56 protein-coding genes and 7 pseudogenes (1 of these 63 only partly in view) are annotated in these 53,782 nt (G+C 58.5%); 21 read left to right on the plus strand and 42 right to left on the minus strand.

Annotation, left to right across the window (positions count from 1 at the left end):
- Positions 1 to 134: 134 nt before the first annotated feature.
- The 3 genes from ACZRJ6_RS14310 to ACZRJ6_RS14320 are packed head-to-tail and all read left to right on the plus strand — an operon-like array spanning position 135 to position 1,732.
- Complete coding sequence (locus tag ACZRJ6_RS14310; protein ID WP_463968653.1) at positions 135 to 926, plus strand: AAA family ATPase; 792 nt, start codon at positions 135 to 137, stop codon at positions 924 to 926.
- Positions 910 to 1,488 (plus strand): cytochrome c oxidase subunit 3, encoded by a 579-nt coding sequence (locus tag ACZRJ6_RS14315; RefSeq protein ID WP_463968652.1) that lies wholly within the window; start codon positions 910 to 912, stop codon positions 1,486 to 1,488. The genes ACZRJ6_RS14310 and ACZRJ6_RS14315 overlap by 17 nt, the downstream gene beginning before the upstream one ends.
- 7 nt (positions 1,489 to 1,495) lie before the next feature.
- Complete coding sequence (locus ACZRJ6_RS14320) at positions 1,496 to 1,732, plus strand: cytochrome C oxidase subunit IV family protein (protein ID WP_463968651.1); 237 nt, start codon at positions 1,496 to 1,498, stop codon at positions 1,730 to 1,732.
- A gap of 143 nt (positions 1,733 to 1,875) precedes the next feature.
- Here the strand turns inward: ACZRJ6_RS14320 and ACZRJ6_RS14325 are convergent, their stop codons facing one another.
- The 3 genes and pseudogenes from ACZRJ6_RS14325 to ampC all read right to left on the minus strand — a co-directional run bounded on the left by ACZRJ6_RS14325 (position 1,876) and on the right by ampC (position 5,506).
- Complete coding sequence (locus ACZRJ6_RS14325) at positions 1,876 to 2,667, minus strand: MipA/OmpV family protein (RefSeq protein WP_463968650.1); 792 nt, start codon at positions 2,665 to 2,667, stop codon at positions 1,876 to 1,878.
- Positions 2,668 to 2,685: 18 nt separating this feature from the next.
- A pseudogene (locus ACZRJ6_RS14330) lies at positions 2,686 to 4,232 on the minus strand (serine hydrolase domain-containing protein).
- A gap of 143 nt (positions 4,233 to 4,375) precedes the next feature.
- Entirely contained in the window at positions 4,376 to 5,506 is a 1,131-nt protein-coding gene (gene ampC / locus ACZRJ6_RS14335) for a class C beta-lactamase (RefSeq protein WP_463968649.1), read from the minus strand.
- Positions 5,507 to 5,662: 156 nt separating this feature from the next.
- On the opposite strand from ampC, the gene ACZRJ6_RS14340 reads away from it, so the two are divergent.
- The gene (locus tag ACZRJ6_RS14340) at positions 5,663 to 6,544 is read left to right on the plus strand and encodes a LysR family transcriptional regulator (RefSeq protein WP_463968648.1); all 882 of its coding nucleotides are present in this window, start codon (positions 5,663 to 5,665) and stop codon (positions 6,542 to 6,544) included.
- A gap of 24 nt (positions 6,545 to 6,568) precedes the next feature.
- Here the strand turns inward: ACZRJ6_RS14340 and yghX are convergent, their stop codons facing one another.
- The 3 genes from yghX to ACZRJ6_RS14355 all read right to left on the minus strand — a co-directional run bounded on the left by yghX (position 6,569) and on the right by ACZRJ6_RS14355 (position 8,986).
- Positions 6,569 to 7,456 (minus strand): YghX family hydrolase, encoded by an 888-nt coding sequence (gene yghX, locus ACZRJ6_RS14345; RefSeq protein ID WP_463968647.1) that lies wholly within the window; start codon positions 7,454 to 7,456, stop codon positions 6,569 to 6,571.
- Between the two features lie 57 nt (positions 7,457 to 7,513).
- Positions 7,514 to 8,008: a PaaI family thioesterase gene (locus ACZRJ6_RS14350; protein WP_463968646.1), complete on the minus strand. Its 495-nt coding sequence runs from the start codon at positions 8,006 to 8,008 to the stop codon at positions 7,514 to 7,516.
- A gap of 87 nt (positions 8,009 to 8,095) precedes the next feature.
- On the minus strand, positions 8,096 to 8,986 hold the full coding sequence (locus ACZRJ6_RS14355) for a DMT family transporter (RefSeq protein WP_463968645.1): 891 nt from the start codon (positions 8,984 to 8,986) through the stop codon (positions 8,096 to 8,098).
- An 89-nt stretch (positions 8,987 to 9,075) separates the two neighbouring features.
- On the opposite strand from ACZRJ6_RS14355, the gene ACZRJ6_RS14360 reads away from it, so the two are divergent.
- Positions 9,076 to 10,404: an aminotransferase-like domain-containing protein gene (locus tag ACZRJ6_RS14360; protein WP_463968644.1), complete on the plus strand. Its 1,329-nt coding sequence runs from the start codon at positions 9,076 to 9,078 to the stop codon at positions 10,402 to 10,404.
- On the opposite strand, the gene ACZRJ6_RS14365 is transcribed toward ACZRJ6_RS14360, so the two are convergent.
- Together ACZRJ6_RS14365 and ACZRJ6_RS14370 are read right to left on the minus strand one after the other, a co-directional pair.
- On the minus strand, positions 10,401 to 11,042 hold the full coding sequence (locus ACZRJ6_RS14365; RefSeq protein ID WP_463968643.1) for a LysE family translocator: 642 nt from the start codon (positions 11,040 to 11,042) through the stop codon (positions 10,401 to 10,403). The two genes, ACZRJ6_RS14360 and ACZRJ6_RS14365, sit on opposite strands and share 4 nt — an antisense overlap.
- Before the next feature lie 176 nt (positions 11,043 to 11,218).
- Positions 11,219 to 11,899: a hypothetical protein gene (locus ACZRJ6_RS14370; RefSeq protein ID WP_463968642.1), complete on the minus strand. Its 681-nt coding sequence runs from the start codon at positions 11,897 to 11,899 to the stop codon at positions 11,219 to 11,221.
- A 78-nt stretch (positions 11,900 to 11,977) separates the two neighbouring features.
- On the opposite strand from ACZRJ6_RS14370, the gene ACZRJ6_RS14375 reads away from it, so the two are divergent.
- Positions 11,978 to 12,208, plus strand: coding sequence for a DUF6434 domain-containing protein (locus ACZRJ6_RS14375; RefSeq protein ID WP_149414522.1), 231 nt, complete (start codon positions 11,978 to 11,980; stop codon positions 12,206 to 12,208).
- Positions 12,163 to 12,381 carry a LysR family transcriptional regulator gene (locus tag ACZRJ6_RS14380; RefSeq protein ID WP_463968641.1) on the plus strand — a complete coding sequence of 73 codons (219 nt, stop codon included), beginning with the start codon at positions 12,163 to 12,165 and terminating at the stop codon, positions 12,379 to 12,381. The genes ACZRJ6_RS14375 and ACZRJ6_RS14380 overlap by 46 nt, the downstream gene beginning before the upstream one ends.
- Here the strand turns inward: ACZRJ6_RS14380 and ACZRJ6_RS14385 are convergent.
- Positions 12,323 to 14,500, minus strand: coding sequence for a TonB-dependent siderophore receptor (locus ACZRJ6_RS14385; protein ID WP_463968640.1), 2,178 nt, complete (start codon positions 14,498 to 14,500; stop codon positions 12,323 to 12,325). The genes ACZRJ6_RS14380 and ACZRJ6_RS14385 overlap by 59 nt on opposite strands.
- A gap of 200 nt (positions 14,501 to 14,700) precedes the next feature.
- Between ACZRJ6_RS14385 and ACZRJ6_RS14390 the strand changes: the two are divergent.
- Positions 14,701 to 14,901 (plus strand): annotated as a pseudogene (locus ACZRJ6_RS14390) (GFA family protein); the annotation flags it as partial.
- A 382-nt stretch (positions 14,902 to 15,283) separates the two neighbouring features.
- On the opposite strand, the gene ACZRJ6_RS14395 reads toward ACZRJ6_RS14390, so the two are convergent.
- On the minus strand, positions 15,284 to 16,147 hold the full coding sequence (locus ACZRJ6_RS14395) for a methyl-accepting chemotaxis protein (protein WP_463993543.1): 864 nt from the start codon (positions 16,145 to 16,147) through the stop codon (positions 15,284 to 15,286).
- Positions 16,139 to 17,053: pseudogene (locus ACZRJ6_RS14400) on the minus strand (MCP four helix bundle domain-containing protein); the annotation flags it as partial. The pseudogene ACZRJ6_RS14400 and the gene ACZRJ6_RS14395, both read right to left, overlap by 9 nt.
- A 911-nt stretch (positions 17,054 to 17,964) precedes the next feature.
- Here ACZRJ6_RS14400 and ACZRJ6_RS14405 point away from each other — a divergent pair.
- Positions 17,965 to 18,723, plus strand: a pseudogene (locus ACZRJ6_RS14405) (site-specific integrase); the annotation flags it as partial.
- Positions 18,724 to 18,726: 3 nt separating this feature from the next.
- Here the strand turns inward: ACZRJ6_RS14405 and ACZRJ6_RS14410 are convergent.
- Entirely contained in the window at positions 18,727 to 19,194 is a 468-nt protein-coding gene (locus ACZRJ6_RS14410; protein ID WP_463968639.1) for a hypothetical protein, read from the minus strand.
- A 684-nt stretch (positions 19,195 to 19,878) separates the two neighbouring features.
- Between ACZRJ6_RS14410 and ACZRJ6_RS14415 the strand changes: the two genes are divergently transcribed.
- Positions 19,879 to 20,595 carry a hypothetical protein gene (locus ACZRJ6_RS14415; protein WP_463968638.1) on the plus strand — a complete coding sequence of 239 codons (717 nt, stop codon included), beginning with the start codon at positions 19,879 to 19,881 and terminating at the stop codon, positions 20,593 to 20,595.
- Positions 20,596 to 20,993: 398 nt separating this feature from the next.
- Here the strand turns inward: ACZRJ6_RS14415 and ACZRJ6_RS14420 are convergent.
- From ACZRJ6_RS14420 to ACZRJ6_RS14435, 4 genes and pseudogenes are all read right to left on the minus strand, one after another.
- Positions 20,994 to 21,515 (minus strand): annotated as a pseudogene (locus ACZRJ6_RS14420) (tyrosine-type recombinase/integrase); the annotation flags it as partial.
- 130 nt (positions 21,516 to 21,645) lie between these two features.
- Positions 21,646 to 22,296, minus strand: coding sequence for an SMP-30/gluconolactonase/LRE family protein (locus ACZRJ6_RS14425; protein WP_463968637.1), 651 nt, complete (start codon positions 22,294 to 22,296; stop codon positions 21,646 to 21,648).
- 81 nt (positions 22,297 to 22,377) lie between these two features.
- On the minus strand, positions 22,378 to 22,851 hold the full coding sequence (locus tag ACZRJ6_RS14430) for a DMT family transporter (protein WP_463968636.1): 474 nt from the start codon (positions 22,849 to 22,851) through the stop codon (positions 22,378 to 22,380).
- A gap of 11 nt (positions 22,852 to 22,862) precedes the next feature.
- Positions 22,863 to 24,260, minus strand: a complete 1,398-nt coding sequence (locus ACZRJ6_RS14435; protein ID WP_463968635.1) for an amidohydrolase family protein — start codon at positions 24,258 to 24,260, stop codon at positions 22,863 to 22,865.
- A gap of 142 nt (positions 24,261 to 24,402) precedes the next feature.
- On the opposite strand from ACZRJ6_RS14435, the gene ACZRJ6_RS14440 reads away from it, so the two are divergent.
- The gene (locus ACZRJ6_RS14440) at positions 24,403 to 25,311 is read left to right on the plus strand and encodes a LysR family transcriptional regulator (RefSeq protein WP_463968634.1); all 909 of its coding nucleotides are present in this window, start codon (positions 24,403 to 24,405) and stop codon (positions 25,309 to 25,311) included.
- A gap of 45 nt (positions 25,312 to 25,356) precedes the next feature.
- On the opposite strand, the gene ACZRJ6_RS14445 is transcribed toward ACZRJ6_RS14440, so the two are convergent.
- The gene (locus ACZRJ6_RS14445; protein ID WP_463968633.1) at positions 25,357 to 26,541 is read right to left on the minus strand and encodes a CynX/NimT family MFS transporter; all 1,185 of its coding nucleotides are present in this window, start codon (positions 26,539 to 26,541) and stop codon (positions 25,357 to 25,359) included.
- 88 nt (positions 26,542 to 26,629) lie between these two features.
- Between ACZRJ6_RS14445 and ACZRJ6_RS14450 the strand changes: the two genes are divergently transcribed.
- Positions 26,630 to 27,424, plus strand: coding sequence for an AraC family transcriptional regulator (locus ACZRJ6_RS14450; RefSeq protein ID WP_463968632.1), 795 nt, complete (start codon positions 26,630 to 26,632; stop codon positions 27,422 to 27,424).
- 194 nt (positions 27,425 to 27,618) lie between these two features.
- On the opposite strand, the gene ACZRJ6_RS14455 is transcribed toward ACZRJ6_RS14450, so the two are convergent.
- The 7 genes and pseudogenes from ACZRJ6_RS14455 to ACZRJ6_RS14485 all read right to left on the minus strand — a co-directional run bounded on the left by ACZRJ6_RS14455 (position 27,619) and on the right by ACZRJ6_RS14485 (position 33,388).
- Positions 27,619 to 29,085 (minus strand): FAD-binding oxidoreductase, encoded by a 1,467-nt coding sequence (locus ACZRJ6_RS14455; protein WP_463968631.1) that lies wholly within the window; start codon positions 29,083 to 29,085, stop codon positions 27,619 to 27,621.
- 475 nt (positions 29,086 to 29,560) lie between these two features.
- A pseudogene (locus tag ACZRJ6_RS14460) lies at positions 29,561 to 29,854 on the minus strand (tyrosine-type recombinase/integrase); the annotation flags it as partial.
- Between the two features lie 87 nt (positions 29,855 to 29,941).
- A complete protein-coding gene (locus tag ACZRJ6_RS14465; protein WP_463968630.1) occupies positions 29,942 to 30,166 on the minus strand; it encodes a hypothetical protein in 225 nt (74 codons plus the stop codon).
- 1,073 nt (positions 30,167 to 31,239) lie between these two features.
- Positions 31,240 to 31,476 carry a hypothetical protein gene (locus ACZRJ6_RS14470; RefSeq protein WP_463968629.1) on the minus strand — a complete coding sequence of 79 codons (237 nt, stop codon included), beginning with the start codon at positions 31,474 to 31,476 and terminating at the stop codon, positions 31,240 to 31,242.
- A gap of 9 nt (positions 31,477 to 31,485) precedes the next feature.
- Positions 31,486 to 31,745 (minus strand): annotated as a pseudogene (locus ACZRJ6_RS14475) (S24 family peptidase); the annotation flags it as partial.
- 190 nt (positions 31,746 to 31,935) lie between these two features.
- The gene (gene yghU / locus ACZRJ6_RS14480) at positions 31,936 to 32,775 is read right to left on the minus strand and encodes a glutathione-dependent disulfide-bond oxidoreductase (protein ID WP_463968628.1); all 840 of its coding nucleotides are present in this window, start codon (positions 32,773 to 32,775) and stop codon (positions 31,936 to 31,938) included.
- A gap of 88 nt (positions 32,776 to 32,863) precedes the next feature.
- Entirely contained in the window at positions 32,864 to 33,388 is a 525-nt protein-coding gene (locus ACZRJ6_RS14485; RefSeq protein ID WP_463968627.1) for an N-acetyltransferase family protein, read from the minus strand.
- A gap of 137 nt (positions 33,389 to 33,525) precedes the next feature.
- Between ACZRJ6_RS14485 and ACZRJ6_RS14490 the strand changes: the two genes are divergently transcribed.
- Both ACZRJ6_RS14490 and ACZRJ6_RS14495 read left to right on the plus strand, forming a co-directional pair.
- Entirely contained in the window at positions 33,526 to 33,717 is a 192-nt protein-coding gene (locus tag ACZRJ6_RS14490; protein WP_149414484.1) for a DUF2188 domain-containing protein, read from the plus strand.
- A gap of 133 nt (positions 33,718 to 33,850) precedes the next feature.
- Positions 33,851 to 34,486 (plus strand): LysE family translocator, encoded by a 636-nt coding sequence (locus ACZRJ6_RS14495; RefSeq protein WP_463968626.1) that lies wholly within the window; start codon positions 33,851 to 33,853, stop codon positions 34,484 to 34,486.
- Position 34,487: 1 nt separating this feature from the next.
- Here the strand turns inward: ACZRJ6_RS14495 and ACZRJ6_RS14500 are convergent, their stop codons facing one another.
- The gene (locus ACZRJ6_RS14500) at positions 34,488 to 34,772 is read right to left on the minus strand and encodes a hypothetical protein (RefSeq protein WP_463968625.1); all 285 of its coding nucleotides are present in this window, start codon (positions 34,770 to 34,772) and stop codon (positions 34,488 to 34,490) included.
- A 226-nt stretch (positions 34,773 to 34,998) separates the two neighbouring features.
- On the opposite strand from ACZRJ6_RS14500, the gene ACZRJ6_RS14505 reads away from it, so the two are divergent.
- On the plus strand, positions 34,999 to 35,457 hold the full coding sequence (locus ACZRJ6_RS14505) for a GFA family protein (RefSeq protein WP_463968624.1): 459 nt from the start codon (positions 34,999 to 35,001) through the stop codon (positions 35,455 to 35,457).
- A 2-nt stretch (positions 35,458 to 35,459) separates the two neighbouring features.
- Here ACZRJ6_RS14505 and ACZRJ6_RS14510 read toward each other — a convergent pair whose 3' ends face one another.
- Complete coding sequence (locus ACZRJ6_RS14510; protein ID WP_463968623.1) at positions 35,460 to 35,987, minus strand: DinB family protein; 528 nt, start codon at positions 35,985 to 35,987, stop codon at positions 35,460 to 35,462.
- 161 nt (positions 35,988 to 36,148) lie between these two features.
- Here ACZRJ6_RS14510 and ACZRJ6_RS14515 point away from each other — a divergent pair, with 161 nt between their 5' ends.
- Positions 36,149 to 36,895 (plus strand): tellurite resistance TerB family protein, encoded by a 747-nt coding sequence (locus ACZRJ6_RS14515; protein ID WP_463968622.1) that lies wholly within the window; start codon positions 36,149 to 36,151, stop codon positions 36,893 to 36,895.
- 29 nt (positions 36,896 to 36,924) lie between these two features.
- Here ACZRJ6_RS14515 and ACZRJ6_RS14520 read toward each other — a convergent pair whose 3' ends face one another.
- The 8 genes from ACZRJ6_RS14520 to ACZRJ6_RS14555 form a co-directional block, all read right to left on the minus strand.
- Entirely contained in the window at positions 36,925 to 37,731 is an 807-nt protein-coding gene (locus ACZRJ6_RS14520; RefSeq protein ID WP_463968621.1) for a hypothetical protein, read from the minus strand.
- Positions 37,732 to 37,755: 24 nt separating this feature from the next.
- Positions 37,756 to 38,103: a DUF2493 domain-containing protein gene (locus ACZRJ6_RS14525; RefSeq protein ID WP_149414477.1), complete on the minus strand. Its 348-nt coding sequence runs from the start codon at positions 38,101 to 38,103 to the stop codon at positions 37,756 to 37,758.
- A 76-nt stretch (positions 38,104 to 38,179) separates the two neighbouring features.
- Positions 38,180 to 40,894, minus strand: coding sequence for a magnesium-translocating P-type ATPase (gene mgtA / locus ACZRJ6_RS14530; protein WP_463968620.1), 2,715 nt, complete (start codon positions 40,892 to 40,894; stop codon positions 38,180 to 38,182).
- 264 nt (positions 40,895 to 41,158) lie between these two features.
- Positions 41,159 to 41,455, minus strand: coding sequence for a hypothetical protein (locus ACZRJ6_RS14535; RefSeq protein ID WP_463968619.1), 297 nt, complete (start codon positions 41,453 to 41,455; stop codon positions 41,159 to 41,161).
- Positions 41,456 to 41,804: 349 nt separating this feature from the next.
- Complete coding sequence (arsH, locus tag ACZRJ6_RS14540; protein ID WP_178114533.1) at positions 41,805 to 42,494, minus strand: arsenical resistance protein ArsH; 690 nt, start codon at positions 42,492 to 42,494, stop codon at positions 41,805 to 41,807.
- Between the two features lie 9 nt (positions 42,495 to 42,503).
- Positions 42,504 to 42,974 (minus strand): arsenate reductase ArsC, encoded by a 471-nt coding sequence (locus tag ACZRJ6_RS14545; RefSeq protein ID WP_463968618.1) that lies wholly within the window; start codon positions 42,972 to 42,974, stop codon positions 42,504 to 42,506.
- Positions 42,975 to 42,986: 12 nt separating this feature from the next.
- Positions 42,987 to 44,270, minus strand: a complete 1,284-nt coding sequence (locus ACZRJ6_RS14550) for an arsenic transporter (RefSeq protein ID WP_149414472.1) — start codon at positions 44,268 to 44,270, stop codon at positions 42,987 to 42,989.
- An 18-nt stretch (positions 44,271 to 44,288) separates the two neighbouring features.
- On the minus strand, positions 44,289 to 44,645 hold the full coding sequence (locus tag ACZRJ6_RS14555; RefSeq protein WP_463968617.1) for a metalloregulator ArsR/SmtB family transcription factor: 357 nt from the start codon (positions 44,643 to 44,645) through the stop codon (positions 44,289 to 44,291).
- Positions 44,646 to 44,822: 177 nt separating this feature from the next.
- Between ACZRJ6_RS14555 and ACZRJ6_RS14560 the strand changes: the two genes are divergently transcribed.
- The 3 genes from ACZRJ6_RS14560 to ACZRJ6_RS14570 all read left to right on the plus strand — a co-directional run bounded on the left by ACZRJ6_RS14560 (position 44,823) and on the right by ACZRJ6_RS14570 (position 46,140).
- Positions 44,823 to 45,038, plus strand: a complete 216-nt coding sequence (locus tag ACZRJ6_RS14560; protein ID WP_463968616.1) for a hypothetical protein — start codon at positions 44,823 to 44,825, stop codon at positions 45,036 to 45,038.
- 98 nt (positions 45,039 to 45,136) lie between these two features.
- Positions 45,137 to 45,832: an AzlC family ABC transporter permease gene (locus ACZRJ6_RS14565; protein WP_149414515.1), complete on the plus strand. Its 696-nt coding sequence runs from the start codon at positions 45,137 to 45,139 to the stop codon at positions 45,830 to 45,832.
- Positions 45,829 to 46,140 carry an AzlD domain-containing protein gene (locus ACZRJ6_RS14570; RefSeq protein WP_463968615.1) on the plus strand — a complete coding sequence of 104 codons (312 nt, stop codon included), beginning with the start codon at positions 45,829 to 45,831 and terminating at the stop codon, positions 46,138 to 46,140. Before ACZRJ6_RS14565 ends, ACZRJ6_RS14570 begins: the two co-directional genes overlap by 4 nt.
- A gap of 224 nt (positions 46,141 to 46,364) precedes the next feature.
- Here the strand turns inward: ACZRJ6_RS14570 and ACZRJ6_RS14575 are convergent, their stop codons facing one another.
- Positions 46,365 to 46,580: a hypothetical protein gene (locus tag ACZRJ6_RS14575; RefSeq protein WP_133102696.1), complete on the minus strand. Its 216-nt coding sequence runs from the start codon at positions 46,578 to 46,580 to the stop codon at positions 46,365 to 46,367.
- A 131-nt stretch (positions 46,581 to 46,711) separates the two neighbouring features.
- On the opposite strand from ACZRJ6_RS14575, the gene ACZRJ6_RS14580 reads away from it, so the two are divergent.
- Complete coding sequence (locus ACZRJ6_RS14580; RefSeq protein WP_463968614.1) at positions 46,712 to 47,035, plus strand: YbjQ family protein; 324 nt, start codon at positions 46,712 to 46,714, stop codon at positions 47,033 to 47,035.
- 6 nt (positions 47,036 to 47,041) lie between these two features.
- On the opposite strand, the gene ACZRJ6_RS14585 is transcribed toward ACZRJ6_RS14580, so the two are convergent.
- Positions 47,042 to 47,281: a hypothetical protein gene (locus ACZRJ6_RS14585; RefSeq protein WP_133102694.1), complete on the minus strand. Its 240-nt coding sequence runs from the start codon at positions 47,279 to 47,281 to the stop codon at positions 47,042 to 47,044.
- Positions 47,282 to 47,401: 120 nt separating this feature from the next.
- On the opposite strand from ACZRJ6_RS14585, the gene ACZRJ6_RS14590 reads away from it, so the two are divergent.
- The gene (locus ACZRJ6_RS14590; protein WP_149414467.1) at positions 47,402 to 47,755 is read left to right on the plus strand and encodes a hypothetical protein; all 354 of its coding nucleotides are present in this window, start codon (positions 47,402 to 47,404) and stop codon (positions 47,753 to 47,755) included.
- A gap of 150 nt (positions 47,756 to 47,905) precedes the next feature.
- On the opposite strand, the gene ACZRJ6_RS14595 is transcribed toward ACZRJ6_RS14590, so the two are convergent.
- From ACZRJ6_RS14595 to modA, 6 genes are all read right to left on the minus strand, one after another.
- Complete coding sequence (locus tag ACZRJ6_RS14595) at positions 47,906 to 48,610, minus strand: YoaK family protein (RefSeq protein ID WP_463968613.1); 705 nt, start codon at positions 48,608 to 48,610, stop codon at positions 47,906 to 47,908.
- A gap of 68 nt (positions 48,611 to 48,678) precedes the next feature.
- Positions 48,679 to 50,313, minus strand: a complete 1,635-nt coding sequence (locus ACZRJ6_RS14600) for an ABC-F family ATP-binding cassette domain-containing protein (protein ID WP_463968612.1) — start codon at positions 50,311 to 50,313, stop codon at positions 48,679 to 48,681.
- A 143-nt stretch (positions 50,314 to 50,456) separates the two neighbouring features.
- The gene (locus ACZRJ6_RS14605) at positions 50,457 to 51,485 is read right to left on the minus strand and encodes a DNA topoisomerase IB (protein ID WP_463968611.1); all 1,029 of its coding nucleotides are present in this window, start codon (positions 51,483 to 51,485) and stop codon (positions 50,457 to 50,459) included.
- Positions 51,486 to 51,569: 84 nt separating this feature from the next.
- On the minus strand, positions 51,570 to 52,655 hold the full coding sequence (modC, locus tag ACZRJ6_RS14610) for a molybdenum ABC transporter ATP-binding protein (protein ID WP_463968610.1): 1,086 nt from the start codon (positions 52,653 to 52,655) through the stop codon (positions 51,570 to 51,572).
- Positions 52,655 to 53,335 carry a molybdate ABC transporter permease subunit gene (modB, locus tag ACZRJ6_RS14615; protein ID WP_463968609.1) on the minus strand — a complete coding sequence of 227 codons (681 nt, stop codon included), beginning with the start codon at positions 53,333 to 53,335 and terminating at the stop codon, positions 52,655 to 52,657. The genes modC and modB overlap by 1 nt, the downstream gene beginning before the upstream one ends.
- Positions 53,336 to 53,782, minus strand: the 3' portion of a protein-coding gene (gene modA, locus ACZRJ6_RS14620) for a molybdate ABC transporter substrate-binding protein (RefSeq protein ID WP_463968608.1). The gene runs 321 nt beyond the window's last position; 447 of the gene's 768 nt are visible here — the last part of the coding sequence; the start codon falls outside the window, past its right edge — the gene reads right to left on this strand; the stop codon is at positions 53,336 to 53,338.

The raw sequence follows: 53,782 nt of genomic DNA on the forward strand, positions 1-53,782 counted from the left end.
GTGCCATAGGAGACTATGACGAGGGGGGTGATTGCTCGCTTGACGGCGATCAAGTTTGCTTGGCGTACGGCTTGCCAGGTTGTCGCAGGCGCCCGTAGCGTGGCCCTCAAACCCGCGTCGATCCAAGGTGTGCGATGACTCTCCCCGAACCGCTTGAACCCTTCTACCAACCGCTGAACAACGAACAGGTCCTGTTCGAACACGCCTGGCGCCACGGCATGCCGGTGCTGATCAAGGGCCCCACTGGCTGCGGCAAGACCCGCTTTGTCCAATATATGGCCCACCGGCTGAAACTGCCGCTGTACACGGTCGCTTGCCACGACGACCTTAGCGCCGCCGACCTGATCGGCCGCCACCTGATTGGTGCCCAGGGCACCTGGTGGCAGGACGGCCCGCTGACCCGCGCCGTGCGCGAAGGCGGCATTTGCTACCTCGACGAGGTGGTAGAGGCTCGGCAGGACACCGCAGTGGTCCTGCACCCGGTGGCCGATGATCGCCGCGAGCTGTTCCTGGAACGCACCGGCGAAGTGCTCAAGGCACCGCCCTCGTTCATGTTGGTGGTGTCTTATAACCCCGGTTACCAGAACCTGCTCAAGGGCATGAAACCCAGTACGCGGCAGCGGTTTGTGGCGATGCGCTTTGGTTATCCGGCAACGTTGGAAGAGGAGCGGATTGTGGCGCGTGAGGCTGGCGTGGATACCGCGCTGGCTGCCCAGGTGGTCAAGTTGGGTCAGGCATTGCGTCGCCTTGATCAACATGATCTGGAAGAAGTCGCGTCCACCCGCTTGCTGATTTTCACTGCGCGCCTGATCGCCGCCGGGATGAACCCCCGCGAGGCCTGCATGGCCTGCCTGGCGGAATCCTTGAGTGATGATCCGCAGACCGTGGCCGCGCTGATGGATGTGGTTGATGTCCACTTCGCCTGAGGCCACGGTCCAGCGGCTGCCGGGGGATTTGGCGATGTGGTTTTTCATCCTCGCTGAGCTGTCGGTGTTTGCCATTCTGATCCTGGCGTTTGCCGTGACCCAGGTGCTGCGGCCCGAGGTGTTTGCCGAGGGGCGAGGGCAGTTGGATGCCTCTACCGGGCTGGCGATGACCTTGAGTTTGTTGACGACGGGGTTGTTGGCGGCGTTGGCGCAGCAGCAGGTTCGCCAGGGGCGCTCGCGCCTGGCTGGCGGGTTGTTGGTCCTTGGTTTGCTGGTGGCCGGTGTTTATGTGGGGATCAAGCTCGGTGAGTACGGGCACTTGGTTTCTGTTGGACTTGGGTTGGAATACAGCACTTTTTTCACGCTGTATTGGATTTTGACTGGGTTTCATTTTTTGCATGTGTTGTTGGGGATGGTGATGTTGGGCTGGATGGCGCTGGGCTGTTGGCGCAGGGCTTATCCGGCGGGGCGGCAGACAGGGTTCGAGTCTGGCGTGCTGTATTGGCACATGGTGGATTTGGTATGGGTGGTGCTGTTTCCGTTGGTGTATGTGATTCGTTGAGGTGGCGATGTCTGTTTCTCAGCTGGTGATTGTTTGCTGGGCCGCGCTAGTGGTCCTCAGTGTGGGAACTGTGATGCTGGGTGCGCCGGGGCTATGGGAGATGGTGCTGGTGTTGGCGGTGGCCAAGGCCTGGGTGATTGCTGACGGGTTTATGGAACTGCGGCATGCGCCGGGATTGTGGCGGGGGCTGTTGTTGGGGTGGCCAGTGGTGTTGGTGGGGGTGATTGCGCTGACGCGGTTTTAAGGCCGCCTGCGAGCTAATGCGGGAATCGTGCAGCCTTATGACCCGAAACTTGCTCTTGCCCGGTGAGGCTCAAGACGGTATCTACGCCCATTCCTTCTTTCGAAGATGCGTAGATACCTGTGGTTGTTGCAGGGATTACCCCGTCAGAAAGTGTACTCAACCACCCCCATTACCGATGTCTGCAACCTACGCTCGACAATCGGGCTCTTGCCTGCGTCATTGGACAAATACTGCACATCCAGCAGGGTGGAAAATTGGGTGTGGTCGTTGATGGGCAGGCTCCAACTCAGGTTCATGCCTCGGCTGACCAACCCGCCCTTGGCGTCATAAGCGCGAAAGCGGCTTTGTGCGGCTTGCCCGGTGGTGACGCCGTACCAGGTCTGCACGTAATTGCCGTCACCAAACCGACTGTTGAGGCTGGCGTCCACGGTGCCGTAGTCGCCGTCATACAGGTTGGTGCCGATGCTTAGTTCCAGGCTGGTAAAGGCTTTGCCGGCGTCTTTTTTATCGTCCCCCTCCAGCGCATGTTCCAGGGTCGCGCCGAGGATCACCGAGCCCAGGGTATAGTTGGCGCTGAGGCCCAGTTGCGCCCGTGACTTGATCTCGCCCATGCCCTTGAGTCGGTCAGAGCCGGCATGACCGCTTTTCTTTTTATCCTTGCGCCCGGCACTGGGGCCCACGTAGGCGCTGAAGCTGGCGTTTTCCCCTTCATATCCCCAGCCCAGGCCCTTGTCGGTGCTGAGGAAAATCCCCCAGGGGCTGACGATTTCACCTCCCAGCAGCGGCGTGGTCACGCGTTCGTTACTGCCGCTGTAGCGGGGCAGGTTGGCGACACCACCTTTGAGACTGTATTGCCAGTCTTCGGCCAGTGAGGTCTGGGCGCCGGTGGCCAGGCACAGTGAGGTCAGGGACAGGTAGATCGTTTTCGAACGCATGATGGCCTTCGTTTTGGGTTAGAGGTTCAAGGGGTTGTGGGGTGTGTCGGTGCGCTTGAAGTGGTAGCCGGAGGCGCTCAGGCCATAGCCGTTACCGGCGAGCACGGCATGGGCGTTGTCCACCGGCAGCAGGATGTAGTCGGTCAAGGGCTGGTCGTGCAGTTGGCCGCGAATCACCAGAAAGCCTTCTTCCAGGCGCACGCTGATGCCACTGAGCGGTGCGTCGGGTTCATGGGTGCTGAGCACCTGATAGGTGCCGATGGTGTTGGCCCAGGCGCCGGTCAGCGGCGTCGGTTCAATGCGTTCGCCCACGGGCACGAGCTGGCCGTGGCTGCGGCCGGTACGCGGCGATGATCAAGGCCGCCGGCGGGCGCCTGGCAATCAGCCGGGCACATGGCCTCGCCACTCTGGGCCTGGAGCATCAGGCGCAGGGTTTGGGTGGTGAGGGTGGCGACCATGTCTTCGGCGTTGCTGTCGTTGCTCATGACGATCACCGCCAATTGCTGGTCCGGCAGCATCGTCAACTGGGCGGCGAAGTCGTCGCTTGCGCCGCTGTGCTGGAAGGTTCGCACCCCGGCGCTGACCGGTTCGTCGCCACAGGGCGCGAGAAACCAGGCCAGACCGATCTGGCAGTCGAAATCCAGGGCGTTGCCGGTGTTTTGCTGGCTGAGCATCTCGTTGATTGATGCACTGCTCAGCAGCCGTTTGTCTTTGTAGGTGCCTTGGGCGAACAGCATCTGCACGTAATGACTGAGGTCCTTGGGGCTGGCCCACAAGCCGCTGGCGGCGAGGTCGCGCACCTGGGCATCGGGGCTGATGGCGCCATCCTGATAGCCCTGGGCCCGGTACACCTGTTGCGTGGTAGTGCCGACAAAGCTCGATTGCTCCATCTCCAGGGGCTTGAGCAGACTGTGTTGCAGCTGGTTTTCGAAATCCTGACCGGCACTGCGCTCGATGGCCGCGCCCACCAGCGCATAACCCAGGTTGGAATAGGCCACCTGGGTGCCCGGTGGCGTACTCAACCAGACCCCCGAGACGCGCATCGGCATCTGGCTCATGGCGAAGCTGCTGCGCAGGTCCCGCAAGTGTTCGCTGGGCAGCCCGGACTGATGGCTGAGCAAGCGGCGCAAAGTGATGTCGCGGTCGGCGGCGCTCTGGTCGGCATGAAAGCGCGAACGTACGTAGAACTCCTTGAGGGTGTCCTGGATCGGCGCATCGAGGGCCAGCCGCTGTTGCTCCACCAATTGCAACGCAGCGGTAGCGGTGATCAGCTTGGACAGTGGCCCGGCGCGGAACGCCGTGTTCGGCGACACCGGAACGCCCCGCGCTTTGTCGGCAAAGCCGAAGCCACGGGCCCAGATCAGCTCCTGGCCGTTGACCAGGGCAATGGACAGTCCCGGCACGTTATGGCGGGCCATCTCCCAGGGAATGCGGGTTTGCAGGTAACGAATGATCGCTCGGTAGTCGCCCTTGGGGATAGGCGGCGCAGCCGGTGGTTGTCCGTGGCAACCCATACTGCCCAGCAGACAACCCAGCAGCGGAAGACTGCGCAATGTGCGAAACATGGCAAGCACCCAGCAGGTAATTTGGATGCTTGAATGCTAGGGAAGGGGTGTCCAACAGTCTTTGAGAGCTTTGTCGGGAAACTGTCAAAGACTGTTAAGTGAGCGTCTGTGGCATCAACACTTGTTCGTGACTTCGGCGGGGCCTATTGGTCCATTGCTTTCAAGATAGCGTGGGCCGCTTTCACCCGTTCCGCATTCGGGTAGTTCTTGTTCGCCAGGATCACGATGCCGATGCCTTTGCTTGGGACATAAGCCACGTAGGCGCCGAAGCCGCTGGTGGAACCGGTCTTGTTGACCAGCGTGTCTGCCCGAAGGGGCTGCGGTGGTGTCAGCCAGTTGACCTTATGAGGTTCCAGGATCATGGCTGTCGAGTTACCGGCGAGCAAGGCGTCCAGTGTGATCGGGTAGGAGTACATCTCCCAGCCCAGGCCTTGGGTGGTGCCGTCGACGGTATAGAAACCCGTGTGGGTGTTGGCGATGGCCTGCTGTAGCGGTTTTTCCAGATTGGCCGGGTGCATATTCACACCGACGTAGTGGATCAGGTCCGATGGGCTGCTTTTCACGCCATAGGCTTCACTGTCCATCGCGCCAGGGCCGACGCGCACCGGCTTGTCATCCTTGCCATAGCCTTGGGCGTACAGGTTCATCTGCTCCTTGGGCACCGTGATGTAGGTGTGCTTGAGGCCCAGTTTCGGGAGCAGGGTCTGTTCCATCAGCCGGTCGAACGGCTGCCCCAGGCTTTGCGCTGCCAAATAACCGAACAGGCCCAGGCTGGGGTTGGAGTACAGGCGGTGGGTGCCAGGGGCGAAATCGGGCTTCCAGTGCTGGAAGTAGCTGATCATCCGGTCGGCGTTGTCGGCATCGCGAGGAAACTGCAACGGCAGGCCGCCAGCGGTGTAAGTCCCCAGGTTGAGGACGCTGATGTGGTCAAATTTGCTACCGCGCAAGGCTGGCAAGTACTGGCTGGCCGGAGCCGACAGGTTCAGTTTGCCGGTGGCCTGGGCGTACCCTGCCAGGGTCGCGGTGAAGGTTTTGCTGACCGAGCCGATTTCAAACAGGGTGTTTTCGGTCACCGGTTGCTGGCCGTCTTTTGACGCAACGCCGTAGTTAAAGTATTGAGCCTTACCGTTCTGCACGATGGCCACCGACAGGCCAGGGATAGCCTGCTGCCGCATCAGCGGTTCAATGGTGTCATCCACCACCTTGCGCAGATCGGTGGCGGCCATGCAGTTGCCTGCGCCGAGCAATAAGGTGAAGATTGCGACGTTGCGCATTTGAAATAAAGTCTTTTCGTACATGATTGAGTCGCTTCCATGAGGTTGATCTTGAATACTGCTACCTGCGCAGGCGCTGCAAATCTAGGCACTTTTCCCCGGATCGACAAATGATGATATCTAGCGGCAGCCATTAGAAAAATTTGGGGTTAAGTCATGCTTCGTTCTCATCTACCTCTCAATGCCCTGCGAGCCTTTGAAGCCTCGGCACGGCATTTGAGTTTTACCCGCGCGGCCATTGAATTGTGCGTGACTCAGGCGGCGGTTAGCCATCAGGTGAAAAGCCTGGAGGCGCAGCTCAATGTCATTCTGTTCAAGCGCCTACCCCGTGGCCTGATGCTCACCCGAGAAGGCGAAACCCTGTTGCCGGTGCTGCGCGAATCCTTCGACCGTATCGCCCAAACCCTCGGCCAGTTCGAAGGCGGGCATTACCGCGAAGTGTTGACGGTGGGCGCGGTGGGTACCTTCGCCGTGGGCTGGCTGCTGCCGCGCCTGGGGGATTTTCAGGCACGCTACCCGTTTATCGACCTGCGCTTGTCTACCCACAACAACCGCGTCGATGTTGCCGCCGAGGGCCTGGACTACGCGATCCGCTTCGGTGCAGGTGCCTGGCACGGTACCGACGCGGTTGAGTTGCTGGAGGCGCCGCTCACGGTGTTGTGCGTGCCGCAGATCGCTCGGCAATTACACACGCCCGCGGACCTGTTGAAACACACCTTACTGCGTTCTTATCGTGCCGACGAATGGACTCAGTGGTTCCAGGCGGCGGGCTTGCCTGCCGACACGTTAGTGCCTCGTAGCGTCGTCTTCGATTCCTCATTGGCGATGATGGAGGCCGCGCTGCAAGGCGTCGGTGTGGCCCTCGCTCCGGCGATGATGTTTTCCAGGCAACTGGTCACGGATGCGATCCAGCAGCCGTTCGACGTGGGGATCACCACCGGCAGTTACTGGCTGACGCGCTTGCAGTCACGGGCCGAGACGTCGGCGATGCTGGCGTTCAAGGAATGGTTGCAGGAGGTGGTGGAGGCGCCACAATAAGCCCGCTTGCCACAGGTTCTGTGCCTAAACCAGATACTTGCGAAACCACCCCAAGGTCCGCTCCCAGGCCAGGTTCGCGGCTGCTTCGTCATACCTGGGCGTGGAGTCGTTATGAAAACCATGGTTGGCGCCCTTGTAGATAAATGCTTCATAGTTCGTGCCGGCCGCTTTCAAGGCTGTTTCATAGGCTGGCCAACCCTCATTGATCCGCGTGTCCAACTCGCCGAAGTGCAACATGATCGGCGCCTTGATGTTGGGCACATCCTTCGCCTGCGGCTGGCGGCCATAAAACGACACCGCGGCCCCCAGTTCCGGATAGGCCACGGCCGCGGCATTGGTCACGCCGCCGCCATAACAGAAGCCGGTAATGCCAACCTTGCCGGTGCTGGCGTCATGGTTCATCAGCCATTCGATGGCGGCGAAGAAGTCGTTCATCAGTTTGGTCGGGTCGACGGTTTGTTGCAGCGCCACACCTTTTTCATCGTTGCCGGGATAACCGCCTACCGAGGTCAGGCCATCAGGTGCCAGGGCGATAAACCCGGCCTTGGCCAGGCGCCGGGCGACGTCTTCGATGTAGGGGTTAAGCCCACGGTTTTCATGCACCACCACCACAGCCGCAAGCTTACCGGTGGTTTTGGCCGGGCGAACCAGATAGCCGCGGACCTCGCCATTGCCCTTGGGTGAAGGGTAGGTGATGTAGTCAGCGACGATGTCCGGGTCAGTGAATTTAACCTGCTCGGCCAGGGCGTAATTGGGGCTCAGGGAGGCGAGCAGGGCCGAGGCGGTCAACCCGCCGAAGGTGAACAGCGCCGCACGGTCGAGAAACTCTCGCCGGTTGATCTTGCCGTGGGCGTAGCCGTCGTAGAGCTCCAGCAGTTCAGGGGCAAAGTCTTTGGCGGTCAGACGAGTCATCGGTGCATTCCTCTTCACAGGGACCGTTCAGCAGATGGCGTTGAATGTAGACCACTATCAGGCTTGCCGACCATGGGCCGCGGCTGCCAACTGTCCGGTATCGACCCGCACGAAGATTGAGTCACCAATCGCCGTCAGCACGCCATCGGCATACACCTCGCAGACCACCCGGCTCTTGCGCCCGACTTCGCCCTCGACCTTGGCGCGCAAGGTCAGTGGCACGCCCATGGGGGTTGGTTTGATGAACTTGATGCCGAGGTTGCCGGTCACGCAGTCGATGCGCGGCAGGCTGCCTGGGGTGCGATTTTCAGCCTGGTAGTGATAGGCCATGGCGGTCCAGTTGGAATGACAGTCCACCAGCATGGCGATCAACCCGCCGTAGACCAGGTCTGGCCAGCCGCAGTATTTGGTGTCGGGCTGGTGTTCGGCGATGACGTGGACGCCGTCTTCGTCCCAACGGCTCTTGACGTGCAGCCCGTGTGGGTTGCTGGCGCCGCAGCCATAACAGACGCCGTCCGGCGCGGTGGTGTCTTGCAGGGAAGGGGTGTGCATCGTGGTTCCTTGTTTTTGTGGGTGAATGTGACTCCCATCATCCGACGAGCCTAATGCCAGGCACTGGAATAAATCCAGCAACCTGAGCTAGCGGGCAAATTTCTTCGCCCCGGCCACGCACATAATCACCGCCACCGTCACCCCCAGCATGCCCAGGCTGACCTGCTCATGGAGCAAGGTGGCCGCCAGCGCCAGCCCGAAGAACGGTTGCAGCAACTGCAACTGCCCCACCGCAGCGATGCCACCCTGGGCCAGCCCGCGATACCAGAATACAAAGCCAATCAGCATGCTGAACAGCGACACATAACCCAGGCTGAGCCAGGCCGGCAGGCTGATGCCCGAGAATGAGTCGGGTGCCAGTACGGCGGTCAGTGGCGCTACCACCGGCAGCGACAGTACCAGTGCCCAGCAAATCACCTGCCAGCCGCCCAGGGTTTTGGACAGCTTCGCCCCTTCGGCATAACCCAGCCCGCAGGCCAGTACCGCCAACAGCATCAGCAGGTCGCCGATGGGTGCCGCGCTGAGCCCTTGGGACACGGCGTAACCCATCACCAGCAGGCTGCCCAGTATCGAGAATAGCCAGAACACCGGTCGCGGCCGTTCGCCGCCGCGCAGCACGCCGAATACGGCGGTGGCCAGGGGCAGCAGGCCGATAAAAACGATGGAATGGGCGGAGGTCACGTACTGCAACGCCAGGGCTGTCAGCAACGGGAAACCTATCACCACACCCAGGGCGACGATGACCAGTGGCATTAATTGGCTACGCGCAGGGCGCTTTTCCTTGAACCGCCAGAGCAGGCACAGCCCAAGCAGGGCGGCGATGGTCGCTCGGGCGACGGTCAGAAACACCGGATCGAACTCCAGCACCGCCACCCGCGTCGCCGGCAGCGAACCGCTGAAGATCAGCACGCCGATAAAGCCGTTGATCCAGCCGCGGGTGCTGTGTTCAGCGGTGCTCAGGTGAGAGGTACGTTCCATGAGAGTTGCGCTCGATAGGTGGGTTGCATTCAGCGCATCCTATGATCGAAGATTAAGACAATCAAAAAATTGTCATGGATACATCGCCTATGCCTCGCGCTCGTTACAAGTCGTTGGTCGATACGTTTGCCAGGGATATCCGCAGCGGGGTCCTGGCGCCTGGCACCCGCTTGCCGACACACCGGCAGTTGGCTGCCAGCCATGGATTGGCCTTGGTCACGGCGAGCCGGGTGTATACCGAACTTGAGTCCATGGGCCTGGTCAGCGGCGAAACCGGGCGCGGCACCTTTGTGCGGGAGATATCGCTGTCGCCGGGGCAGGGCATTGGCCAGGTCGCCGTGGCAGCGGGCATGATCGACCTCAACTTCAACTATCCGTCGGTACCCGGCCAGGCCGATCTGCTGCGCACGGCGTTGCGTCAGTTGGCGCTGTCCGGCGACCTGGAATCGCTGTTGCGCTACCAGCCCCATGGCGGCCGGCCGCATGAGCGGGCAGCGATGGCGCGTCATCTGCGCAGTCGAGGGTTGACGGTTGCCGCCGAGCAGGTACTGATCGTCAGCGGTGCCCAACATGGCTTGGCGGTGGCGATGATGGCGTTGCTCAAACCCGGTGATGTGGTGGCGGTGGATGCGTTGACCTACTCCGGCTTTAAGGTGCTGGCCGAGACACTGCACCTTGAAACCGTGGCCATACCTGTCACTGCGACGGGGCCCGATCTTATCGCCCTGGAAAAGCTCTGTCGCACCCGCTCAGTGCGAGCCGTGTACAGCATGCCGACCCTGCATAATCCGCTGGGTTGGGTGATGGGAGTGGAGCAGCGCCAGCAACTGGTGGCTATCGCTCGCGAGCATGATTTGATCCTCATCGAGGACGCGGCCTACGCGTTTCTGGTGGAGGATGCGCCGCCGCCACTGGCGCAGTTGGCACCGGAAAGAACGGTGTATGTCTCAGGGCTGTCCAAGAGCGTGGCCACCGGTTTGCGGATCGGATTTGTCAGTACGCCTGCGCAGTGGGTGTCTGCCCTAGAACGCACCCTCATGGCCACCGTCTGGAATACCCCAGGGGTGATGACGGCCATTGCTGCTGCCTGGATCGACGACGGCACCGTCGCCCAGCTTGAAACTCATAAGCGCCAGGACGCCCAGGCCCGGCAAGCCTTGGCCGCCGAAGTATTGGGCGACCTGCATTACGTCAGTCATCCGTCCTCGTATTTCCTGTGGCTGCCACTGCCGGAAGACGCGCGGGCCGACCAGATCGCCATGGCGCTGATGCGCGAAAATATCTCGGTGTCGACAGCCGAGCCGTTTGCGATCTCGGCCCATGTGCCCCATGCACTGCGCCTGGCGCTGGGGTCGGTGGGCATGGCGGCATTGCGAGAGGCGCTGGTAAAGGTGCGGCGGTTGGTGCAGGCGTACTAGGCCGTTTGCCGGCGCATCGTCAACAGCATCGTCCCGAAAAAGATAAAGGTGGAGCCGATCACGCGATTAACCCATTTCGAAAATCCCGGCCGGGCCAGCAGGCCTTTGGTTTGGGAGGCGAGCAGAGCGTACAGGGTCAACGACAGCGCCGACAGCGTCATGAAGATCAGGGTCAAGACCAGAAACTGCGGCACCAGGGTCGAGTGCCGGTCAATGAATTGCGGGAACAGCGCGGTGAAGAACAGCACCGCTTTAGGGTTGGTGACGGCGGTTAAAAAGGCTGACTTGAACAACTTCATGGGTGACGGGCTGCTGACGCGCATCGGGACTTGCGGGTTATCTGAAAGCGTCGGGTTTGTCTTCAACAGATTCTTCGCCCCCAGGTAAAACAGATAGCCGGCACCCAAGATCTTCACGGCACTGAAGATCCACTCGGAACTGAGGATCAGTGCCCCCAGCCCCAACATCGCCGCCGCTGATATGCAAAACAGTCCGCTGACATTGCCCAGGGAAGACCACAAGGTGGATTTGGCTCCGTAAGTGAGGCTGTTATTGAGCGCCATTAGAGTCGCCGGGCCAGGGCTGGCGATGGCAATGCCAGCGACGAGGGAGTAGGTCAGTATCGAGTGAATGTCCATGTTCAGTCTCGTGGATGTTGAAGCGCAGATAGGAATAATAGATTGGCAGTATAGGTACCTAAACGCCCCGTGGAAACTCTGTTCACTGCCCGGAATTTCGCGTTCGCCGATATGCAAGTGCGCTTCAGATCACTGGCAACGCCTGCCAAAATAGCTGAGGCCGTCGTGCCGTGGGGTTAAGGCGTGTCCTTCACGAACTGCGTCTGCCCCTCGCTTTTGATTAGCCCGGCCTTGGGCACTTGCAGCGTGTGGAAAGACTGGCCCGACGGGTCTCCCGGCTCGCGTTTGAGCAGGTAGAACATGTCGTCTGATTCCGCTACCTGGCAGGCGGTGTAACGGTCCAGGTTACTGAAGGTCAGCGTGCGTTCCTGGCATTCTTTTACTGTTTCGAGGGCTGCCTTTTTACCCGACTCCAGAGGGACGCTGACGGTGAAGTACCAGGCGGAGTAAGCCACGGCGGCGAGGGCGATACACACCCCAAGGAGCTTGAAAGGCGTGCTCAATTCGCTGGCGCGTCGACGCCGGTTGTCGATCCATGTGGGCAAGGTTCTGGCCGGTGGAGGTTGTCTGCCGGGCTTTTCGCTTAGGGCGATGAGCATCGTCATGGCAAATACCAGAGCAATCATGAACAGGATGGCTGCGATGACTGAACTCAGCCCCGCGCCACCATAAGCGGCCAGTTTTTGTGCGCTGAAGTTCAAGCGGTCAATGGGCACGTCCAGTACCAGGTAGTACTTTTCCAGGTGGGCATAGCCGTTCAGGATGAATGCGCCCAGCATGCCGGCGATCAGCAGCGCCGCCTCGATCCTCAGGTACTTTCTATAGCGAGCCAATACGGGTTCATCCGGACTGTCCATGTTTTTATCTCCTTGTTTAATCCGCTGGCTTGCGGCGCGCTATGATTGCCCAACTCAGGACGTTGCAGGGGAAAAAAGATGGATTTTGACTGGCATAGCAGCTCTATCACTCGCGATACCGCAGTCTCCAAACACTATAAAAACACCCAGAACGTGCGCCGCTTCATGCTTGAGCACTGCGGCGCAGGGTTCAAGTTCGACCGGGCGTTCATGGCGTGGATTGGCAACGACATCCCCAAGACCATGGGCGATGTTGTTGACGAGTGGCAACGGCGGAACGGCAGTCCACAACCGTCTGCTGGCCGATAGTTCCGGCACAATCGGCATTGAGCACTCAGATTCGCAGGCTTGAGAAGTTACTTGGCCAGCGACTGTTGCGCAGAACCGCTGCTACAGAGTGTGTAGCAGCGGTGCCAGTCACGTTTAGAAGCTGTACTTCGCCGTCAATCCATAGCTGCGTGGGTTGCCGTAGGTTTCGGTAGACCCCCAGGTAGGGCTGGTGCCAATCGCTGCGTAATAGACGCGGTCGAAGATGTTGTTGGCGTTCAGTTGCAGGTCCAGATGCTTGTTGACCTGATAACCCGCCATCAGGTCGGCGACGGCGTAGCTGCCTTGTTCGAGGCGATAGGTGCCATCGGCCACGGCCACGTCGTTGTACATGCGGCCCTGCCAATAGACGTTGCCACCGATACGGAGTTTTTCCAGAGGGCCCTGGAGGTGGTAAACGGTCGAGACCTTGAACAGATGCTCAGGCGTGTCGGGGTCGAAACGCTGCTTGTTGTTGGCCGGGTTGGTGTCCTTGATGAAGTGGGCACGGGTGTAGGTGTAGCCGGCACCGACTTGCCAGTTCTCGGTGAGCGCGCCTTGCAGCTCCATATCGATCCCTTGACTGCGGATCAGGCCGGACGCTTCGTAGCAGGTGAGCACCGGGCAGCCAAGCTGGGTAGCCGCTTCGGTGGCACGGTTTTTCTGGTCGGTCTGGAAGACCGCCAGGCTGGCGTTGAGGGCACCGTTGAAGTACTCGCCCTTGATGCCGATTTCGTAGTTTTCCCCCACGATCGGGTCCAGCATTTTTCCGGAGAGGTCCTGGTTTGATTGCGGCGTGAATATGTCGGTGTAGCTGGCGTACACGGAATGGTGATCATCGAGCTTGTAGATCAGGCCGGCGTAGCGCGTGAGGTTGCGGGTAACCTTGTAGTCGTTGTCGCCTGCGCGGTCGTCGGAGTCATACCAGTCCAGGCGGCCGCCGAGTATCAGTGTGAGCGGGTCGGCCAGGCTCAATCGGGTCGTCAGGTAGACAGCGTCCTGGGTGGTGATGGTGTGGCTTTTACCGTCGCGCACGAAGTCCGGTTTCGGTGCGCCGATCGGCAATCCGGTGTCGTAAGGGCTGTAATCCTTGGTGGTGTTGTCGTAGATGCGCTTACTGGCGCCGACCACTACTTCATGGGTGCGACCGAAGGCTTCGACCGGGCCGCTGGCATAGGTATCAAAAGCGCTTTGCTTTTCGTCTTGCCTCGATTGGTAGGCAGTGGTCTGCATCGGGCCGTTGTAGCGCGACAGGTAAGTACCCGAGAACAGGCCGTCCAGAGTCGAGGTGGAGCCTGCTACGTGCAGTTTCCAATCGTTGTCGAAACGATGTTCCACGTCACCGAACACGGTGTCGACACGCAGCTTCTTGTTTTCCCAATCGGTGCCGGGGTAGGTGGAGCGGGGCAGATTCAGGTGGTGGCCGTCGGTGCCGATGGGCAAGCCACCCCAGAAGAAGTTGGTCTGGTCTTCCTGGCGGGAGAAGCCCAGGCTCGCGGTGGTGCTGTCGCTCAGGTCGGCTTCCACGATCCCGTAGAACAGGCCGTGATCGCTTTCTTCCTTGTCGCGAAAGCTGTTGGCATCGCGATAGGAGCCCACTACTCGCCCGCGCAGGGTGCCGCTATCGTTCAGCGGGCTGGAAGCATCGAATTCGCCGCGGTAATCATCCCAGCTACCGGCGGCACCGGTCAGGGTGACCTGTTGGTCGGCAGTGGGGCGCTTGCGCACCATGTTGATGGCCGCCGAAGGGTTGCCAGCGCCGGTGACCAGGCCAGTGGCGCCGCGAATCACCTCCACGCGGTCGAACATCGCCAGGTTCGGCTGCACGCCCATAGTCCAGCCCGAATAGGCGCTTGGCAGGCCGTCATACATGATGTTGTCGATGTCGAAGCCGCGAGAACTGTAAGTCTGGCGGCCGGGTCCGCTGGACTGGCTGAGAAACAGGCCGGGCGTGTTCTTGACCACATCGTTGACGCTGGTCATGGCCTGGTCATCCATGCGCTGGCGCGTAATGACCGTCACTGCCTGTGGGGTTTCGCGCATGGTCAGTGGCAACTTGGTTGCAGTCTGCATGGCGCCGGTGGTGTAGGACCCGGTGCCTTCGGTAGTGGTACCCAGCTGTTCACTGATGATATTGGTGGCGCCCAGTTCCAGCGTGGCGGGTGGTTGTCCGGATGGGTCTTGGGCAGATTGGGTTTCGGCGGCAATGGCTGCCTGAGTGCTTGCGATGCAGACGGCCATGGCTAGAAGGCCAGGTGAAAAACGCATACGGCTTTGCAGTTGATGCCCCGGCATGAATCTGACTCTCCCCGAAGCCGTCCATGGCAAATAGTAATAGTGTTGATAAGTATTCTCATTAGTGTGGCAGATTGTTTCGGCTCAAAAAAGACTCTGCGCACAGATACTTAACAAAGTTTTCACATTTGCCGGGAGCGGTGGCCTGTTGTCGCAGAGGGTTAACTGCGTATTGACCTTGATTTCAGAGGAGAAGCAGCATGGATCGATTCACGGGTGGTTGCCTGTGCGGCAACGTTCGAATTGAGGCGGCGGGACGGCCATATCGAGTCGGCCTTTGTCACTGTCTCGACTGTCGCAAACATCATGGCGCGCTTTTTCATACGTCTGCGGTGTTCCCTCAGGATGCTGTGACGATAGACGGCGAAACACGTGATTACGCCGGACGGTTTTTCTTACCTTGCCGTGCGGGTTATCGATTGACGTCAGGATGATACGAACCGCGATGACCACGCCTACGAGAACGGCAGCAAGACCTAACGCTTCCCAAGGCGCTTGGCACGGGCCCACCAAAAATGACACCTGCGGTAATACAGGCGCTGTAACGTCGGCTTTCGACCCGAAGCGGCCTGTCAGCATCTGCAGAAATCGGCCATGCAGCCTTTCAGCTCCAATGGTACTAAGCTAAAAACAGCTACAGGGCGAGAAGATAAATACAAGAGAGCCCTGCTAATCTCGCCATCGAGGTCGGGTGCTTCTACACTGTCCAAATGTAATCACGAGCGGCATCATCTTCGACGATGATGCCGCTGGCTACTGCACAGGCTAAGGCAACGACGCGTGTCAGACCTTGAAGCGCGCCACTAAGTGATTGAGTTCAATAGCTAGGTTGGCCATCTCGCTGCAGGCGCTGGCGGTCTGACTGGCGCCTGCGGAGCTCTGGATTGACAGTTCACGGATAGTGGTCAGGTTCTGATCAGCCTCGCGGGCCACCTGAGCCTGCTCTTCTGAGGCGGTGGCGATCAGCAGGTTGCGCTCGTTGATCTGGGCTATGGCCTGGGCGATCTGTTTGAGCGACAGATCGGCATTCTGGGCCACCGCGATTGAGCTGCTGGCTATCTGGGCGCTGACGCTCATGGCTCTCACCGCCTGGGTCGAGTCGTCCTGGATCGCGCTGATCATCTGTTCGATTTCCTGGGTGGACTGCTGGGTGCGATGGGCCAGAGCACGCACTTCATCGGCAACGACCGCAAAACCGCGACCTTGCTCGCCCGCACGGGCAGCTTCAATAGCCGCATTTAGCGCTAGCAGATTGGTCTGATCGGCAACCGCGCGAATCACTTCGACCACCTTACTGATGTCCTGTGCTCTGCCGGACAAGGCCTTGACCTGTTCACCAGTGCTGGCCACGTTGCTGGCCAGACCTTCGATGGCCTTGAGGGTCTGGGCCACGTTCTCGATCCCCGAGCGGGTGAATTCCGTTGATTCGCGGGAAGATTGGGCGGCGGCTTCGGCATTGCGTGCCACCTCGTCGACCGCTGCGCTCATTTCGGTCACGGCGGTGGCGGCCTGATTGACCTCATCGTTCTGTCGCTCTAGTCCACGGCTGGCCTCTTCGGTCACCGCGCTCATTTCTTCAGAGGCGGATGCCAATTGGGTGGAGGAATCGGCGATACGGGCGATGGTTTCGCGCAGGTTGCTCTGCATCTTCGCCAAGGCGGCGAGCAGGCGGCTGGCTTCATCGCGGCCATTGATCACTACCTCCCGGGACAGGTCGCTGCCAGCGATGCGCTCGGCCACGGCCAAAGCTTCGCTGATCGGCGCCGTAATGCTGCGGGTCAGTATCGCAGACAGTACGATGGTCAATATGACGGTCGCGACCAGCAGGCCGATTACCAGTGTCACACCGTTGCTGTACGTCGCGGAAGCATCCAGACCTGCACGCTTGGCGCCGTCATCGTTAAAATCTGCGAGCTTGTTCAGCTTGTCTTGCAGGGCATTGGTCATAGTACTGATACGGGTATTGATCAAAACGATGGCTGCGGCGTTATCACCACTTCGCAGCAACGGCTCAAGCTCATCCAGCAGCTTGAAATACTGCTGAATATCGTCGGCCACTGCCTGGTAGAGCTCACGCTCTGCCGGCCCGCTGATCAGGGGGGCGTAATGGCTGATGGTGTTCTGCACCGTGCTGCGGTAGCCGCTCAACGCAGCGATGCGGGTTTGGCGCTGTTGCTCGTCGATTGTTACGATGCGGACGCTTTCAAGGCGCAGACGAAAGATGGCTACCTGCATCTTGCCGATTTCACGGATGCTTACCATCCAATTATTTTCGACGACCTGCTCCGAGTCCCTAAGCTTGCCCATTTGCATCAAAGCGACAATGCCCAGAGCAAATACCACCAGGATAATGAGTGAGAAGAAGCAGGTCGACCGTGGAGCAAGGTTCATATTCCTGACGTTCATGTTTAACTCTCTTGGAAAGGTAGGTAGCCGGCATAGAGACTGGTCCGTGTAGAGAGCCCGGAAGTGTGCGATGGCATGAGGTACCTGCGAAATGGGAGGAGCAATTAGGGGCACCTGCAAGGGTATGTATTCGCCCTTGGTCCGCATCCTGCGCAGGTATTCTTTTGTTCGACGGCAACGAGTAGCGGCGTTATTTCCTGGCTAGTTGAAACTTGTACAGGTTTTTATATTTGTACAAGTCTTGTACAACTATATTGGTGTGATGTCGTCATGACATCACGCAATCCCGATGAACGGTCAGTAACCTCCGGTTTCTGGCAGGCGCGAGAAATAGAGGTCTGGCTATCGGGCTGACCACTTTTTGGCGGCGATACAGCCCAAGGCCATCTTTGGGCCGATAGAATCCTGCGAGCGCTGTAAAAATGCGTAGCGCTATTTCTGTACAGGTATTTTGTATGGGGGGAGCTAGGGCGCGCTAATTGTGAGCATGCGCTGCGCTAGGGGCTGTTGCCATTTCATCGCGAGCCGCGTTGCTGCGAGAAGTGGCTCCCGGTTATGGGGGGCGAGTTCATTCTCGGATCTCCATGCGAGATGGCGGGGCAGGTTTGCCCGACGTGCGGCGAGGGGATTATGCAAATGGCGAGCGATGGCGTTGACTGCCCCACTTGCGGGACATTCATGCCGGCTGGCCGAGCATGAGAGGGACTAGCGGACTGATCGACATGAACGTCTAATTGGTCGATTTTGCCAGCTTATCAGCCGCCAGTTATCTCCGACGTTAATGTCTGCTTTTGGCCGATATCTGCCTATCGATCTATGCTGCAATCAAGGACGCAGCCCGTCGTCTTCATCTGTTGCACATTCGTTGAACACACCCTTTCCCTCAGCGAGTAGGTCGTCATCTATCGACCATTTGTTGTCACATTGCGCGCCTGACGAATGCCTGCAGACGCTCTGTTGTCATCCGTCGTCGATCCGCCGCTGTCATACGGCACATTGTAACTGTGAAAGCCCCTTAGTCCCGGGACTGTAACGACGACACTTCCTCACGACACCCCTTGCAGGTCAGCAACAAGACCCTGAGCAATATTCAGAGCTGCCTCCGATCCGCGCTGAACGATGCGGTGGATGAGGAGTTGCTGGATACCAACCCGCTCGCAGGTTGGACCTACTCCCGCAAGGAGGCGCCGCCACGGGACGATGACGTCGACCCATTCTCTCCAGAGGAGCAGCAGGCCATCTTGAACGCGCTGATCGGCCAGGCCAGGAACATGGTGCAGTTCGCCCTGTGGACTGGGCTTCGGACGAGCGAGCTGGTCGCCCTGGACTGGGGGGATGTGGACTGGGTGCGGGGAGAGGTGATGATCAGCAGGGCAATGACCCAGGCGGCGGGCGGCGAGGCCGAGGTAACCAAGACGGCGGCCGGCAGGCGTTCAGTGAAGTTGCTGCGCCCCGCAATGGAGGCGCTCAAGGCGCAGAAAGAGCACACCTTCCTGAAGGACAATGAAGTGTTCCAGAACCCAAGAACACTTGAGCGCTGGTCTGGTTACCAGCCGATCCGCAAGACCATGTGGCATCCGGGAATGAAGAAAGCCGGTGTCCGGTACCGCCGTCCGTACCAGACCAGACACACCTATGCGTCGATGATGCTGTCAGCGGGGGAACACCCCATGTGGGTGGCAAAGCAAATGGGACATAGTGACTGGACAATGATCGCCAGGGTTTACGGTCGATGGATGCCAGCAGCAGATACGACTGCGGGCAATAAAGCTGAAAACCTGTGGAACCCTTCTCCGGACATCAACAGATGTGCGTGATGGCTATGTGTTTACTGACGCTTTCTCTATGAACACGCCATTCCAGAAAAACTTATAAAAAACAAATAGCGCTCCAGCATATAAAGCACACATAACAGGAGCTGTAACTAGGACTGTCGGCAGCAACAGGGCAAACGCTAACAATATAAAAACAACATACAAGTTCATGAGCGGAGAAAAAACGCTCCTCATTTTTATTTTATAAACAGCAATCCCAATACCTGACAGATATACAGCCAAACAAAACATAGCAAGGCGCCCCGTGGTAAGTAACGCATAGCCACCACTACTTTCGTCGCGAGCCAGTGCTTGAGACCCAAATATAAAAATTACTGTATAAAAAATCGCGAAAGCGCCTACTCCGCCATATAGGAAATATGTTTTGAAAAAACCATACTCCCCACGACAAAGCTTGCTATTGAAATAAGATTTAGAAAAAAATGCAGTCAGTATGACAACAAGGTACGCCATGGTCGTACTCCATTACGAATGATGGCATGATAATACCACAGCCAACCCCAGCAGAACCAAGGCGCGCGAGAAATGACAGCCTCGGCCTTATGCCAGCGTTGAGGTGGCAAACCGCGCCGATGCTCAGCGAGACGGGGGTTCAAATCCCCCCGGCCCACCAATTTGTCTTTCAAGGAAGACCCAGAAAAGCCATAAAGCCTAGAGAAATCAAAGATTTACGGATTTTTTATTGCCCCTGCTTTCCCACGTAATCCCAGGGCATCCCACGCTTGACGGGGGCATATCTGGGGGCATAAAACGACCATCCGCTCAGCTTTTGAGGATGTGCCCCCAATGCTGAGTGGAGGAAGCAACATTTTAAGCAGTGCCGCTTTTCGTTCGGGTGAATAGAAAGGCATGACCATACTCTTGCCGCCCCCGGAATGGATTTAAAAATCCGGAGACGCGACAACTACCCTCACATCGGGGGAATTTCCTATATCTTCGACCGCATTATTTTAAATAAAAACCAAAGCATCTCGCAGCAAGAAGGCTACTTTGGTAAATTTTGCCTCGCTCACCTAGCGGCGATGGCTCGCACGGATCATCGCCGCTTTCACCAAAGCTACTGACGTATTGATAGCTGCAAGGTATTTCCCGAGCTTTCTTTATGGCTTGTGAATGTTGTAACTAAAAGGAATTGAAATGAAGCACATTTGGCTCACAGTTGGATTAGCCGCTTGCCTTTCAGGCTCAGCTTTCGCTGATGGCATAGTAAAAATTGAAAAATATGACGGAATGAAATACGAGCAGGCGAGAGAGTCACTTAAAAATGATGGATGGGTTCCACTGCCCCTTGAAACCCCGCGTGACGCTAAAGACGGATTTACAGAACTGTTTACATCAAACGCTGAGCTTGAGGCTTGCTCCCAAAGCTGCACAGCTCGGTACCAGCGAGGTGCCGAACGTATTAGAGTCTGGTTAATAAATATTAACGCAAACGATCTACTTAACGCCAAAGTGGAGAGCGCCAATTACATAGGCGGCACAGCCCCCGCCCCCGCCCCCACCCAACGCCCTTACGTGGCGGCTAATGATCCGTATCCAGGATACTCTCTCCTCACTGAAGAGGACCTCCAACGCTGTGCCTTGGCTAACAGATGGTACGTTGAGACTGCATCAATGAGAGATCGAGGTGAATCGCCTGACCTGATTTATCAAAACCTGATGGCGTTGACGAAACTGCCAGGCTACAACCATCCACCTAACGATTTAAAAGGAATGATCGACCTGGTGATCATAGCCTTTCCGGGAGAAAGCCCCGCCATGATCTTTGAAAAAATGATGACCAGCTGCAAAAGAGTCGTCGCCAAACACCGGATTGAAAACAACCCCTTTGACTGGACGGGGATGGGGAGTTAAGCCCGCCCCAAGAGACTTCCTTCAGTCACTCATGCCTGTCATTTTAGCCGTGTAGGTTAACTGCGAACTGCCGCTGGAAGATTCAAATCAGTCGTTGCTAGACCGCATGATCGGAGTAAGAATTTCCAGCTGCTGTAACAACATTTGTCGCTTAATTCCTGAGTTATGCGACGACTCATTCGGGCCTTAAGGTATCGGCTTTACGATGTCGCGTGAGTCTGTCGCAGGTGCTAAATTATCTGCGATATGACCTGCGTCAGGTGCGGCATAGAGAAGGGTGGGAGATGGCTCCGATACGCCCGGGCTCCCCCACTCAGCGCAATATCAGGAGCCGCAGCAAGGTGCGCTGGCGAGTTTGTATCTGTCATGACAGTCCGCTTCTGGCCATTAGCTACCCCTCGTGTATGGCCGAGCAGCAGTTGAACCGCCCGCAGGTTCTTCGTCCTGCGATAGATCAGTGATGCCTTCGTACGTCTCATCGTATGAGTGCCATACATGGCTGGATCAAGGTCAACGGCTTTCACCCAGCCTTTGACTATACGAGCGTATTGCCGAGTGGATAGATGGTCTGAGGTATGCAGTCGGCTAGGGAAAAGGCAGTCCTTGCTGCGTAGCTTGGCCTGATGTATCCAGGCTGCGACAGCAGACCGTGTTTGTTCAGTAATCTCGAACTGCACTGGCCGCTGCGTTTTCTGCTGCATCACCATGGCTCGTGATGATACGTGCTCGCCGTGGGCGACGTCGCGCACGCGAAGCTTGCTGTCGATGGCCAGATCGAAGAGAGCCAGATCCCGAGTTTTTTCTGCAATTTGAAGTCTTGCTCGGATGGCCCAGATATCTCTCAGTCGTAGCGGGGGTTTCTGCCCGACCAATTTTCCTTTGTTCCAGGGCTGACGGCTGCTGGTAGCGATGATGTTCATGACATGTCCTCCACGTGTGGAAGGACAAGGATGGCTAACCAGAGCGGTCGCTAACCGGCCATAAGCGGTCACAGACGCGTCTACCAAATTGGGGGCATTCAGAACGACGCGACAGGCTAGAACCAGCTACTCAGTTCAGTAGCCCTGTAAATCGTTCTTCTGGAAGTCCCGCAGCGACAATCGCTTCGGCTTTTATCAGCGTGCCATCGAAATCTGCCGGCTTATCCAGCCCTATCCGTGCACTGGTGCAGTAAAGCGTTTCATAACCAGGTCCCGCTAACACCGGGCAAGTGGTCTGAATACATGGGGAGTCGATCACGCTGTAAACTTTGCCGTCAGTCGCGTAACGCACGACTCTGCTACCGCCCCATTCCGCATTCCAGAGAAAACCCTGCGCATCAATACAAGAACCGTCTGGAGCGCCCTGACCGTTGACTGTCGTGAATACACGCTGGTTTTCTAGCGATGGGTAATCGCAGCAGAAAATGCATCCTTGCAGGGAGTCCGCGTAATACATGGTGGAACCGTCCGGGCTGAAACAGATGCTGTTCGGGATCGCCACTTCGGGAAGGTCCAGCGTTTCTGTCTCGAGCGTCGCGGCATTGATCCGGTGAAATCTGCCTATGGTTTGCACCGGCTCACCGGTGTCCATAGTGCTGAATACGAAGTTTCCCATACGGTCGCAGCGGCCATCATTGATCCGGGTTCCTGCCACTCCAGGAGTGACTGAAATTTTGCTGAAGAGACCGGTACTCAGGTTGTAATAGCCCAGACAGGGCACTCGCCAAGAAGATTAGTGATGTCGGTTATGGCTTTAAACATCGTTACGTCCTACGAAACAGGATGGGGGGAAGCAAGGCTGTCAGTTGGAGAGAAGCGCTGACCACCTGTCACCGAAAAGGGCGATGGCCAGGCCAGCGAGCATCACCATCGCCCCCGCCAACTTGACGGGAGACACCGGCCTCTCAATTGCCCCGAACAGTCCAAAATGATCGATAGCCAGTGACGAAATAATCTGCCCGGCGATAGCGAGGCCAAGTAGGGCTGACAGACCGATTTTTGGCGCAAGCACCACATAGCTAAGCAACGCACCGGCACCCAGCAAGCCGCCCAACAGGCTCCACCAGGGCTGCGCAGGTATAGCCGCCAGTGAGGTCACTATCCCGCCCCGCATCAGTGAAAAGACGCCCAGGCATACCGCACCGGCAGTAAAAGAGAACAGCGCCGCTGCTACGGAATCTCCACCCACACCTTTAGCGAGTTGACCGTTCAGCGTGGTCTGCAGGGTTATGCCAAGCCCCGCGCCGATGGCCAGCAGGTAGTAGGCTGCGTTCATCTCGCTCCTCCTTACCGGGCCGACTCAAGCGGCATAAATGTCTCGGCAAAAATATCAGGCTGGTAGCCAGCAGCAGCAAATAGATGCTCACGGGACTCGTCGATCGCCGCACGCAGCTGCTCGCTGTCCACGCCCAGTACCTTACCGTCCCGCTTGACTATGCGCCCGCCAATCATGACCGTGTCGACATTGCTGCGTTCGGCCGCGTGTACCACGGTGCCGAATGCGTTGCCTGACGGGTAAAGGTTGATGTCCTGCGCATTGATAAGGATCAGGTCGGCCTGTTTTCCGGGGGCCAGGCTGCCGATTTTGTCCTGTAATCCGGCACAGGCGGCGCCGTCGACAGTCGCGGCTTTGAGCAGGCCATGGGCGGGCAGGGTCACCGGATGATGTTCTGCGCCACAGCAGCGCTGCTGATGCATCCCCATGACGCGCTGCAGGTAGAACGCCACCCGCATCTCCATGAACATGTCGCCGCTGTAGGAGGTTTCGTTATCCACACTCAGCCCCGGACTGATGCCGTGACGCTGGGCCGACTGCATGGCGAACATTCCATCTTCAATGCCGTAGTGGGCATCTGAACGCGGGCATACGTTGACCCGCACGCCAGCCTCGCGAAGGATTTTCCATCCTGCGTCCGGCAGCGCGGTGCAATGGTTGAAGATGTTATCGGGGCGCAGAAGTCCTTCGCGATGCAACCCCTCCAACTCAGCGGCCATGGCTCCGCCAAAAAACTCGGTGATGATCGGCAGGCCCAGTCGCCGGGCTTCAGACCACAACTCAGGTTCCAGCTGCGCCATCACTGCCAGCGAAACCAGTTCGTTGTCCCCGTTATTAAAATACTTTTCCTGCAGGCGCTTCAGGTTGCCTGGCCAGTGGGCTTTGTCCCATTCACCAGAAACCGGCGCACCGGAGGCGTGTACAGAGCGGATACCTGCATCAAGCAGTGCCTCGACCGCTGCGTCGGAGTGCGCGCCGGAGCGGCTGTTGTGCGAGTTATCGACCACGGTCGTGATGCCGGCATCGATGCAGCCCAATGCGGTCAGCAGGTTGCCGATATACATGTCAGCCGGGCGATAGTATTTGGCAAACGAGAAGTGTGTTGCGTTGCAGTAGTCTTCCAGGGTTTCGGCATTCGGATTGATTCGTCGTAGTTGCCCTTCCCAAGAGTGACGATGCGTATCGACCATGCCCGGCATGGCAATCATGCCGGATGCCTCAATCACAGCAGCGTCGCCGGCCTCGATGTTTCCACGTATAGCCGTGATGGTGCTGCCTTCGATAAGGATATCGCCGCGCGCCAGATTGCCGATATCACCGTCCATGCTCAGAACAGTGGCGCCGCGGATAACTGTGCGAGCGGCCGGAGCGGCCGGGGCCTGCACGATACTGCGGTTATATTCAGCCATTTCAGTACACCTCTCCAAATTTCGTTGGGAGAAATATACGCAACGCTATACTGTCGGAAAAAGATGGTTAAACTGTTTTTATTATTCAATATTGGCGAATAATAACGCCTTCCCGATCGCTGCTGTGAGGTTGCTAACCATCATGGATCGTATTCAAGCGATGCAGGTTTTCGTACGTGTGGCGGAAGCAGGAAGCTTTATCCAGGCGGCGCATACGCTCTCTTTGCCGGCCTCGACGGTTACCAGCACCGTTAAGAATCTTGAAAAGTACCTACAGGTGCGCCTGCTGAACAGAACAACGCGGCGGGTTAGCCTTACGCCTGAGGGTGCTCAGTATCTGGCGCAATGCCGGGAAATATTGGAGCTGATCGAACACACAGAGACCAGCCTGACGGATTCCGTAAAACGGCCACAAGGGCGTTTGCGTGTCGATATGCCGGGTGGCATTGCACATTTTATCGTCATGCCAAACCTGCAAGACTTTTACAGGCGCTACCCGGATATCTACCTGATGATAGGAGTCAACGATCGGCAGGTTGACCTCGTTCAGGAGGGCGTAGATTGCGTAATTCGCACAGGAGAGCTTGATGACTCAACGCTCGTTGCGCGCCCTCTCGGCCGGTTTCGCTGGGTGACCTGTGCATCTACCGCCTATCTCAAAGAGAACGGTACCCCGCAAACTCCGCAAGATTTGTCTCACCACCGGGCCATTCATTACTTTTCGGGCCGCGCAAGGCGAGCGGGCGAAATGCACTTTGCCAATGGCACTGAAAAGATCTCAGTCCTGGTGAAAGGTACAGCGGCCGTAAACGAGACTGGGCTCTACATAAAAATGTGCCTTGAAGGCTTCGGGCTGGTGCAACTCGCTGAGAACGTGGTCTCCGAGCATCTGCGAGAAGGCCGGTTGGTCGAAGTTCTTGCTGACTGGCAGCCTGCCTCGGTTCCCGCTCACCTGCTATACCCGCATCAGCGCTTTCTTTCGCCAGCCGTGAGCGCATTTGCTGACTGGATAGCCGAGCTTGTTCGCGACGGCGATTCGGCCGTTTGCTGATCAGGAGAGGGTTGCTTTCTCCTGACTCAGAAACACCGATTCAGCTCAGCGATGAGCGGGTTCGACTTGAGCGTTTCGCCCGGCCAGCATGCCGGTGAGTGCGCCGGCAACGGCGATTGCAGATGTGATCAACAGCGGTGCTGTCCAGCCCCCGGTCCAGTCGTGCAGTTGGCCCAGCAACAAGGGGCCTGCGGCTGCCATCAGGTAGCCCACGCACTGCGCCATTCCTGACAGGGCCGCGGTGTCGCCGGCATTTTTTGTGCGCAACCCGATGAACGTCAGGCCGAGCATCATGCTGGCGCCAGAGCCGAAACCCAGAAGCGAGGCCCACAACATGGCATAGCTGGGCGCGTAAATGAACCCGATCAAGGATGAGGCAGTTAACAGGCTGGTAGTAACGGCCGCCAGTTTCTGGTCTTTGAGACGGCGAAGCGTGGCCGCCAGAATCAAACCGGGAATTGCCGTGGTCAGTTGAAGCGTCCCGTGTACCGTTCCTGCCTGTGTGGCGGATATGCCATGGTCTATCAGAATGGTAGGCAGCCAGCCTACGGCAACATAAAAGGGCATCGCGTTCAGCCCCATGAACAGTGTGACCTGCCATGCCAGTGGCGAGCGCCAGACGGCCACGGTTGCGGATTGTTTCGGGCCGGGCAGTTTCACCTGGTCGTGTTTTTTCAACTGCGGCAGCCACAACACCAGCGCAAACAGCGGGGCTGCGACTAACAAACTCAGGGCAATCGGCCATCCCCAGGCTTGGGTCAGGGGAATTATAACGGCTGACCCTACAGCGCCCGCTGCGCCCATCGTGATGGAGTAAGCGCCGGTCATGGACACCATTTTTGTTGAGAAGTCGCGTTTGATCAGGCCCGGCAGCAGCACGTTTCCCAGGGCGATCCCGGTGCCTATCAGTATCGTTCCGGCGTATAACGCCCATGCGCTGCCTGCGGAACGGAGCAGGATGCCCAGTGAAATGACTACCAGTGCACCGAAAAGCGTGCGCTCCATTCCGAACTTGCGGGCTACGGATGAGCTGAGTGGCGAGAAGGCAGCGAAGGCAAGTAATGGCAGTGAAGTAAGCAGGCCCACAGCTGAGGCGCTCAAGCCGAAATCATTCTGGATTAGCGGTAAAACGGGCGCTATACCGGTAAATGGAACGCGCAGGTTTACGGCAATAAGTAGAATTCCTGCCACGAGCGCAACGGCATGCCACTTGTTTTTTGTGTCTGACATATTCTCTATCTGTCCTCGGAAAAGAGAACAACTGTAGAGAGTCCCAAAATTATCTAATATAGATATCAAGACAGCTGATACCTAAATTATGCCAAGCTCAAAAAATGTCGTTTCCTCGCCGGAAGATTTCGATTCAGATCTTTTCGCTCAGGCAGCGATTGCCCTCAAGGTTGCGCCCGAACTCAATCATTCGGGTGTCAGCCCGCATGATCATCGTAAGGGGCAACTGATCCTGTCTTTGCACGGTGCAGTGAGTTGTGAGGTACAAAATGCACTCTGGCTTGTCCCTCCCCAGCACGCGGTATGGATCCCGGGCGGTACTCCTCACAGTTGCCGAGTGACCGAAAACGCTCGTACCTGCTTTCTGTTTGTTGAGCCCGGCGCGACAGCTATGCCTGAAGCGTGCTGTACGGTTGCCATCACGCCCCTTGTCCGGGAGTTGATCCTGCATCTCGCTGAACAGGAGCCTTCTTATCTGTCCGAGGGCAAGACAGCGCGGCTGGTTGCAGTACTTCTTGAGCAGCTTTCCGATGCCCCGCTGAAAGAGCTGCACTTGCCGATATCAGACCACCCTAAGATCAAAAAAATCGCAGATACGCTCTTTGCAGACCCCGGCGACCGAACCACTTTGCGCGAGTGGGCTACTCGGCTTGCAACCAGCGAACGATCACTGGCCAGACTGGTGGAAAGCACGACCGGGCTGAGCTTCGGACGCTGGCGCCAACAGTTGCATTTGATGATCGCACTGAGTCATTTGGCGGAGGGGGTCTCCGTGCAGCGTGTGGCGGGCATTCTGGGATATGACTCTGTTAATGCCTTCATCACGATGTTCAAGAAAGCCTTGGGTAAACCGCCTACACAGTATTTTTCCTCTCTGCGTTGATGCTCTGCTGGTTGATACAACGCGCCGACGCTATAGAACGATCACTGTCTGTCTGCTTCTGGCCGTTTTCTGCCTGTCGCGACCGGCTGAAAACGACCCCGAAGCTGCCTCACGGCTTGCCAAATAACGGACGCAGATAGACAACGCGACATCACCCAAGTTGGGTTCAGTTTTCCGTTGCCACGGGCCTTGCACTACCCCGTGTAGTACTTGTCCCAGAGCTTGTTCCGGAATCGCTTGCCGGGGTCGACTTGCGCCTTGAGTGCGAACAGGCGTTGCGCGTTGGGGTAGGCACGTGAGAACTGCTCCCGCGTCGCATGCAGCTGGTAGGGCAGATAATAGGTACCCCCAAGCGACAGCGCGGCGTCGATAAGTTCGCGCGTCCACGCGCCGACTTCCTCGCGGTCCGCCACGGAAACGTGTTGCCAATAATAGAGTACGAACGAAAACACTTCTTCGCGTGCCCAAGACAGACACGAGTCGGGGTCGCCCGGCGCGTGTCGGATGGAGATGTTAACGGCGTCAACGTTGTGCGCCTGCAGGATGGCGGCCATTTGCTTTACGAATGCGTTGAGCTGGGCTACCGGCACAAAATACTCCTGCAACGCGTAGGTACTGTTTCGGGTTGCGATAGGCCCAAGCGAGGCGACATCCGCACTGGCCTCGTAATTGCGCCGTACAACCGGGTGGTTGAGGTAACGAAGTGGATCGATCACATCCTTGCGAATCAACGGGCCGCCGGGAAGCTTGGCCACACTCCACATGACGGTCTGGTTGAATTTGTACGATTGCCCCGGCGCGACCAGCCTGTCTGCGACTGTCAGCTCTTTGTCCGAGGCGCGCCAGGTGACGGAAGTGGCCTGGTCAAAGTAAGGGGGGGCCAGATCGGCGTTGTGCAGGATAGCCTGTTCGTTCCCGCGGACCTGGTCATTGAAAAAATTCGGGTAATCGGCAACTGACATGCGGTGTATCTGACGTTCCATCGCGACGTTGGACGCAAGGTCCAATTCGACCTCAGTGATCACCCCCAGCGCACCATAGCCACCGATGGCAGCGTGGAACAAGTCGGCATTTGCGGTGCGGGACGCTTCTACTACCGAACCGTTGGCGAGCACCAGCTGTAGAGAGCGCACAGAGTTGATTACCGGGCCAGCGCCGACATAACGCCCATGAGCATTGACCGATAGCGATCCGCCGACGGTGAAGTTGGCATAGCTCTGCATGATTTTTATCGAGAGGTCGTGCGGGTCGATGACCGACTGCAGGTCGCGCCACTGCATCCCTGTTTGCACGCGTATGACCCTGTTCTCAGGCGAGTAACGGATTACCTGATTGAACTGGCGCATGTCGAGGTGCAGGCTGTCTTCGGTGGCAATCTGTCCGCCCATGCTATAGCGGCCACCACCGATACTGACCGGGCCTGACCACATAGCGAGCGCCTGTAGAATTTCGTCGGTGGTACGCGGTGCGAACAGGCGATTAACCCAAATCGGATTGAGCAGCGTCACATCGTTAACCAAGACACCCGACGGTGCCGCCCATAACGACCAGGGTGACAGCACGCTGATGGCAATCCCGGCCATTCCAGCCTGGAGTAGACGACGCCGAGTGAGAATATGCGACGACTCTGAAGTGGAGTGCGGTTGCGTATTGTCGATCATATTGCGTTACCTCGCTGGGAATCGAAAGTAACGCGCACATTCGGACTTCGAAGCAGACTCGCTGGATTGACGGTACACCGTTGCCACGGTATTCGGCCAAAATACCACAGAAGTGGACATTCGACCCGGGAGCCTGACGCTGCTGCTTTGCCATCATCTTGTCCACTGCCCGCTTTTGGCCGAAATCGGCCAGTAATCGTCAAGCTGCTTGCTGATTGTTTGTGTTCGGTCGGCAGGACGCCAGGGTAGGTGGTAAAATCTCAAAACTCGGACTGTGGTGATCGGCCCAGCGGCATCAAAATAGTACAGCGATTAGTACATGTGTTTTATGGTTATTCAAAAATACTCAATAAAACATGGTGTTTTTGGCTTCAATTAGACTCCGGCTTCGGCACCATAATATTCAAGGGCTTGCGGGGTTTTACTGCTAGGCAAACTCTTTGTTTTTCCGCAATACTCTTCTCCTTTCCGCAATTCACTTCGTCGTCGTGACTTTTTTGCCAATGCGCTTGCGGATGTAGTTCTCAGTCATCACCACGGTTGTGTGCCCGAGCTGATCTTTGGCTTGCAGAATATCTGCGCTTGATTCCGCCTTATCGGTACCAGCCTTTGCTCGCAGGTCCCGCATCTGAAAGTCTGCCTTTTTTACGCCGGCAGCCTCCCTCGCAGCATCAAACCTCCCCTGTAACATACTGCTGGTCATAGGTTGCCCGTTGTCCATTACGATGAGTTTGCTTGATCGGATTTTATGACCAGCTTTCCTGACCAGTCACCACTGAACATGGTGGAACTGATCCCGCGATCCAAGCAATTCAGGATGTAGTGCCAGTCGCAGTCGGCGACGAACTCCGCAACGCTACGCGCCCCAGTAAGCATTCCAGCTGTTGTCCCAGCGGTTAATGGTGATCTTGCCCTGGGCGGTCTGGTAGTTCGGGTTGGATTCGGTCGGGCAGTCGCAGCGACCGAAGTCCTCGAGGAGCACTGTGATCGGGGCGAGCGGTGGAGCGCCGGTGATAACCAGCTTCGTTACCGTCGAGCGCTCAACCAGTAGCGGTGCGGCGATTTTGTTTTCTGTGGGCATGGGGGGAGCCTTGGCCGATGTTCGGCTACAGTAGGTAGGTCATCGAAATGGAGATCGAACATGCACTGCTTAATTTGCCAGGCGGCCTCTAAAGTTGTTCACATGGCAGGATGCTGGTCAGAGGTCAAATGCTCGACCGGGTGTGGACACTTTAGGGTCTCAGCGAACCTTGTTGCGAAGATGAAGTTCAAGAGCGAATTCTTTGACGTTGAACAAACAAGGCAATGGCTTGAGATGGCTCGGAGGGAGGGGCCATCGCCGTTGATATCGACCTACGATTACAGCGTTTCTTTGTTGAATCGCGCCACTCAAGAGCAATCTGATAGCTTGCCGAGTCGCTCTAGGAAATCGATGTCTTCGGAATAGATGAGCTTCTAACCTCGACCCACCGAAGCGCGATACTGCTTTAGGTGATCGGTTTGGGCTTATAGCCGATGGGCGTCGCTTCTTCGATATGGCCGCCACGGGCCAGGTACTTGGCGACCTGGGCCGCCAGTGCATCCGAGGCCGGGCGAAGGGCCTCTAGATGCGGGGGAAGGGGCCGGTCTTCATTCTGGCTTTGGATTTGGCTTTTTAGCCTTGTGGCTTGCTGTATTTCACATACGAATCATTGAGCCGACTCATGGTCTTACTTAGGGTGAGCGCTCTCCGAATCAAATTCTCGGGCAGTGACAACCATTGTATTGGCTGTGACCCTTGCTTTAAGGATGACAAATGAAGCGTGCAGTAATGATTTTCTTGGCGGTATCAAGCTTTATTCTGCTTGGCGGCTGCGGGCATCACCATGACGACGGAGAAAGGTACGATCGAGGCCATAATCAGGATCGTGGATACGACCGAGGGAATGATGATCGCGGGAGTGACCGTGGATACGATCGTCGTGACAATGATCAGCGGGATGATCGCAATCGCAATCGCGGTAGGGACCGTGACGATAGAGACAACTGACCCTTCTGGTTTGCCCTTCAGGGCGGGTTAATGCCTGCTCTGATCTCGCCTTCAGCTTCTGCGCAAACTACAGGCGCGGCAGAACGGCCCACGAGTGCCAGGCGACGCGCTCCATGCCTCACCACTCAGTCAGGCAATTCAACCTTGGTCCTTGTTATACGTCCGACCTTGACCTCATCCGCAAACGTCGCAAGCCGATCGGCATCCTCGTAGAGTTTCGCAATCAGCTTCAGGGCGGCTATCACCTCATCCCCCTGGCAACCCTTGGTGAGGTTGAGCACTTCGCTTGCAGATCGCTCAAGGCTAAACCCTATCTCTTTGAGTTCGCGGCGCAGGTCTTGGTTTTTTTTGGTGAGGGGCATAGGGGACTCCTACAGTTTTCGAGTGTTCCAGACCAGCAATACTCGAGCGTGGATATGCACCCGCTCAAGCAGGTCGCCTTCGATCAAGGTCGCTGGGTATACGGGGTTGTCTGAGACCATTCGCAATGAGCCGCCGGTCATGCGCTCATGCTGTCGCCATCACCTACAATGATCGCGAGGTTCTCAATTTTTAAGTACGACAGCCCCTGCATTTTCAGCCAATCAAGGTGGACAGTTATGCCTCTGATCACCTCGACATAGTCGGCTGGCGGCGTCGAATCGTATTCCCATAGGTAATACAGCTACAAGTGCCAATGGCATTTACTTTTAAAAATGCCATAGGTGATATTTCTGTATGAAGAACCACACAGATCGCTCCTATGAATATGCCAGCCGCAGTGCTTCACCCGCAGTGATGCAGGGTGTTCAAGCTCTGCGGCAGCAGTGATTAACCGTCGTTCAATCCAGATCGCTGGCTTGATGTCGTTCCGCTACCTGGCTCGCTTCCTCGCCCCAGGTCCGGTTGACTCGCTGTCCACGGATGACGGCCGGTCGATTGGCGATTTCCTCGGCCCAACGTTGCACATGGGTGTATTGATCCACGCAAAGAAATTCGCCGGCCCCATACAGACCACCCCGTACCAGCAGGCCGTACCAAGGCCAGATTGCTATGTCGGCGATGGTGTAGCTGTCGCCGGCAATGTATGGACTCTCGCTGAGACGCTGGTCGAGAACATCCAACTGGCGTTTCGTCTCCATGGTGAACCGATTGATCGGATATTCGAGCTTCTCCGGTGCGTAGGCATAGAAATGCCCGAACCCGCCGCCCAGGTAGGGCGCTGCGCCCATTTGCCAGAAAAGCCAGTTCAGCGTTTGCGTGCGCCCGGCTGGATCAGCGGGCAGGAATTGGCCGAATTTTTCCGCCAGGTAAAGCAGGATTGAGCCGGATTCAAATACCCGAATCGCAGGTTCCACGCTACGGTCCAGCAGCGCCGGGATTTTCGAGTTGGGGTTGATCTCGACGAAGCCACTGGAGAACTGGTCCCCTTCGTTGATGCGTATGAGCCACGCGTCGTACTCGGCGTCGACATGCCCCAGTAACAGCAACTCCTCAAGCAATATCGTTACCTTCGCGCCATTGGGTGTGCCCAAGGAATAGAGCTGCAACGGGTGCTTGCCGATGGGCAGTGCTTTTTCGTGGGTTGCTCCCGCCGTTGGCCGATTGATGTTGGCAAACTGGCCTCCCGACGGCACGTCGTGCTGCCAGACCTTGGGGGGGACGTAAGGTGTTTTGCTCATAGGGTGAAATCTCCTGGTTCAGGCGCTGTGATCACAACGCTCTGCGCGCGCCGATGATGGCGTGATTGTATTCGCCAGTGATGGCAGCTCAGGCCGGGGCGAGGCTGCAAGCCATGAGCACCATCGGGATCGCGGCGATGTCGGTACTGAAAGGAATCTCTGCCCGGACCTCAAAGCCCCGGCGCTCATAGAAACGCTGGGCGCTGATATTGGTCTTGAGCACTTCAAGCCACAGCAGTCGCTCCTGACGGTTTTGCGCAAGCTGCCAAATGAACTGCAGAAGGTGCTTGCCGTAGCCCTTGCCGGCCTGGGATTGAACAAAATAGATTTTTTGCAGTTCGGCGCCGGTCTCGTCGCTGCCAGGCATCGCCTTGGCCCAGTTCACTTTGGCAAAACCTACGGCGCTGTCGTGCTCGTCGAAGGCCAGAAACCAGCCATGCCGGTCAGGTGACCCAAGGGTTTGTCGCAGGGCCTGAATGGCGAAGTCTTTGTCCAGAAACGTCTGCATGCCCGCCGGACTCCAAATCGTCGAGAAGTGCTCTGTATAGGTCTGGATGCCGATATCACGCAGTAGGGGAATATCGTTGATAGTCGCTTCTTTAATCCTGATCATCTTGCTATCTCCATGAGTGAGCTGCGCGACGTTAAGAAAAGTTAACCGGTGCGACGTTCGGTAGGCTGCATCACCTCACCCAGGTGTATGGTCGTTCAGGCAACGCCTGGATTATCTCTGGATTGAGGGAGGTGACTATGAGCGCTCCAATGTTGAACAAGATGCATCTTAACGGCTATGAAATCGTCCGGGTCAATAGTGGCCCCTGGCGGGTGTGTACCAGGGATGACCGTTTGGCGTCCTTTGGCTCCCGTGAGCAGGCGCTGGCTTATGCGGCGGCGCTGCCGGGGTACAAGGCGCGTCCAAGGCCTGCGTCAGGCAACGATTGAACCACCGTAAAACCCATCATCAGCCTCGGCACTCCCGGGGCTTTTTTGTGCGAGTTGATCCGGGACTAGGCGACGAGAAGATTTTTGGCGGATCATTCGCGCACTGTTAGCTCCTTTTTGATAGGAAAACCCGATGTCCCTGGCTACGTTGTTTGTCTTCGTCATGATGAGCGCGGCAATTATCGCGATTCCTGGCCCGACGGTGTTATTGGCGCTGCAGAACGGGTCGCGCCATGGTTTGAGGGCGGCAATCTGGGGCATGGCGGGCGCGGTGCTTGCCGATGCGCTGCTGGTCACGGCGGTGGCGTGTGGGCTGGGGTTGCTGCTGGCGGCCAGCGAAGGGTTGTTTCAAGCGCTGAAATGGATGGGGTCGGCGTATCTGATCTGGCTGGGCTGGCAGATGCTGCGCGCCCCGCAATCGGCGTTGCCGGTGGTGGGCGAGGGCGATGAGCCGGGCGCTCGCTCGGCAATCATTTTCACCCGCAGTTTCCTGGTGGCGATTTCCAATCCCAAGGCCCTGTTGTTCATGTCGGCCTTCCTGCCGCAGTTTGTCGACAGCGCTCAGCCCCAATTGCCGCAGTACGCCTGCCTATTGCTGGTGCTGTGTGTGCTGAACGTTAGCACCATGACATTTTATGCCGTGTGCGGGGCACGCCTGTTGAGTCGCTTGCGGCCCGCGCACTTGCAGCGTTTCAATCGGGGCGCCGGTGGCTTGTTGATGACGATGGGCGTGTTGCTGGCAGCCTATCGTCGTGCCCCTGCGCCATGATCTACACGAATGGCTGCCCGCGGAAACCCCGCGGCAGGCGTTGTAGCCCTGGCAGATCCGTCAAGCGTTGTGTCCATGCGCTGCGCCAGTCATTTGCGGCCGGGTTGGCCCTGGATTTGCGCGCGACACGGCGAGCGGCGTTGCGTTGGATGCGGCGGGCTTCCTTGTAGGCTTCGGTGTTGCGGCAGGTGCGGCATTTAACCCGGTTCAGCTCGATGCTGGACGTGAGGTTGTTACCGTGATGGCCGCAAGCCAAATGCCCGGCGACCTTGAAGTGAGTGACCATGAAAGCGTCTCCTTCTTTGAGGGTACGCGGCATCTGCAATCTGTTGATGCACGCGGTCAGGGCGCGGCATTGATAAACACTGCACTCTTGCTTTTTCGACCGCTGGCGCGGCGTGACGTTCGCCGCTGACCCAAAATGTGCCTGGCGCGGACTTCCGGCGACCTGTTCAAGGCCCCGACGTAGACGCTATCCTGCGCGCAACCCGAATCATAAAAAGGAATGCGTGATGAGCGTCGATACGATCTCTTGGGAAGGCGGCTGTCGCTGCGGGCAGGTACGCTTTACCGTCAGTTTGAAGCCGATTATTACCATGGCTTGCCATTGCACCGGCTGCCAGAAAATGTCCTCCAGCGCGTTCTCCCTGAGCGCCCTCGTTCCTGCTGACGGTTTTGCGCTCAACCAGGGCGAGCCCGTGATCGGTGGACTCCATGGCGAAGCCCGCCACTATTTTTGCCCGCACTGCATGAGCTGGTTATTCACCCGTCCCCAGGGGATAGATGACTTGATCAACCTGCGAGCGACCATGCTGGATGACGCCAGCGGCTATGTGCCTTTCATGGAAACCTGGACCAGCGAGAAGTTGCCGTGGGCGTCCACCCCTGCGGTCCGAAGCTTTGCGCAGCTTCCCGAGCCTGATGAGTTTCCTCGCCTGCTAAAGGCCTACGCAGAGCATTGTGCAGCCTGATCCTAATCGACGAGGCCTACCAGGTCGGTATCGCCGATGTCCTGGCCGGCTTGTGAGAGCAGGGTGCTTACCTGGCCTCGGTGATGGGTCTGGTGGTTGAAGAAGTGGCTGATCAGGCTGTAGAAATTCTTTTCGGCCGTAATGCCCGCCATGTTGCGGTAGTGCAGGTGCTGGTCCAGATCTGGTTCGCTGATGGCGTTCGCCCAATCGATAATGATCCCGTCGAGCCAGGCGCGATGGGCCGACAGTTCGCGGATATTGGCAAATGTCACCTGATCCAGTCGTTGCGGGACATCCAGTGTGTTCAGCGGCGCCAGGGAGGTGTAGTCGGCCGGGTGCAGGGCAAAGCGCTTGAGCCAGACGGTATCCCCCAGCGCCAAGTGGTTCAGCGTGCCGAAGATGGAGCCGAAGAAGGCACCTCGGTCAGCCAGCAGATCGTCGTCGCTCAGGCGGCTGGCCGCCTCGTAGACCTTGCGGTTCATCCACTGGTTATAGGTCGCCATCAGGGCAACATGTTGGGTGCGATTCATGCAGGTTTTCCTGGGTGGCGTGCGCTGAATGTGGCGAGGCCATGATAAGGCGGCCGAGGTGATGGGCGATACAGAACAGGGCCTGCCGGGCGGTCATGGCATTATGTCCAAGGCGGGCTATTGTTGCTTGTCTGGAATATAGCCCGAAGGAGGGCATCACCATGAACACCGGCAATCTACTGGAACAGCTGTTGCGAGCAGGCCAAGCCTCGATGGCCCAGCAGGGTAGTTCGGCGGCACCCCAGGGCGGTGTTGGCGGCCTCGGCGGGTTGGGTGGTTTGCTCGGCGGTTTGCTGCGTGGAAGCGGTTCCGGTTCTGCCGGTGCCGGTGCCGCGTCGGGCGGCGGCCTGGGGGATTTGCTTGGCGGCCTGGGTGGAATGCTCGGTGGCGCACGGGCTGGCGGTGCGGCTCAGGGGCGTTCCGGCGGCACCAACTATACGGCCCTGGCCTCGCTGGGGATGATGGCTTTTCAGGCGTATCAGGCCTGGCAACGGCAGCAGGCGTCTGCGCCGCAGCAGGCGTTGCAGACCGTTGATCAACTGTCCGAGTCCCAGGTCGAGGAGCACAGTCACGCGGTCCTGCGGGCACTGATCGCGGCGGCCAAGGCCGACGGCCGGATCGATGATCAGGAGAAACAGAGGATTTTAGCCGAAGTCGGTCGCCATACCGATGACCCGCAATTGCAGCAATGGCTGGATGCTGAGGTCGCCCGGCCATTAGATGCGGCAGATTTTGCCGAGTTTGCCCAGGACCCTGCCGTGGCTGCCGAGGTTTACCTGGCCAGTGTCTTGCTGGTGGACGATCAGCAGGACGCGGAGCGCAGCTACCTGGACGAACTGGCGAGCCAACTGCAGATTGACCCCGCGTTGCAGGTGCACCTGGAGCAGCAGGCCAAGGGACAGGTTTAACGATGTGTGGGCGGCGAGGGCGTACGGTTTCAAAACCGCACCGTAGCCCCCGTCGTCAGCCACTGGTCCCGATCCCCAATCAGGCTGCGCCCAACCACCAGGTCCACATCGACATCCCTCCCGATATGCACTCGAGGCCCGGCTTGCCAGGCCTGCTCGCCGCGCTGCTGGCCATAACGTTCGCCGATCAGGGTCAGCGAGTCTGCCAGGCTGTATTCAAACCCTGTGCCCCAGGTCAGGCGATGATTCTGCTCACCGTCATCATAGGCGTGGGCCCAGCCGGCATTGACGTTCAGTCGCAAGGCGTCCAGCGGTTGCCAGGTAAGCGGGAGGCTCAAGTCAGCACCGTCGAAGGAATGTCGGCGGTCCACGGCAAAATGCGCCGCAGCGGACAACGCGACCTCAATGCCCAGCTCTTGCCGTGACCACAGCTGCGCCTTGAGTTGCGGGCTGACCTGGGTTTGCGTATTGCTATCGTCGACGGCCGCGCCCCATTGCAGCCACGGCACCGCACCGGACGTGCAGGCAGCGGACAGGGTTGCGTTGTGAGTCGATGAATCATGGCGCTGGCGGGTAAACCAGCCGTCAACGTTGCATTCGCCGGGGGCATTGATCGCGCCATCGTCGACCTTATAGGCACCGCCGGCGGCGAAGGCCTTGGCGAACAGGCTCAGCACCAGAAGGCTGCCCAGGGTCGTGCCGACAACAATCAGGTTGCGCCGCAAGGCCCGTTGTCGGGAGGGCGGCAGGTGCTGGAAGGTGGCGTTGGCTTGTTGGCGTTGCCGGGTTCGGTATTTGGCAAAGCCATCAGGGCGCAGCGGCGTATTTTCGTGCATGGGTTCATGCTCCAGATAGGTAACTCAGTTTTCAACGGTCAGCACATGAATGCCGCAGTCCTTGGCTCGACTGACCAGCTCAGACGTGTCTTCGCCACCGGGCAGGGCGATGACGACATCGGGCCGGCTGTCCGCCAGCATGAACTGGTTGCGATGGCGTTCTGCCTGCTTGCCGTGCCGTTGCCAGTTAGGCGGATAACGCACCACATCGACGCTCGTTTCCCGAGCCCAGTCTTCCACTTCGCTGCCCAGATACTGGCTGCCTCCGTGGATCAACACGTGCACAGGGTGCAGGCGGTGATAGGCGTCCAGCACTTGGCGAGACATTTTTGTATCGGCGTAATGACGACCTGCACAGATCAAGACGCGCATGGTGATGTTCCTTGTGTAGAGCCTGCGCAGGCGGTGGTCATCCAGGGATAACCACCGCGTCCAGGGCAGGTTTTGATCAGTACCACTGCTTGAAGCGGCGGATGTAGATCGTCTTCATCAGTTGCGCCACGCAGCAGTAGCTGAGCAAGGTGCCCACCAGCCATGGGAAGTACGCCAGCGGCAACGGCTCCAAGCCCACCAGGGTGCCCAGGGGTGAGAACGGCACATAGATCCCTAGCGCGATGACGATGCAGGTCATCATGATCACCGGCCAGGCGGCGGTGCTTTGGAAGAACGGGATTTTGCGGGTGCGCAACATGTGCACCACGAGGGTTTGCGACAGCAGCCCTTCGATAAACCAGCCGGACTGGAACAGCGTCTGCATTTCCACGCTGTTGGCCGAAAACACGTACCACATCAGGGCAAAGGTGGTGATGTCGAAGATCGACGAGGTCGGCCCGATCCAGATCATGAAGCGCCCGATGTTTTTCGCATCCCACTTGCGTGGTTTGGCCAGGTATTCCTTGTCCATCTTGTCCCAGGGCAGGGCCAACTGGGAGATGTCGTACATCAGGTTTTGCAGCAGCAAGTGGATCGCCAGCATCGGCATGAACGGAATGAACGCACTGGCCACCAGCACCGAGAACACGTTGCCGAAGTTGGAGCTGGCCGTCATGTTCAGGTACTTCATGATATTGCCGAAGGTCTCACGGCCCGTGAGCACGCCTTCTTCCAGCACCATCAGGCTCTTTTCCAGAAGGATGATGTCGGCCGATTCCTTGGCAATGTCGGTGCCGCTGTCCACCGAGATACCGACGTCGGCATCGCGCAGCGCTGGTGCATCGTTGATGCCGTCGCCGAGAAAGCCCACAGTGTGGCCGTTGGACTGCAAGGCCTTGAGCACCCGGGATTTCTGCAGCGGGGTCAGTTTGGCGAAAATCGTACGCTCCTCGACCCGCAGCTTGAGAGTGGCGTCATCCATGGCCTCGACTTCCACGCCCAGCAGCGGTTCGCCCGGCTCCAGCCCGACCTGGCGGCAGATGGTGCGAGTGACTACGGGGTTGTCGCCGGTAAGCACTTTCACCGCCACGCCGATTTCCCGTAGCGCGGCGATGGCCGGGCCGGCGGTTTCTTTCGGTGGATCGAGGAACGTCAGGAAGCCACGCATCACCAGGTTGCGTTCATCGGTGGTGGTGTATTGGTTGCGCGCCAGGGCCTTGGGGATGTTGCGGGTCGCGACTACAAGCACCCGGAAACCATCCTCGTTGTAATCGTTGGCAATGGCCAGCAACTCTTCGCGGCGGCGGTCATCCAGGACGACAGCAACGTCACCTTCCATCACATGGGTAGAAATGCTCAGCATCTCCTCGACAGCGCCCTTGCACACCAACAGGTGATCGTCGTGGCTGTCCTTGACCACGATGGACAGGCGCCGGCGCACGAAGTCGAAGGGCAGTTCGTCGACCTTGCTGTAGGCAAACGGCACCTGGAACTTGGGATTGTGCTCCGAGAATTGCAGCACCGCCTGGTCCATCAGGTTCTTCATGCCGCTTTGGTGATGGCTGTTGAGCCAGGCCAGGGACAGCACCGAATCATCACGCTGGCCGCTGGCGTTGACGTGGTGCTCGAGGATGATTTTGTCCTGGGTCAGGGTGCCGGTCTTGTCGGTGCACAGCACGTCCATCGAACCGAAGTTCTGGATCGCATTCAGGCGCTTGACCACCACTTTACGCTTGGCCATGGCGTTGGCGCCCTTGGCCAGGTTGGCGCTGACGATCATCGGCAGCATTTCCGGGGTCAGGCCCACCGCAACGGCCAGGGCAAACATGAAGGCATCGCCCCAGTCGCCCTTGGAGAAGCCGTTGAGGAAGAACACGATGGGCACCATCACCAGCATGAAGCGAATCAACAGCCAGCTGACGCTGTTCACTCCCCGGTCAAACGCGGTCTGCGCCCTGGAGCCGACAATCGCCTTGGCCAACGAGCCGAAATAGGTGCGTGGCCCGGTCGCTACCACCACCGCCCGCGCTCGGCCGCTGACCACGTTGGTGCCCATGAAGCAGATGTTCGGCAAGTCCAGCAGGTTGCTCTGGTCTGCCACCTTGGAGGTGGCGGATTTTTGCGTGACATCCCCCAGAGTGTCGTATTTTTCCACCGGCAAGGCTTCGCCGGTCAGCACCGCCTGGCTGATAAACAGGTCGCGGGATTCAATCAGGCGAATGTCCGCCGGGATCATGTCGCCGGCCGACAGTTGCACGATATCGCCGGCCACCAGGTCGCGCATCGGCACTTCCCGCAGGGTCGGTTGGGCGCCGACTTGCTCACGCCGCAGCACGGTGGCGGTGGTGCGGACCATGGCCTTCAAGGCCTCGGCGGATTTTGCCGAGCGGTGTTCCTGCCAGAAACGCAGCAGGCTGCTGAGCATGACCATCGTCATGATAATGATGACCTTGGTCAGGTCGACCTCTTCACCCGCCTGCAGCGGTAGCCAGTAATCGGTGACGAAGCTGATGCCGGCCAAGGTCAACAGGACGTAGATGAACGGGTTGTTCAGTGCCTGGAGAAACTGCACGAAGGCGTGGGGCGGCTTGTCATGGGCGACCTCGTTGTAGCCTTCCCGTTGCAGGCGAGCGCTGGCGTCCAGTTCGGTCAGGCCGTCCTTGGTCGCCCTGACGTTGGCGAGGGTGGCCGAGAGGCCGTTTTGAGCTTCACGGGCAGCACGCATCGACAGTTTGGTGTCGGTGCCCGTGCTGTTTTTGTTCGGCAATTGTGTGGTTTTTACTGCGCTCATTGGATGTACTCCTGTCGCCAATTTTTCGACAAAACATACCCGGTACTTACCTGGTGACAGGCGAGCGAAAGCATGCCGAGTCGCTGACTTCGCGATCGGTTTAAATAAAGTGTTGGGTAACTTTCTAGAGGCCCGCTATAAGGTCGTTAGTTAACTAACGCGCAGCGGGCTACTACTGGCTTCGTCCATATAGAACTCCAGCGAATCAATTAGCGAATAATCAGAAAACAGCCTGTATCGCGACTGTTGACGTTTCCAGCCGGCTTACGCCGCGCGAGCGCCCACGTAGAGGCTCAGCATCAGGCTCGCTTGGACGAGCAGGCTGGAAAAATATCGACTCTGAGGGTCTTGAGGGTCGGCGTGATCCCATTGCTGGACCCGTTGGCCAGTCGTTGGGCAGATACGCCAGTGGGCCTGGGGATGGGCCGGGCTTACACGAGAGGAAGGGGTGACATAGGCCTTGCAGGTAGGGGAAAAGCCTACCGGCTCACGGCACAGCTTGGCACGCAGGGCCGAAGCCAGCGTGCGTAGATCAGGCAAAACAAGGAGTTGGAAGTTCATAACATGCCTCGGGACCGGACTGGCGCCGGATGAGGCAGTCACGTTGGAGCGTCAAGCTCTAGCGCAGCTTACCCGACCTGAAAGGCGAGTCCCGTCATTAACTGGGTTTGGCGCCCGATTCGCCGAATTCACGGTGATCGGACAGTGACTAGAGTTTGTGTCCATTGGCTTCTTTTGTGAGGTTTAAAAAATGGCCCGGATTGCAGGCACGGGCAATCTACTTAGGCAGTTACCGCTTGTCAACATTAAAAGAATTAATTTGTTGCTGGTTCAGGAATCATTCAGATAAGAGCCGCGCAGAAGTTGCAGTACATATAAGCCACTCATATACCGCGTAACACCAATAGTGTCAGATCGACCGTTGATTGACCCGTTGCGACAGTTCGTCGGCGCTTTCCTTGCGTTCCGAATAGCGGTCCACCAAGTCTGGTCGATCACGCAGTAGCAAAGTGAACTTTACCAACTCCTCCATCACGTCCACCACCCGGTCATACAGCGCCGAGGGCTTCATGCGGTCCTGGTCGTCGAACTCCATAAACGCCTTGGGCACCGACGACTGGTTGGGGATGGTGAACATGCGCATCCAGCGTCCGAGCACCCGCAGTTGGTTGACCGTATTGAAAGATTGCGAGCCTCCTGACACCTGCATCACCGCCAGTGTCTTGCCCTGGGTCGGGCGTACCGCGCCGAGGGCCAGGGGCACCCAGTCGATTTGTGCCTTGAACACCGCCGACATTGAGCCGTGGCGCTCTGGCGAGCACCAGACCTGGCCTTCGGACCATTGCATCAGTTCCAGCAGCTCCTGGACCTTAGGGTGGTCGCTGGGGGCATCGTCCGGCAGGGGCAGGCCCGATGGGTTGAAGATGCGTGTGTCGGCACCCAGGTGTTGCAGCAACCTGGCGGCCTCTTCCACCAGCAGGCGGCTGAAGGAGCGTGGACGGGTGGAGCCGTACAGCAACAGGATGCGCGGGCGGTTGTCGAGATCGCTGTTCAGGTGGCCAGACAACGTGGCGTTGAGATTGGGCAGGGTGCTCATGATGGACTCCGGTTACAGCACGGCGATATGGTCGAGTTCGGCCTTAAGCTCAGTGGGGCTAAGGCTGGAGAAAGGTAATGCGAAAAAGGCCCGGCAGCGGGTTTCGATGGTTTCCAGGGTGGCGTGGAAGGCCGCATTGATGTGCGCTTCATCGCTGTTGAGGTCTGAAGGATCTTCCAGGCCCCAATGGGCCTTGATCGCCGGGCCGAAATACACCGGGCAGGTTTCACCAGCGGCCTTGTCACAGACAGTGATCACGATATCCGGCGGGCTGCCTTCGAAGGCCTCGTTGCCCTTGCTGTACAGGCCTTCGGTGCTGATCCCTGCGGCTTCTAAGGTACTGAGGCTGCGGGGCAGCACCTGCCCCTTGGGGAAACTGCCGGAACTGATGGCGTGAAAACCTTCCGGGGCCAGGTGATTAAACAGCGCTTCAGACAGGATGCTGCGGCAGCTATTGGCGGTGCACATGAACAGCACTTTCATGACGGTTCTCCGTTAGATACTGAGGCGTAGAGCCAGGGCGGCGAGGGTGATCAACAGCACCGGCAGGGTCAGGACGATGCCGACCTTGAAGTAATAACCCCACGTGATATTGATGCCTTTGCGTGCCAGGATATGCAGCCAGAGCAGGGTGGCGAGGCTGCCGATAGGGGTGATTTTCGGGCCCAGGTCGCTGCCGATCACATTGGCGTAAATCATCGCCTCCTTGACCACGCCGACGGCGTGACTGGCCTCGATGGACAGCGCACCGATCAGCACCGTCGGCAGGTTGTTCATTGCCGATGACAGCAGTGCCGTCAGCAGCCCGGTGCCCAGCGCTGCGCCCCAGATGCCGTAGTGGGCGAAGGTGTCGAGCCAGGTCGCCAGGTAGTCGGTCAGCCCGGCGTTGCGCAAGCCGTAGACCACCAGGTACATGCCCAGGGAGAAGATCACGATTTGCCACGGGGCTTCTTTCAACACCTTGCGGGTGGAGATCTTGTGGCCCTTGGCGGCGATCACCAGCAGCAGTACGGCGCAGACGGCGGAGATCGCGCTGATGGGAATGCCCAGGGGCTCCAGGGCGAAGCAGCCGACCAACAGAATGCCCAACACCCACCAGCCGGCGAGGAAGGTGGCGCGGTCATGGATCGCGGTCGCCGGGTCGGCAAGGTCGGCGGGGTCGTAAGCCTGGGGGATGTCTCGGCGGAAGAACCACAACAGCACCGCCAGGGTCGCGGCGACGCTGACAAGGTTTACCGGCACCATCACCGCGGCATATTGGTTGAAGCCGATCTTGAAGTAGTCCGCCGAGACGATGTTCACCAGGTTCGACACCACCAACGGCAGGCTGGCGGTGTCGGCGATAAAGCCCGCGCCCATGACGAACGCCAGGGTTGCCGCTGGCGAGAAGCGCAGCGCCAGGAGCATCGACATGACGATGGGCGTGAGGATCAGCGCCGCGCCATCATTGGCGAACAGCGCCGATACCAGGGCGCCCAGCAGCACCATATAGGCAAACAGCCGACGACCACGACCACGGCCCCAGCGGGCAACATGCAGCGCCGCCCAGGCAAAAAAGCCGGCTTCATCCAGCAATAGGCTGATGATGATCAGCGCGACGAACGTGCCGGTGGCGTTCCAGATGATGTGCCACACCACCGGGATATCCGTCAGGCTGATAGCGCCACAGGCGAGGGCCAGGATCGCGCCCATTGTGGCGCTCCAGCCGACGCCCAGGCCCTTGGGCTGCCAGATGACCAGGACGATGGTGAAGATAAAAATGGCAATTGCGACAAGCATGAAACGCTCTCCGAGAAGTCAGCAGCAGGCGCTGGCCCGTTGTGGTCTGTCGCCCATTGCGCCGAGACGCTGTGCATCCATGTGCAGCCAGGCTTCATTGGCTTGTAGCGTGGCTTCCAGCACCGTTGTCACCCATTGCGGTAACGCTGGATTGAGGCGGTAATAGATCCATTGGCCCTGGCGGCGGTCCAGCAACAGCCCGCAACTGCGCAGTTGCGCCAGATGGCGGGAGATTTTGGGCTGGCTGTCGTCCAGAGCATGGATCAGCTCACAGACGCAAAGTTCGCCTTCGCGCAGGATCAGAAGCGCAACACGTGCGCGGGTGGCATCGGCCAGGCATTTGAAGACACTGGGTGGGGAAAAGAGATCTGACATGGACAGGGCTTTTTCATATTCGATAATTCGAATATACGGATATCCATATGTGCAAGTCAAAAGATGTTTCGATTGACCCACGTCAACGGCGCTGGAGTCGATGACAAGTGCTTGAAATTAAAATGAAACACAAATGTCCTAAAGTGCCTGCCCATCGGTTATTAAGGAAGAAACAGTGTGACCCGTGCTACTCGAAACCTGCGCAAAACTCTTGATTCTGTTGCGGACAACAATGAAACCGCGGCCTTTGACCTGATGCGCGCGGTGGAAAAACTCGGCGACGAAGTGTTGCGCCAGCGCCTGCTGAACACCATCCACCGCCTCAATCAGGATGCCCACGAACTGCGCGAAGCGCGTGATGCGGTGGAGCGGGTGTCGGTCAAGCTTGCCTGAAGCCCACGCATCAGCCCGGCTGTTGAGCAAGATCATTCAAGACAACCCATCCCGCCGCTGCCATGCTTGTCGACTGTCTGTCGATGAGCCTGTTGTCCATGCCTACTGCCTTGCCTCACTACGCCTTTGCCCGTGGCGCGATCGCGATCATGCCCTTATCCCTGGCCTGTGCCCCTTGGGGGCTGCTGGCCGGTTCCACGGCGATTGATGCCCAGTTCACCCCATGGGAAGCCCAGGGCCTGTCCACCATTGTGTTTGCCGGTGCCGCGCAGTTGGTGGCCATCGGTATGGTCAAGAGCGGTGCCAGCCTGATTTCCATTTTGCTGACCACCTTGCTGCTGACCTCTCAGCATCTGCTCTACGGCATGCACCTGCGTCCAACCTTGTCGCCGCTTAAGGCCCGGTGGCGCATGAGCCTGGGCTTTCTCTTGACCGACGAGTTTTTCGCCCTGGTCAGCCAATATGACCGCCAGACCTTCAATCGTTGGTATGCCCTAGGCGTAGGGCTGACGTTCTACCTGATCTGGAATCTGTTTACCTTCGCCGGCATTGTGCTGGGCAAAAGCATTCCTGGCCTTGATCAACTGGGCCTGGAGTTTTCCATCGCTGCCACCTTTATTGCCTTGATCACTCCCGTGGTGCGTGATGTGCCGACGGTGGTTTGCGTTGCGGTGTCATTGCTGTGTTCGGTGCTGCTGAGCTACTGGCAGTGGGAGTCAGCAGTGGTGGTGGCTGGTCTTTTGGGGATGAGCGTGGGTTATGCCTGCAAACGCCTGGGAGTAGGGCAACAATGATCTTTGTGATGATTTTTGGCATGGGCCTGATCGTGTTCCTCAACCGCTACCTGTTCCTCGAGCCGCGTCTGCCGGTGCGCCTGAACCGTGGCGCGCGGGAGTTTCTCGGCTTTGCGGTGCCAGGCATGCTGACCGCCATTTGCGGCCCGATCATTTTCCTGGCCGACCACAAGCTTAATCTGAGCCTGGACAATCCCTACCTGCTGGCCGGAGTGTGTGCGATGGCGCTGATGTTCTGGACCCGCAGCGTGTTGATCACGGTGTTGCTGAGCATGGCGCTGTTTTACCTGTTTCGCTGGTTGCTCTGAGCGCCCATCGCAGGCAAAAAAAAGCCCGCGGGAGGGCGGGCAGAAGGGAGGCTTCTAAAAATGAGCCTGCCCAATATAGAGGGCGAAGTCTCCCATTACAGTGAAACAAACTTCATCTGCAAGACAGGTTGACGATAGCTTTCATTCGCCCATGCAGGCGAAAAGCTGATGGTCGTCGATGAGTCAGAGTCAGGAATGCCGCCCGAGCGAGCGGCAGAGTTGTATCAGTTTTTCGCGTTGAGTTTGCGCAGTTCGTCGTAAGTCGCCGACTGGACGAACCAGAAGCCGGAGATGATGCACCAAATCAGGGTGCCGCCTATCAGGGCGCCCAAACCTGCCAGAAAACTCTGGCTGAACATCACCACCAGGCCTGTGATCCACAGGAACGCCAGTGCGATGTAGAGAACGGTATTGTTAACGCCGATGACGAAATCTTTCATGAGGCTTCCTTTCTAGGTAGTGTCCCGCTGGCCTCATCAGTGAGGTCCAGCGTCGGCATCATAATGCCATACCTTACGTGCATGCCACCTTGACCGCAGGTGATGCACCCATTGTTCAACAGGAGAACCCCATGATTGTTACCACCACCCACACCATCGCCGGGCGTGAGATCGTCGAGTACCTCGACATTGTCAGCGCCGAATCGGTACAAGGCATTAATGTGGTACGAGATCTGTTTGCCGGGATGCGGGATTTTTTCGGGGGGCGCTCGCAAACGCTTGAGCGGGCGTTGAAGGAAGCGCGCATCCAGGCCACCGACGAAATCAAGCAGCGGGCGCATAGCCTGCAAGCGGATGCGGTGGTAGGTCTGGATTTTGAGATCAGCATGCCCGGCGGCGGACGCGGGGCGATGCTGGTGGTGTTTGTTACCGGGACGGCAGTGAAGCTGAAATAACCCCGGTTACTTCTTGTTGGCCTGGGCCTCGGCCGCCAGGCATTCCAAAGCGAACTGCTCGGTGTAGCTCATCTGGATCGGGGTGGTTTCGCCCTTGACCGTGCGCTCGCCGTCGAGGATGTAGCGGATGCGCTTGTCGGTGACGCCGATGCGCTTGGCAATCCACGAAGGTGTCTGGCCGATGCGGCTGATCAGCTTGTCGGCATAGTCGGTGGATGGGTTGTAGAGTTCGGCGTTGGGTGTCATTGGTTTTCCGGATAAAAGCGGGTTCACAAGTAGGCGACAGGGTGACGTAATAATCACTCGGTGTCGCCTGCTATGTCCGCACCAATGGTAGAGTCGCGTTTTTTCCAAGGAAGTAATGGCATGCGGATGGTGGTAATAGGCGCTTTGGTACTGGCATCACTGGCCGGTTGCGCGGGCTCAAAGATGAAAGACGCGCGTTCTGCCGCGCCTTACAAAACCCTGGCTTCGGACAAGGCCGCCCTGGTGGTTGCCCAATGCATCCAGTTTGGCTGGCAGGATGAGTCCGTATTTGGCGTCGATGCCGGTGGGTTCATGGAACCTGCCGAAGGCGGCGGCCACACGGTCTACACCACCGGTGGCGATTACTTTGTCGACGTGCGCGGCGCGGGCAACGCCACTACCGTCAACTATTACGCAGCCGAGGACAACTGGGCCGCCAAGCGTCGCCTTGCGGCCCTGGCGACTTGTCTGTAAGACATTACCTTAGAATTCTTCAGAAATTCCCGGCGGACACACCTCGGGCATTGCCTTAATATGGCCGCGCTCGCCTGGCGTCCTGGCTCTTTACCAGTACAAGGAAGTCGAGGCCAACGTCGGGTGGGCATCTGTTTCTTAAAGCCGCACTTAGCGCGGCATGTATCCCAGGTGCCAGCGTCGGGGAATCTTCAGCGACACCAGTCCCAGCAGAGCTGACAGCAAACCGCTGACCAACAGCGCACGAATGCCCATCTGCTGCTGCAGCAAGGCACCGATTACCGCACCCACAAACATGCCTGCCCAGGGAACCAGTTGCACTCGCCAGCCGTTCCTGCGCTCACCCAGCATCCAGCGCCCCAGCCCCCGGCCGAAACGCGACAACGCGCCGGTCACATAAGTCAGACCCACCGGCAAGCCGTTGACCTCTTCCACAGCGGCATTGAGCATGCCCATGGCGATGATCGCCGCCAGCAAGGCCGGCAGTTGATCGGCAAACGGCCACGCCGCCGCCCCACACAGCAGCGTGGCGATGCACAGCAACAGCGGCAAGGCGTGACGCTTGCTGACCCGGCTGAGGATCACACCCAAGGCATTGCCCGCGACAAACGTCGCCACCAGCAGCGTCAGGCGTGCGGTCAGGCCAAGGTCGCCTTCACTGATTGCCACCGCCAGGCGCGTGGTGTTGCCGCTCATGAACGAGACAAAGTCGCCGCTGGCCATGAATCCGATGGCGTCGGTCATGCCCGCCAGCACCGACAGGCTGGCCACCAGCATCATCCCGACACGGCCGCGCCATTTGTGCCGCTGCAGAAGGGCCGCATTGGCGTAAGGTTTGAGGGCGGAGGGCAGCACAGGCTTAGGTTCCTTGATGAGATTATCCGGCCACTACCGTAGGACGCTTTGATCCAGACTGCAATGACCTAGCTCACTTCAAAGTGCCAGCCATCCGCGTGCCAACTCAAACGATGGGTCGGGTTGAGTGCAGTGAGAAACACTTCGTCGTGGGAGACCGCAACCATCGCCCCGGTAAAATCCTGCAATGCTTGTTCAAAAGCGATCACTGATTCCAGGTCCAGGTGGTTAGTGGGCTCGTCCAATAGCAGCAGTTGCGCCGGCGTCTCGCGCCACAAGGCGACCGCCATCGCGGCCTTGAGTCGCTCCCCACCGCTGAGGTTGCCCACCGGTTGCGTCACCCGCAAGGCGTCCAGTTGCAGCAGTGCCAGGCGCGTGCGCAACTCGCTTTCTGTGAGCGGCGTATCGAGCCGTTGCAGATGCTCGACAATCGAGAGCGTATCGTCCAGCAGCGCCAGCCGCTGATCGATATAGGCACTGGGCACATGAACCCTGTATTCGCCGCTCAGCGGTTGCAATTGACCTGCCAGCAGCTTGAGCAAGGTTGATTTGCCGCAGCCATTGGGGCCGCTCACCGCCACGCGCATCGGGCCGATCAGGTTGAAACTCAGATAAGTGGTCGGTGCGTGGGCATCGAGCCAGGGCAACCGTGCCTGGTCCAGGGATAACACTTGGCGCCCGTTTGGCAGCGTGGTCCCCGGCAGGGATAGTAACGTTGGTGTCTCGTCCACCACCCGCGCGTGAGCCTGGCGCACGCGCTCATTGAGCTCATTCTTGTGCTGTACTTGGGCACTACGCGCAGTGCTGACGATTTCATTGGCGGCACCTTTCCAGCGTGACCGGGTGAGCGGGTCGACATTGGCGGTTTCTGCGTGCTTGCGGGCGCTGGCGGCGTGGCGCTGGACGCTGTCATGGTCTTTTTTCAGGCGTTTGCGTTCGCGGCTGCGGTCCAGGCGAGCATGTTCGAGGGCGGCCTGGGCGGCGTGTCGTTCGGTCTCGCGCTGCGCGCAAAAATCATCGTAGTTGCCGCTGTAGACCTGCGTGCCCAGGGGTGACAGTTCGATGATCCGCTCCAGAGTATTGAGCAACTGCCGATCGTGGCTGACCACGATCAGGCCTGCGCGCCAGTCGCCCAAGGTCTTGAGTAGCCAGTCGCGGCCAGCGCTGTCCAGATGGTTGGTGGGTTCGTCGAGAATCAGCAACTGCGGTTGGGACAAGAGCGCGCCGATCACCGCGACCCTGGCCAGTTGGCCGCCGCTGAGTTGCTCGGCCGGGTCTTCAACGTCGACCTCGGATAAATCCGCCCCATCCAATGCCTTGCGCAGGCGCTCGGCCAGGTCCCAGCGGTCGTCGACCAAGTCCAGGTCCTCGGCCGTCGCTTCACCCTTGGCCAGGCGCTGAAGGGCCGTGAGGACGTCTGCGCAGCGAGTCAGTTGGGCAACGGTTTGGCCGGGAAAGAGGGAAACCGTTTGTGGGACATAGGCCAGCCTGGCCGAAGACTTAAGCAGGCCGGAAGAGGGCACGAGCAAACCTGCAATCAATCGCGCGAGGATGCTTTTGCCCATGCCATTACGGCCGACAATCCCGGTGGGTGTGTGATCGAAAGTTAAGGTCAGGTCTTGCAGCAAGGTTTCGCCATTGGCGAACTGGAAACCCACGCGATGCAAAGAAACAAGTACAGGCAGCCGGTTGACGTCAGTCATCAGCACCTCCAAAAAATGTGGGGCAAGCCAACAAGCGCGCCAGGCGGCTCGTTGCGATTACATTTTGGAAGGCTTAGTTGTTCACGTCGGCGGTCGTCCTGCGATCAGAAAGGACCAACAGGGTAACGCACTTGGGTTTTTTCCTACAAGGATGCAGCCAGTTGTTCGAGAAACATCGCCAGCCCCACTTCCTCGACTTTCAAGCCTTTGCGCACCCGGGGCTTGGGCAGTTTCGCCAGCTCGCCTAGGCTGAAATACTCCAGCACGGCCGGGTGGATATAGCACTTGCGGCACACCGCCGGGGTATTGCCCAATTGCCTGGCAACGTCCTTGACCATCTCCACCACATGCTTCTTCGCCTCCGATTCAGGCTGCCAGGCCAACTTCCGCAACACCGCCAACGCCAGGGCGCTGCCGGCCCAGGTGCGGTAATCCTTGGCGGTGAAGTCGGTGCCGGTGAGGCTATGCAGGTACGCGTTGACGGCTGTGGAGCTGATCGTATGGCGATCGCCATTTTCGTCCAGGTATTGAAAGAGATCCTGCCCTGGCAATTCCAGGCAGCGCTTGATGACATTGGCCAGGCGCCGGTCCTTGACGGTGATCTGGTGCTCGATGCCGCTCTTGCCGCGAAACTGGAACAGGATCGCGCTGCCGCTGATGTCCACGTGTCGGGCGCGTAGGGTGGTCAGCCCATAGGAGCGATTATCCCGAGCGTATTGGCTATTGCCGACGCGGATAAGCGTGGCATCCAACAGCAGGACCACCGTGGCCAGGACTTTTTCGCGATTGAAACCGGGCGCGGCAATCTGCGCTTTCAGGTGTTTGCGCAGTTTCGGCAGGGCGTTGCCGAACGCTTGCAGACGGGAGTATTTATCGCTGTCGCGCACTTCGCGCCAGCGCGGGTGATAGCGGTATTGCTTGCGCCCCCTGGCATCGCGGCCGGTGGCTTGCAGGTGACCGCGCGGGTCGGAGCAGACCCACACGTCGGTATAGGCCGGTGGCACCGCCAGAGCGTTGATGCGCTTGACCTCGGCCGCGTCGGTGATGCGCTGGCCACGGGCATCGAAATACTGGAACGTGCCGCGTACTTTCTTACGGCTCAGGCCCGCCTGGGTGTTGTCAACGTAATGCAGGTCGCGGGGCAGGTCGGCAAGCAACGCAGGATCGGGCATGGGGCGAAGTCCTTGGCAACAAATCAGGCCGGTATGACTGATTGACCACCGCGGTTTGCGGTCGTGCCAATAGATTCCAACTGCTCACGCCAGCACCGCCACCGCCTTGATTTGCGCCCACAACGCCTGGCCTGGATGCAGTTGCAACTGGTCTCGCGAGAAGCGGGTGATGCGCGCCAGCAACGGCGTACCTGCCGCGTCGAGCCGCACCAATACATGGGCACTGTTATCGGCAGGGATTTCCTGGATCACGGTCACCGGCAGTCGATTGAGGATACTGCTGTGTTCCTCAGGCTGCAGGCTGAGGCTGACATCCCGGGCCTGGACTTTAAAGCGCAGGTGCTTGCCCAGGTCCAGCGGCGTATGGGCGACGCGTACCTGCAACTGGCTGTCGGGCAGTTGTAGGGTGAGCAACTGGTAGTGGTCGTCATAGGCGCTGACTGTGCCGTTGATCACCACCCCGGCATCGTCGCCAAGGGCCAGCGGCAGGTCGAGGCGGGCCAAGGTTTCGCCGATGGGGCCGCTGGCCAGGGCCTTGCCGTCGCTGAGCAGGACAATGTGATCGGCCAGCCTCGCCACTTCATCCTGGGCGTGGCTGACGTACAACACCGGAATCTCCAACTGGTCATGCAAGCGTTCCAGGTAGGGCAGGATCTCGCTCTTGCGTTTGCTGTCCAGGGCCGCCAAGGGCTCGTCCATCAACAGCAGGCGCGGGCTGGTGAGCAGGGCGCGGGCGATGCCGACCCGTTGGCGTTCGCCGCCAGACAAATGTTGGGGATGACGGTCGAGCAGGTGGCCGATGCCCAACAGTTCTGTGGCCTGGGCCATGTCCACTCGTCGTTGTGACCGGGGGATGCGTTTGAGGCCGAACTCCAGGTTGGCCAGCACCGACAAATGCGGGAACAGGCTGGCTTCCTGGAATACATAGCCGAGGGCGCGTTTATGGGGCGGGACAAATAACCCTTTGCGGCTGTCCTGCCACACCTCATCGTTGATCTGGATAAATCCATCTTCGGCCCGTTCCAGCCCGGCAATACAACGCAAACAGGTAGTTTTGCCGGAGCCGGAATGCCCGTAAAGCGCGGTCACCCCACGGCCAGGCAACTGCAGATCAAGATCCAGGGAAAAATCGGAATAGCTCAGTTGCAGGCGTACTTCAATCATCGACATCAACTCCAGCCTGCTTTGGTTTTACGGCTGGAGTAGAGCGCCAGCAACACCAGGAAAGAAAACACCACCATCGCCCCGGCGAGCCAATGGGCCTGCATGTACTCCATGGCTTCGACATGATCGTAGATCTGTACTGAGACCACCCGGGTCTTGTCGGGGATATTGCCGCCGATCATCAGCACCACGCCGAACTCGCCGACGGTATGGGCAAAACCGAGAATCGAGGCGGTGATAAAGCCCGGACGGGCCAGGGGCAGGATTACGCTGAAAAAAGTGTCCCAGGGATTGGCCCGCAAGGTCGCGGCCACTTCCAGCGGACGGGTGCCGATGGCGCAGAAGGCGTTCTGCAACGGCTGCACCACGAAAGGCATCGAGTAGATTACCGAGCCAATCACCAGGCCAGCAAAGCTGAAGGTCAAGGTGCCCAGGCCCAGCCATTGGGTGAACTGGCCGACATAGCCATTGGGGCCCATGGTCAGCAGCAGGTAGAAGCCAATCACCGTCGGCGGCAATACCAGCGGCAGGGCGACCACTGCACCAATGGGGCCGCGCCACCAGGAGCGGGTGCGCGACAGCCACAAGGCAATCGGCGTGCCGATGATCAACAGAATGGCAGTGGTCAGCGACGCCAGTTTCAGGGTCAGCCAGATTGCGGAAAAGTCGGCACTCGATAGGGGCATTTACAGGTGGTAACCGTAGGATTTAATAACGGCAGCGGCTTTCGGCCCTTTGAGGTAGTCAACCAGTGCCTTGGCAGCCGGGTTGTCCTTGCCTTTGTTGAGGATCACCGCGTCTTGTTTGATCGGGTCGTGCATGGTTTCTGGAACGATCCAGGCCGAGCCACTGCTGACTTTGCCGTCTTTATAGATCTGCGACAAGGCAACAAAGCCCACTTCGGCATTGCCGGTGGACACAAACTGATAGGCCTGGGTGATGTTCTGACCTTCGACGAGCTTGTCCTTGACCTTGTCGGTCAGGCCCAGCTTGGCTAGCACCTGGGTAGCGGCGAGACCGTAAGGCGCGGCTTTGGGGTTGGCGATGGACAGGTGCTTGTAGTCATTTTTCTTCAGTACGTCACCCTTGGCATCGACATAACCTTCCTTGGCCGACCACAGCGCCAAGGTACC

Source organism: Pseudomonas sp. C321 (assembly GCF_055407105.1).

Bases quoted from the DNA above. Each gene is read 5' to 3' on its own strand.
- ACZRJ6_RS14495 (WP_463968626.1), top strand. From the start codon at position 33,851: ATGTCCCTGGCTACGTTGTTTGTCTTCGTCATGATGAGCGCGGCAATT.
- ACZRJ6_RS14325 (WP_463968650.1), bottom strand. From the start codon at position 2,667: ATGCGTTCGAAAACGATCTACCTGTCCCTGACCTCACTGTGCCTGGCC.
- yghU (WP_463968628.1), bottom strand. From the start codon at position 32,775: ATGAGCAAAACACCTTACGTCCCCCCCAAGGTCTGGCAGCACGACGTG.
- ACZRJ6_RS14375 (WP_149414522.1), top strand. From the start codon at position 11,978: ATGGATTTTGACTGGCATAGCAGCTCTATCACTCGCGATACCGCAGTC.
- ACZRJ6_RS14565 (WP_149414515.1), top strand. From the start codon at position 45,137: ATGCCTACTGCCTTGCCTCACTACGCCTTTGCCCGTGGCGCGATCGCG.
- ACZRJ6_RS14545 (WP_463968618.1), bottom strand. From the start codon at position 42,974: ATGAAAGTGCTGTTCATGTGCACCGCCAATAGCTGCCGCAGCATCCTG.
- ACZRJ6_RS14455 (WP_463968631.1), bottom strand. From the start codon at position 29,085: ATGATCGACAATACGCAACCGCACTCCACTTCAGAGTCGTCGCATATT.
- ACZRJ6_RS14310 (WP_463968653.1), top strand. From the start codon at position 135: ATGACTCTCCCCGAACCGCTTGAACCCTTCTACCAACCGCTGAACAAC.
- ACZRJ6_RS14515 (WP_463968622.1), top strand. From the start codon at position 36,149: ATGAACACCGGCAATCTACTGGAACAGCTGTTGCGAGCAGGCCAAGCC.
- ACZRJ6_RS14555 (WP_463968617.1), bottom strand. From the start codon at position 44,645: ATGTCAGATCTCTTTTCCCCACCCAGTGTCTTCAAATGCCTGGCCGAT.
- ACZRJ6_RS14440 (WP_463968634.1), top strand. From the start codon at position 24,403: ATGGATCGTATTCAAGCGATGCAGGTTTTCGTACGTGTGGCGGAAGCA.
- ACZRJ6_RS14570 (WP_463968615.1), top strand. From the start codon at position 45,829: ATGATCTTTGTGATGATTTTTGGCATGGGCCTGATCGTGTTCCTCAAC.
- ACZRJ6_RS14445 (WP_463968633.1), bottom strand. From the start codon at position 26,541: ATGTCAGACACAAAAAACAAGTGGCATGCCGTTGCGCTCGTGGCAGGA.
- modB (WP_463968609.1), bottom strand. From the start codon at position 53,335: ATGCCCCTATCGAGTGCCGACTTTTCCGCAATCTGGCTGACCCTGAAA.
- yghX (WP_463968647.1), bottom strand. From the start codon at position 7,456: ATGACTCGTCTGACCGCCAAAGACTTTGCCCCTGAACTGCTGGAGCTC.
- ACZRJ6_RS14410 (WP_463968639.1), bottom strand. From the start codon at position 19,194: ATGGCGTACCTTGTTGTCATACTGACTGCATTTTTTTCTAAATCTTAT.
- ACZRJ6_RS14505 (WP_463968624.1), top strand. From the start codon at position 34,999: ATGAGCGTCGATACGATCTCTTGGGAAGGCGGCTGTCGCTGCGGGCAG.
- ACZRJ6_RS14465 (WP_463968630.1), bottom strand. From the start codon at position 30,166: ATGCCCACAGAAAACAAAATCGCCGCACCGCTACTGGTTGAGCGCTCG.
- ACZRJ6_RS14395 (WP_463993543.1), bottom strand. From the start codon at position 16,147: ATGCAGAGCAACCTGCGCGAAACCATCGCCCGTATCGCCGATTCCTCC.
- ACZRJ6_RS14490 (WP_149414484.1), top strand. From the start codon at position 33,526: ATGAGCGCTCCAATGTTGAACAAGATGCATCTTAACGGCTATGAAATC.
- ACZRJ6_RS14385 (WP_463968640.1), bottom strand. From the start codon at position 14,500: ATGCCGGGGCATCAACTGCAAAGCCGTATGCGTTTTTCACCTGGCCTT.
- ACZRJ6_RS14315 (WP_463968652.1), top strand. From the start codon at position 910: ATGTCCACTTCGCCTGAGGCCACGGTCCAGCGGCTGCCGGGGGATTTG.
- ACZRJ6_RS14500 (WP_463968625.1), bottom strand. From the start codon at position 34,772: ATGGTCACTCACTTCAAGGTCGCCGGGCATTTGGCTTGCGGCCATCAC.
- ACZRJ6_RS14585 (WP_133102694.1), bottom strand. From the start codon at position 47,281: ATGACACCCAACGCCGAACTCTACAACCCATCCACCGACTATGCCGAC.
- ACZRJ6_RS14415 (WP_463968638.1), top strand. From the start codon at position 19,879: ATGAAGCACATTTGGCTCACAGTTGGATTAGCCGCTTGCCTTTCAGGC.
- modC (WP_463968610.1), bottom strand. From the start codon at position 52,655: ATGTCGATGATTGAAGTACGCCTGCAACTGAGCTATTCCGATTTTTCC.
- ACZRJ6_RS14550 (WP_149414472.1), bottom strand. From the start codon at position 44,270: ATGCTTGTCGCAATTGCCATTTTTATCTTCACCATCGTCCTGGTCATC.
- ACZRJ6_RS14520 (WP_463968621.1), bottom strand. From the start codon at position 37,731: ATGCACGAAAATACGCCGCTGCGCCCTGATGGCTTTGCCAAATACCGA.
- ACZRJ6_RS14470 (WP_463968629.1), bottom strand. From the start codon at position 31,476: ATGCCCCTCACCAAAAAAAACCAAGACCTGCGCCGCGAACTCAAAGAG.
- ACZRJ6_RS14510 (WP_463968623.1), bottom strand. From the start codon at position 35,987: ATGAATCGCACCCAACATGTTGCCCTGATGGCGACCTATAACCAGTGG.
- ACZRJ6_RS14525 (WP_149414477.1), bottom strand. From the start codon at position 38,103: ATGCGCGTCTTGATCTGTGCAGGTCGTCATTACGCCGATACAAAAATG.
- ACZRJ6_RS14430 (WP_463968636.1), bottom strand. From the start codon at position 22,851: ATGAACGCAGCCTACTACCTGCTGGCCATCGGCGCGGGGCTTGGCATA.
- ACZRJ6_RS14365 (WP_463968643.1), bottom strand. From the start codon at position 11,042: ATGGACATTCACTCGATACTGACCTACTCCCTCGTCGCTGGCATTGCC.
- ACZRJ6_RS14535 (WP_463968619.1), bottom strand. From the start codon at position 41,455: ATGAACTTCCAACTCCTTGTTTTGCCTGATCTACGCACGCTGGCTTCG.
- ACZRJ6_RS14485 (WP_463968627.1), bottom strand. From the start codon at position 33,388: ATGATCAGGATTAAAGAAGCGACTATCAACGATATTCCCCTACTGCGT.
- mgtA (WP_463968620.1), bottom strand. From the start codon at position 40,894: ATGAGCGCAGTAAAAACCACACAATTGCCGAACAAAAACAGCACGGGC.
- ACZRJ6_RS14575 (WP_133102696.1), bottom strand. From the start codon at position 46,580: ATGAAAGATTTCGTCATCGGCGTTAACAATACCGTTCTCTACATCGCA.
- ACZRJ6_RS14450 (WP_463968632.1), top strand. From the start codon at position 26,630: ATGCCAAGCTCAAAAAATGTCGTTTCCTCGCCGGAAGATTTCGATTCA.
- ACZRJ6_RS14600 (WP_463968612.1), bottom strand. From the start codon at position 50,313: ATGACTGACGTCAACCGGCTGCCTGTACTTGTTTCTTTGCATCGCGTG.
- ACZRJ6_RS14590 (WP_149414467.1), top strand. From the start codon at position 47,402: ATGCGGATGGTGGTAATAGGCGCTTTGGTACTGGCATCACTGGCCGGT.
- ACZRJ6_RS14360 (WP_463968644.1), top strand. From the start codon at position 9,076: ATGCCTCGCGCTCGTTACAAGTCGTTGGTCGATACGTTTGCCAGGGAT.
- ACZRJ6_RS14435 (WP_463968635.1), bottom strand. From the start codon at position 24,260: ATGGCTGAATATAACCGCAGTATCGTGCAGGCCCCGGCCGCTCCGGCC.
- ACZRJ6_RS14320 (WP_463968651.1), top strand. From the start codon at position 1,496: ATGTCTGTTTCTCAGCTGGTGATTGTTTGCTGGGCCGCGCTAGTGGTC.
- ACZRJ6_RS14370 (WP_463968642.1), bottom strand. From the start codon at position 11,899: ATGGACAGTCCGGATGAACCCGTATTGGCTCGCTATAGAAAGTACCTG.
- ACZRJ6_RS14605 (WP_463968611.1), bottom strand. From the start codon at position 51,485: ATGCCCGATCCTGCGTTGCTTGCCGACCTGCCCCGCGACCTGCATTAC.
- ACZRJ6_RS14340 (WP_463968648.1), top strand. From the start codon at position 5,663: ATGCTTCGTTCTCATCTACCTCTCAATGCCCTGCGAGCCTTTGAAGCC.
- ACZRJ6_RS14355 (WP_463968645.1), bottom strand. From the start codon at position 8,986: ATGGAACGTACCTCTCACCTGAGCACCGCTGAACACAGCACCCGCGGC.
- ACZRJ6_RS14350 (WP_463968646.1), bottom strand. From the start codon at position 8,008: ATGCACACCCCTTCCCTGCAAGACACCACCGCGCCGGACGGCGTCTGT.
- ampC (WP_463968649.1), bottom strand. From the start codon at position 5,506: ATGCGCAACGTCGCAATCTTCACCTTATTGCTCGGCGCAGGCAACTGC.
- ACZRJ6_RS14580 (WP_463968614.1), top strand. From the start codon at position 46,712: ATGATTGTTACCACCACCCACACCATCGCCGGGCGTGAGATCGTCGAG.